Raw genomic sequence first — 54,187 nt, 5'->3', positions numbered from 1 at the left:
GCAATCCTATCTGCTCATCGACAAGATCGTCGCGGCCTGCAAGCAGACCGGCGCCGAGGCCGTGCATCCGGGCTATGGCTTTCTCTCCGAGCGCGCCGCTTTCGCCAGGGCGCTGGCCGAGGCCGGTCTCGTCTTCATCGGCCCCAATCCGCGCGCGATCGAGGCGATGGGCGACAAGATCGAGTCGAAGAAATTCGCCTCCGCCGCCAATGTCAGCGTCGTGCCGGGCTATCTCGGCGTCATCCAGGACGGCGAGGAGGCGGTCCGCATCGCCGACGAGATCGGCTATCCCGTCATGCTGAAGGCCTCGGCCGGCGGCGGCGGCAAGGGGATGCGCGTCGCGTTCAAGGCCGATGAAGTGGTCGAGGGCTTCAACCGCGCCCGCTCGGAGGCCGCGTCCTCCTTCGGCGACGACCGCGTCTTCATCGAGAAATTCATCGTCAACCCGCGCCATATCGAAATTCAGGTGCTGGGCGACAAGCACGGCAATGTCATTCACCTCAATGAGCGCGAGTGCTCGATCCAGCGCCGCAATCAGAAGGTGATAGAGGAGGCGCCCTCGCCGCTCCTCGACGAGGAGACCCGCGCCGCCATGGGCGCGCAGGCCGTCGCTCTCGCCAAGGCGGTCGATTATGATTCGGCCGGCACGGTGGAATTCGTCGCCGGCCAGGACAAGAGCTTCTACTTCCTCGAGATGAACACCCGCCTTCAGGTGGAGCATCCGGTCACCGAGCTCATCACCGGCATCGATCTCGTCGAGCAGATGATCCGCGTCGCCGCCGGCGAGCCGCTGTCGCTACGCCAGGAGAAGGTGACGATCAACGGCTGGGCGGTGGAGAGCCGCATCTACGCCGAGGACCCGACCCGCAACTTCCTGCCCTCCATCGGCCGGCTGGTGAAATACCGTCCGCCGGAGGAGAAGCGCGAGGGCGCGATCACCGTGCGCAATGACACGGGCGTCGCCGAAGGCCGCGAGATCTCGATCCATTACGATCCGATGATCGCCAAGCTCGTCACCCATGGCCCGGACCGCCTCGCGGCGATCGACGCCCAGGGCGGCGCGCTGGACCGCTTCGTCATCGACGGCATTCGCCACAACATCCCCTTCCTCGCATCGCTGATGCAGCATGAGCGCTGGCGTGCCGGCCGGCTCTCCACCGGCTTCATCGCGGAAGAATATGCGGGCGGTTTCGCCGCTCCGCAGCCGGACGGCGAGAGCGCCCATGTGCTGGCCACCGTCGCCGCGCTGATCGATCATATCGGCAATGAACGCAAGCGCCTCATCAGCGGCCAGCTCGCTCATGGCCGCCCCTTCGAGTTCGAGCGCAAGCGCGTTTGCGCGCTCGGCGACCAGCTTTTCCATGTGACGCTGGACACGCAGGGCGAGGCGCTGATCGTTCATTTCGAGGAGGAGGACGGCCGCACGCGGCGCATTTCCTCCTCTTGGCGACCGGGCGATCCGGTCTTCGAGGGGGCCATCGACGGCGCCGCCATCTATGTGCAGGTGCGGCCGATCCTCAACGGCTTCCAGCTCTCGCATCAGGGCGTGGCGGTGGACGCGCGCGTCTTCACCCAGCGCGAGGCCGCGCTCAACGCGCTGATGCCGAAGAAGAAGAATGTCGGCGTCTCCAAGCATCTGCTCTGCCCCATGCCCGGCCTCGTCAAGACGATCGACGTCGTCGAGGGCCAGGAGGTGAAGGCCGGCGAGCCGCTCTGCATGGTCGAGGCCATGAAGATGGAGAATGTGCTGCGCGCCGAGCGCGATGTGAAGATCAAGAAGATAGCGGCCAAGCCGGGCGACAGCCTCGCCGTCGATGCTGTGATCATGGAATTCGCCGAGTAACAGCTCCGCTATAGGCTCTCGATTTCTGAAGCCCGGCGAATGCGCCGGGCTTTTTTTACGGTCGCTTGACGCGCCGTCTTTATGGTCCGCCTCGTTTCAATTCATTGCGTTCGAGGTTGAATCATGGCCCGCGAAATATTCCGCTTCGGCGCCGCTCTCGGAGCCGCGATCGCCCTTGCCGCTTCGATCCAGGGCGCGCCCGCGCGGAGCCAGCCCTCTGCGCCGCTCAAGCTGCTGATATTAGGCGACAGCCTCAGCACGAGCCTCGGCGTCCCGGAGGGCTATGGCTTCGGCCCGGCGCTGGCGCGCCGGCTGCGCGCCGACGGCTATCGCAATGTCGACATCGTCAATGGCTCCATGGCCGGCGACACGACGGCCGACGCCGCCACTCGCCTGGCCTCGACGCCGCAGAACTATGACGCCGATGTCGTCATTGTCGAGCTCGGCGGCAATGACATGCTCATGCAGACCGATCCCGCCGTCGTCGCGCGCAATCTCGACTGGATCATCGACGGCTACAAGAAGCGCGGGACGCGCGTCGTCATCGGCGGGATGCTGTCGAAGCCCGAGCTCGGCTTCGTCTACAATGTGACCTTCGACCAGATCTATCCGAAGCTCGCGGCGCGCTGGGGCGCCTCGCTCTACCCCTTCTTCCTCGCCGGCGTGTTCGGACATCCGGCGCTGATGCAGGAGGACCATATTCATCCCAATGCGGCGGGCGTCGAGCGCATCGTCGCCGGCATAGCGCCGCTGGTCGAGCGCAATCTAGACGCGGCGGCGGGCCGGCGTCGGGTGGCGGAGGCGCGCTGATACACCCACTCAGTCTTCCGCGATCACCCGCGTCACATGCCCCATCTTGCGGCCGGGGCGCGTCTCCTTCTTGCCGTAGAGGTGGAGGCAGGCGCCCTCCTCCGCGAGGAGCTCCGGCCATTTCTCGACCTCGTCGCCGATCAGATTGCGCATTTCGACGCGGGCGCCATGGCGATGCGTCGAGCCCAGCGGCCAGCCGGCCACCGCGCGCATATGCTGCTCGAATTGCGAGGTCACGGCGCCGTCCAGCGTCCAGTGACCGGAATTATGCACGCGCGGCGCGATCTCATTGACGACGAGCCGCTCGCCGCCCGCGTCCTCGACGACGAACATCTCCACCGCGATCACGCCGACATAATCGGACGCCTCGGCGATTTTGCGCGCCATCTCGACGGCCGCCGCCGCCGTCTGCGCGCAAATCCGCGCCGGCGCGACAGTCAGCGCGAGAATATGATTCTCATGGACGTTCTCGCAGACGTCATAGGCGCGAAAGCCGCCGTCCGCCCCGCGCGCCGCCACCACCGAGACCTCGCGCGCAAAGGGCACGAAGCCCTCGAGCACGCAAGGCGCGCCGCCGAGCGACTGAAAGACGCCGGCGAGATCGGCGCCCTCGCGCAGCATGATCTGGCCCTTGCCGTCATAGCCGAAGCGCCGCGTCTTCAGAATGGACGGCCGCCCGAGACCCGCGGCCGCCGCCGTCAGCATGTCGACGCTTTCGACATTCTCGAAAGGCGCCGTCTCTATGCCGAGGCCGCGGACGAAATTCTTCTCGGTGAGACGATCCTGGGTCAGCGCCAGCACGCGCGGATTGGGCCGCACGACGGAATGCGCCTCGAGAAAAGCCGCCGTCTCCGCCGGCACATTTTCGAATTCATAAGTCACGACGTCGACCGCCGCGGCGAAAGCGGCGAGCGCCGCCTGGTCCTCGAAGGCAGCGAGCGTGCGCGCGGCGCAGACTTCGAAGGCGGAATCGTCGGCCGCTGGCGAGAAGACATGGGCGCGCAGGCCGAGCCGCGCGCCGGCCTTCGCCAGCATGCGGGCGAGCTGGCCGCCGCCCAATATTCCGATGGTGGCCCCGGGACGCAGACTCGTCGTTTTCGTCATGCGTCGTCGCGGGGCGTGGTGGCGACCTGCTCGGTCTGGCGCCGCCGCCAATCCTTCAGCCGCGCGTGGAGATCGGCGTCGCCGCGGGCGAGAATTGCGGCGGCCAGCAGAGCCGCGTTGATCGCCCCGGCCTTGCCAATGGCCAGAGTGCCGACGGGCACGCCGCCGGGCATCTGCACGATGGAGAGCAGCGAATCCATCCCCGAGAGCGCCGCGGTCTCGATCGGCACGCCGAGCACGGGAAGCGTCGTATGCGCCGCCGTCATGCCGGGCAGATGGGCCGCGCCGCCGGCGCCGGCGACGATGACCTCGAACCCCTCCGCCTCGGCGCCCTTGGCGAAGGCGCTGAGCCGGTCCGGCGTGCGATGGGCGGAAATTATGCGCGTCTCATAGCCGACGCCGAGCGCCTCGAGCGTTTCGGCCCCATGCCGCATGGTGGCCCAATCGGATTGGGACCCCATGATGATCGCGACTGGCTTCTTCGACTGCGCCACGGCTCTTCCGGCGGGCTGGAGTGCATGAAGCACAGCCCCTTAGCCGAACCGGCGGCGGGGCGCAAGCGCGCGTGTGACGACCGCGCCTCCCGGCTCGGCGGGTCGGCGCGGCGATTTGAGGCCTGTTCGCGAAGATCGCGCCTCCGACCGCGATATCGGATCGACCGAAGCCCTTCCCCACCTCGACCGGCGCCGTGGACTTTTTCCTCGCAATCGGGTAAATTAAGACGCACTTTTGGTCTTTTTTTCATGTGAGGAGGAATATATGTCCGAACCCTTTATCGGGATGATCGTCGCTTTCGGCGGAAATTTCGCGCCGAAAGGTTGGGCGCTCTGCCAAGGACAGCTTCTCAGCATTGCGTCGAACACGGCGCTTTTCTCCATACTCGGCACAACTTACGGCGGCAATGGACAGACGAATTTCGGTCTGCCGGACCTGCGCGGCCGCGCCATCGTCGGCCAGGGCCAGGGTCCCGGCATGGCTCCCTACACGCTCGGCGAAATGGCCGGCGTCGAAAACACGACGCTGACGACCGCGCAAATGCCCTCGCATTCGCATTTGGTCAGCGCGCAGGCGACCACCGCGAGCGTGCCGAGCCCCTCGGGCTCTTTTCTCGCCGAGATCGGATCGGGCAAATCCGCGACGCCCGTCTATGGACCCGCCAATGCGGGCACCGCCGTCACCATGGCGACGTCGATGATCTCGAACACGGGCGGCAGCCAACCGTTTTCGGTGCTGAACCCCTTCACCGTGATCAACTACATTATCGCTCTGCAAGGCATTTTCCCGTCCCGCAACTGAGGGCCGGCCTTGAGCGCGCAAGCAGACGAGAACGAGAGCGCGGGGGAAATCCTCCCGCGCCGGCGGGACGAGACGCCTGCCGATGCGGCGTTTCGTTTCGCCCTCTTCTGTCTATCGCGTCCGCCCGGCGAGGATTTCGCGTTTCTCGACCCATCGGTCCGCGACATGCTGCTGCGGCAGCAATTCCAGGGCCAGATCGCAGGCTATCGCGCGCAATTTCCGCAGGCCCGTCACCAGATATTGGAGATCGAGCAATTGCCGATCGGCCGCGTCGTCGTCGACCTCGACGCCGACGCTCTGCAAATTGTCGATCTGGCGATCATGCCCGAATGGCGCAGCCGCGGAATCGGCGCACGTCTTCTGCGGGCGCTCGTTCGCGAGGCGCGCGCGGCGGGCGTTCCCGCTCGTTTTCACTCCTTCTTGCATAATGTGGACGGCAACAGGCTCTTCCTCCGGCTCGGCTTCGCGCCGATCGCCCGGACAGAGCTGCAGATCGTCTGGGAGTCGCACGGCGACGCCGAGCTAGCCATTCGCCACGCTCCGGCGCGGCCTTGAGATCGTCGCGCGCTTTCGAATGACGGAACCGCCCCGAACCATCCCCGACCTGCCGGACCGCCTGCGGCTGCCGCTGCGCTTCGACGCCGAATCGATCGGCGGGGAAATCGCGGAACGAGCGGAGGACTGGATCGCTCATTTCGTGCCCGAGCATTACGAGGGCGATTGGAGCGTGATCCCGCTGCGCGCCAAGGCCGGCGCGACGCATCCGATCACGATGATCTATTCCGATCCGCTGTGCCGCGACTTCGCGGACACGTCGTTTCTGCGTCTATTCCCGTCCTGCGAAGAGGCCTTGACGCATTTCGCCTGTCCCCTGCTCTCGGTTCGCCTGATGCGTCTCGGCCCGGGCTCGATCATCAAGGAACATCGCGATTTCGATCTCGACTTCGCGCAGGGCGTCGCGCGGCTCCATATTCCGATCGTCACCACTGACGAGGTGGTTTTCACGCTCAACGGTCGCCCGGTGGCGATGGAGGCCGGAAGCTGCTGGTATCTGCGGCTCTCCGATCCGCACTCCGTCGTCAATCACGGACAGCGCGCGCGCATCCACCTCGTTCTCGACGTCGCCGTGAACGACTGGCTCGAGGCGCTTTTCATCGCCGCGCAGAAAGGCGCTCGAATGCAGAATCCACAGGCCTTGCAAGAGTTTCGCCTCTTCGTCGGGGGACGCGCCGATCTCGTGGCGCGTCTGCGGCCGATCGAAGACATCGACGCCTTTATCCACGACGTTGTCGCCGCGGGCGCAGAGCAGGGCTTCGTCTTCGACGCGGAGGATGTCGTGTCGGCGCTCCGCGTCGGCCAGCGCCTCTGGCTGTCGCCCTGGGCGACGGTGCTATGAGCACGCGCGATTTCAACGGCTGGACGCCCTATCGCGCTGCATGGCTCGGCGATGAGATGATCGTCGATTGGTGCCATCACGGATCGCGGCGCTTCACCGAGCCCTTCTACTACGAAACGATCGCACGGGCCTTCACCCAGCCATTCAATCAATTGTTCCAGAGACGCACTCTGGCGGCGGATCTCGATCTTGTTCCGCCGGGCCTCGCGCCCACGGGCTTCGTCTTTCATATGTCGCGCTGCGGCTCGACGCTGCTCGGCCGAGCGCTCGCGGCGGATCCCGCCAATATCGTCGTCTCGGAAGCGTCGCCTATCCGAAACATTCTCCAGGCGGATCGCTTCGGCTCCGCGACGCGGCCGCAGCGGGCCGCTTGGCTCGCAGGGATCGTCAACGCCTTCGCGCAACGGCGCTTCCCAGAGGAGAAGCATGTCTTCGTGAAATTCTTCGCGGCGGATGTGCTCGATCTTCCCCTGATTCTGGACGTCTTCCCGAATACGCCCTGGGTCTTCCTGTGTCGTCATCCATTGGAGATTCTCGCCTCCCAGCGCGCAGCCGGCGGCGTCGACACGACGAAGGGAAACATCCCGCCACATCTCCTCGGGCTTGCGCCCGATGACCTCGACGATATGAGCAATGAAGTCTATCTCTGCCGCGTGATGGCGGCCTTCGGGCGAGCGGCGCTGGCTGCCCATCGCCCGGGCCGGAGCCTCATCCTCGACTATCGCGACCTGCCTTCGGCGCTATACGACCGCTTGCCGGCGCATTTCGGCCTTGCGCTCGACGATGCGACGCGCGCAGCGATGACGATGGTCCTCGGAAGCGACGCCAAAAATCCTTCGGTCGCATTCCAAGAAGATTCGGCGATCAAGCGCGCCGCGGCGGCCCCTTTCGCCGAGCTCGTCGAGCTCCTCGTGGGACCGACCTATGCGGCGCTGACTCAGGCCGCGCGCGCGTCCGACGCCTCGCTCGGGACCGCATAGAGCCTGCGCGGCGCCATCGGCGCGCTCTTTTCCGCATGTGGCGTGGGCGATGACGCCCATCCGCGCCGAACGCTCGACTCATAGGCGAGGGCGAGCGCGACATGGGAGCCGGAGAGCTGCTCGAACAGCGATGACGGCAGCATCATCGCCTCCCCGCCTATGGTCCAGCGCCAAGCAGTCCCGTCCATCTCCTCCTCGGCATGAAAGCAGGAGGCGAGCCGAGGATCATCGAGAGGAATTTGCGTCGCGGTCCGTCCGTCCGACGCGGAGAGGCCATAGATCGAAATCCCGAGCCGCCGGCTGTCTGGATGAGAGCCGACATCGGCGGGCACGAAGCTCGAGGACTGCAGGCGAATGTCCTGCGCCGCCCGGGGGAACAGAAACACCGCCGAACCATCAGCCAGAAGCGGCCGATATTCGACTCCATCCGCCACGAGCCGCAAATCGGCGTCGAAGTCGCGCTGATAGCCGAGACGCTCGGCCCGCGTCTCGAGCTGCATGCGCACGGCCGCGACGACGAGATCCGACGCGAAAGGCCGGCAGAAATCCGCTTCGGAGAGGCGCTCGACGCGCGCATCGCCGTAGCTTTCAGAAAAAGCGCCGCGCTCGCCGGTCGCGCTGTAGCTTTCCGCCGGCAGGCCATTCGCGATCAGAATGTCATGGCTCTCGAGCTCGACGTGCCAATAATCGGCGACCTCGGTCGGAACGCGCGTGATCGTCGCGCCATTGACCAGATCGGTCGCACGAACCAGCACCTCGCCGAGGAAATCGACGCAGATGGCGTGGGCGGGCGAGACATAGAGATCGCGCTCGGGACGTTTCTCGGCGAAGGCGCCGGCCGCGATCCGCACCGGCCAGGCGTCGCGTGGCGTCGCGCGCGGCGCGCAGTCGATCATCCGATGACCGATCCAGACGATCGGACGCGCCTTGCCCCCCGCCGTCAGGACGAGCTCGCCGACGCGCAAATTCTCGACGGCGACATCGCCGCGCGGCGTGCGGATCAGCGTGCCCGCCGCGAAACAGGTGATGGTCACAGAAACAGTATTCGCATTCACGAAGCCGCCCGAGCCGTTGAATGTGTCCTGGAGATAGGCGCTCCTGCCGCTGTCGTAGTAGAAATCGACGTTCGGCCCGGTATAGCCGGTGATGAACTCATTACCATTCGCGGTCGGATCATTGGTGATGAAATTGATCCCCTTGAAATTGACATAGGCGCTGTTCGGACCGTTTTGCGCCGGCCAGAAGTGATTGTCGTTCCCTTCCGCGCCGCCCGGGGCGACAACGCCGTTGATCTGGTAGGCCGTGCTGCCGACCTTGTAGGTCCCGGTAGCGTTGGTGACGGTGTATGATCCGTCTCCATTGAGCGTGTCGCTATAGGTCAGATTGAGCGTCACGTCGATTTGGGTATTCGCAGGGACGCCGAGCGGGCTCGCCGGAATTGTGTACGAAATCGTCGCCGTTCCCATGAATAGCCCCCAAATTTATCAATCTATGAGGCCGCGCCTCATCGCGTGAAACAAATTGTTGATAGTTTAGCAATGAGATTGTGTCAACATTCGACCACAAAAGCATCTGTGGGAGCGCAACGCCACCCGTGCCGATCGCCTCGGATGCAAGGCCGGCATTTTTCCGGCCCGCCGCAGAAACATCAAATCGGACAAATTACTTACGCGAAAGACAACGCTGTCCGCAGGCGGCGCGCGACGCCGCGTCGGCCCCGCCGACGAAGAACGGCCCATTGGCGTCCCAACGCCCGAATGGCGAAGCCGGCCGGCGTCCGCTATCATCGGAGATATCGTTCGTATTTTTGGAGGCGAAATGGACGTCAAGGGGTTGCAGGACGCGCTCGCCGCGCTGAAAAGCCTGATCGCGACGCTCGGCCTCGTCCTGGCGATCGGCTTCGCCATCGTGAACGCCGAGGCGATCGGCGACGGCCTTTCCGCTCTGGCGGATCGCTTCGGCGGGCTGCGCGGGGCGGAGATCGCCGGCGTCAAGCTCGATTTCGGCGAAGCGACGATCGAAAAGCGCGTGCCGTCCGATCTTTTCGAACGGCTCGACACGAAGGACAAGCGCCGCGTCTCCCGCGATTTGAACGCGCTCGAGCCTCGCATGGCGCTGCGGTTGCTGCAGGTCGGCCTGCTCGCCAATCTCTGCGAATTCGAGCTGGCGACCACGTCGATGATCGACGATTTCAGCACCGACCGCCATTTGCAGGATCGGGGTCTCGCGACGCTGGTCGACAATCCGCAGACGAAGGCCAAGGTGCTCGCCATTCAGGCGAAGGCGGGCAAGAAGCCCGACATAGGCGAGCCGCGCGCCTGCTACGACATAGCGCTGACCGATCACGGCTGGGACGTGCGAACCGCGCTCGTCCATGTGGTGAGCGCCGGCTTCGGCTCGGCGCCCTCGGTCCGCGATCCGACGCCCGAGCCGGAGGCCGCGCTGGAGCAGCGCAGCCTCTCCAAAAAACGCTGAGCGGTTTCTCGGCGATGCGTTCCAGATTCGGAGAACGCCTTAAGTATTGAGCAGGGTCCCCCGGCTACTCTGCCTTCCGTAGCCGGCGGTGTGTCGCCAGCGTCAAGGGACCATGTCGATGTCCAGCTCTATCGTCCGAACCGCCGTCGGCGGCGCGTTTTTCACGCTTGTCGCATCTCAATCGCTCGTTCACGTTCTTTCGCAGGTGCAGGCGAAGACCTCTCCCTACCGCCCTCAGGCGGAATACGCCGCTCCGACGCGCGCTTATGCGCCCGCGCCGCCGAGCGCGACGCTGGGCGAGACGACCATCGTCGCCGATCGGCTCGGCCAATATTCCGCCAATGTCGAGATCGAAGGCCAGCGCGTCCGCATGCTGGTGGACACGGGCGCGAGCACGGTGGTTCTGTCCTATGAGGACGCCGCTGCAATCGGCTATCTGCCGGCGCCCGCCGATTTCAAATATCCCGCCCAGACCGCCAATGGCGTCGCCCATATGGCGCGCGTGACGCTGCGCGAGGCGCGTCTCGGCGCGGTCGCGCTGCGCAATGTCGACGCCTATGTCGCCGAGCGCGGCTCTCTCGGGGCGAGCCTGCTGGGCATGACCTTCCTGTCGCGCCTGTCCCGCATCGAAGCCGGAGCCGGCAGGCTGGTTCTGCGTCAATAGGCGCAGGCTCGGACACGGCGGCTGCGGAGCCTCTCGCGCGGGAGCGTGAAACATGCCATCTTGCGGCATGCCGCTCCCCCGCCAGCTTTCCGTCTTCGCTCTGGTGGGCGTCGTCGCGACGACCCTTCATTACGCCGTGCTCGTCGGCCTGGTGGAGCTCGCCGCCTGGGCGCCCGTGCCCGGCGCGCTCGCCGGCTATCTCTCCGGCGGGATCGTCTCCTATTTCCTCAATCGCCGACATACATTCGCGAGCGATCGGCCGCATGAGGAGACGACGTGGCGCTTCGCCCTCGTCGCCTTCGTCGGCTTCTGTCTCACCTATGGCTTCATGGGCCTTTTCGTCGATCGGATGGGCGCGCCCTATCTGCCGGCGCAGATCGTCACCACGGGAGTCGTCTTCTTCTGGTCCTATCTCGGCAATCGCCTTTGGACCTTCCGCGCCGGGCCGGCCTGAACGGCCCGCCCGGCGCCGTTCTCGTCAGGCCGCCTCACGGCGCTCCGCGTCCATGGCGCAGGCGCCGCGGCGCGACAGCGGCGGCGTCCAGCCGCGCAACTGATCGCAATTATAAGCGACGATCAGCATGATCTGCGCGCCGTTCAATTGCGAGAAGAGCGACTGCGGCAGCGCGAGTCCATCGCCTTGGGTCCAGCGCCAGGCACAATGCTCGCCCATCTCCTCCGGATGGAAGGATACGGCGAGTTGTGGATGATCGAGCGAAATTCGCACGATCTCCCGACCGTCTGTCGCCACGAGGCCCCTCAGAGACAGGCCGAGGCGACGCATGTCGGCGCACAGGCCGGTGTCATCCGCCGGAACAAAGCTCGTCGAAAGCAGCCGTATATCCTGCGCGTCATGCGGAAATGAAAATATCGCCGAGCCTTCGGCGCGGACCGGCGAGATCTCCGCTCCATCGACGAGGAGGCGCACGGCGGCGTCGAATTCGCGCCGATATCCCAAGCGCTCCGCACGCGCCACGAGCTGCTCGCGCACGGCCGCTACAACCGCCTCCGAAGCAAAGGGGCGGCAGAAGTCGGAGTCGAAACGCCGCTCCGACGCCGGCGAGCCTTGGATGTGGAGGAAGAAGCCGCGCTCGCCAGTCGCGCTATAGCTCTCGGAAGGAAGATTTTCGGCGATCAGAATATCGTGGCTCTCGAGCTCGACATGCCAATAATCGACCGTCTCGACCGGAACACGCATAATCGTCGCGCCATTGACGAGGCTCTGCGCATGGATCAGCGCCTCGCCGACGCAATCGACGCAGAGACCATGCCCCGGCGAGACATAGAGATCGCGCGCCGGACGATTTTCGCCGAAAGCGCCGGCCGCGATGCGCACCGGCCAGGCGTCGCGCGGCGTCGCGCGCGCCGTGCAATCGATCTCGCGATGGCCGATCCAGACGATCGGACGCTCGCGCCCTTCCGTCGTCACGACGAGATCGCCGATGCGCAGATTCTCGACGGCGATCTCGCCGCGCGCCGTGCGGATCAGCGTGCCGGTGACGAAGCAAGTCACGGTCGCGCTGAAATTGGTCGCGGCGAGCGGACTTTTCTGGACGCCCGTGTCCTGAAGATAGGCCTGCTGGCGTGGATCATAGTAGAGATCGACATTGGGGCCGACATAGCTTCCGTTGCCGCCGGTCTGATTGCCATTGGCGGCGGGATAGTTGGTGACGAAATTGACGCCGTTGTAGTCGACATAGGCCCCGTTCGGGCCGTTGCCGCTCGGCCAAAAATGATTGTCCGCGCCCTCGGCCGATCCGCTCGGATCGATAACGCCGGTGACATTGTAGACCGTTCCATTCACGGAATAGGTCCCGCTCGCACTCGTGACCGTGTGCGAGCCGTCGGCGTTGAGCGCATCGGCGTATGTGAGATTGAGCGTGACGTCGATATTGGGAGTTCCCTCCGCCGCATTGGAAGGAATTGTATAATTTACTGTAGAAGTGCCCATATTGATCACCATAAAAACCAACACTACAGAAAAAAGACCTCATATCCGAAGCATGGGAGATATTGATCTCGACCGGAACCTCGATTTAATCCAATAATAGAAATAACGCTTGATTTGACTCTTTTCATAAACCACAAGTTGTAATCGATCAATCCGTTGCAGTTCGTACGTCGCCTCCGCCGCGCCGCGGCCCCTCCTCACCCGCCGACATTCTGAATGCGGCCCCAAGTGCTCTTCGTGCCCCATATGCCCTGGCGCAGCGCCTCCAATTGCACGATTTGCGAGTGGTCGACGAAGAGATTGACCTCATTGCCGTAATTCTTGACGTACCATTCGAAGACCGGCGGATCGGCCGCCTCGAACATCACTTTCTCGAGGCCGATCTTGTCGATGACGCGCGCCGCGACATCGGTGCGCCAGCGCGTCACATTCTCGGTGATCCCTTCGCTCTCGATCATGATGATGTCGGCGCCGGCGTCGAGCGCGCGCTCGGCCTGCGCGATGAGCCAGGAGACGTCGCGCGTTCCCTCCGCCTCCAATTCCGCCGCCGCCGTATCGCCGCCCGCGCCGAATTGAATGCCGACCTCTGGCTTGGCCTTCAGCCCGGCCTTCTTCACCATGCGCACCAGCCGCAACATGCTCTCGATCGGCAGGCTGACGAAGCCCGCCGAAATCTCCACCACGTCGAAGCCGAGCGATTTCGCCTCCTCGATATAGCGGCCGATGGCGTCCGGGCCGAAGCGCAGCACATTCTCGATCCAACCGCCGGTCGAGACATAGGCGCCATGGTCGTGAACAGTCTTGTTGAAGCTCTTCACCGCCTCGGGCGGCATCAGCGCGAAGGAGCCGCCGGCGTATTTCACGCCGTCGATCCAGGCGCCCATCGTCTCGAAGAGATCCGCGAGATGGCGCTTTCCGTAAGCGCTGTAATAGGGCCCGCGGATTTCCGTGAGTCCGCGCTGGCGCGGCTTTGCCGTGCGCGCGGCGCGCGGAATGAAGGAGAATGTGGTCTCGGCCATGGCGTTCACCTAGCGTGCTCGAGTGCGAGCCTGAAGGCTGGCGGTCCAATGCGGTCGCTGGACCGCCAGCCTTCAGGCTCGCATTCGTCGCTCCGCCTGCGCCGATCCGCCGATCCGCCCGAGCAGCGCTGTCAGCTCCGCGACCTGCCGACGCTCCAGCGTCTCGACCACATCGGCGATGGCGTCGCGCTCGGCCGCGCTCGTCTTCGCGCATGAGACGCGATCGAATTTGCGCCGCGCCGCCGCCCAGTCGAAAGGATCGGTGTAGAAGCCGTGATAGTCGTCACGCGAGCAGGCGAGCAGACGCCCGTCCTCGAGCTCGATCGCGAGCCGCGCCGGCAGCCATTTCGGAAATAGCGCCGAAAGCTCGGCCGAGGGCGCGACGCTCACCTTGCGCAGCAGCGTCTGCACATCCTCGGCCAGAATGCGCTGCGGAGCATATTGCTCCGGCTGCACCTCGCCGTCGATGAGCGCGACGGCGAGCATGTAGGGAAGGCTGTGATCGGCCTCCTCCTTATTGCGCACGAGGCGCTTGTCGCCCTCCTCGCCGCCGCCGATGATCTGAAAGGCGACCGCGAAAGTCTCGAGCCGCGCCTCGCGCACCGCCGCCGCGGAAAAGCCGGGCCGCGCGCGAATGTCGAGCGCCGCGTCGAGCGCCGATTGCGAATGGATCTCGGCATTGTGCTTCTTGACGATGGTGCGCGTGACGCTCTCCAGATCCTCGCGCAGCCAGTCGTTCTCGAAAGCGCCGGCGATGGTCTCCTTGAAGCCCTTATTGCCTTCGAAGACCTCCCCCGGCCCAGTGATCCCATGCGCGGCGAGCAGCGCCGCATGGGTCGCCGCCATTGCCGTATTGGGATAGGCGAGCCCCTTCCAATGCGAGAGCGCGCCCGTGCGCGTCACGCGCAGCGCATTATTGGCGGTTCCGCTGATGGCGATGGCGTTGGCGATTTTTTCGCGCGAGAGCCCGAGCGCCTTGGCGACGCCGGCGGCCGCCGCATAGGCGCCCTGCACCGTATGATCGAAACCCTTCGCCCGCACCGGCGCGACGTCGCTGAGCCTCGTATGGACCTGATAGGCGACCGCGAGCGCCGTCAAAAATTCCACGCCGCTCGCGTCGCGCATTTCCGCCGCGGCGAGAACGGCGCCGAGATTGTCGGACGGATGGCAGGTCTCGCCGGGAGCGAGATAGCTGTCCATGAAATCGAGATAGCGGGAGAGCGCGCCATTGTAGAAGGCGGCGCGGTCGGGCGCCGATTTGCCGCCGCCGATCAGCGTCGCGAGCGGCGCGCCGCCGAGCGCGCGCGTCAGCTCGCGGATCGCCGCGATGGGCGGCGCATCGAGCGCCCCGATGGCGACGCCGATCGTATCGAGAACGCGGATTTTCAGTTGGCCGAGCGCGGCCTCGCTCATCTCCTCGAGCCGCGCCCGTTCGACGAATTCCGCGAGCGTCTGAACCTCGGTCATCGGCGAGATTCCTATTGGCCGTTAGTACCTGTCGCCGAGGCGCGCGCAATCAAGCCTTGGCGCTCTTCGTATCATTGTGGCTTTTCACCACGAAGCGCCAAGGACACGACGCTTTACGTCCCTCTCGGCTTCGCCCGCGTCGTCGGCGCGGCGCTGGCGGGGTCGTCGGGCCAGGGATGGCGCGGATAGCGGCCCTTCATCTCGCGCTTCACCTCGGCCCAGGAGCCGGCCCAAAAGCCCGGCAGATCGCGCGTCGTCTGGATCGGCCGATGCGCCGGGGACAGAAGCTCCAGCGTCAAGGGAACGCGGCCCTTGGCGAGCGTCGGATGCGTCGCGAGGCCGAACAGCTCCTGCACCCGCACCGACAATAGCGGGCCATTGGCGGCCGAATAGTCGAGCGCATGGCGCGAGCCGGCGGGCGTCTCGAAAAACGCCGGCGCCTCCTGATCGAGCCGCCGCGTCAGCGCATAGGGGAGCAGGGCCGCGAGCGCTGCGTCGAGATCGTCCGCCGTGATCGCGGCGACGCTCGCGCGCCCCGCGATGAAAGGCGCGAGCCAATCCTCGACGTTTTTCGCCAATCCTTCGTCGCTCACGTCCGGCCAGGAGTCATCGCTCTCCGCGCGGCGCAGAAAGGCGATGCGATCGCGCAGCTGCGCCTGCGCCTTGCTCCAGGGCAGACGGGACATTCCGAGGCCGGCGGCGCCGCGGGCGAGAATGACGGCATTGTCCTCGCTGGCCTCCACCGCGAGATTCTGCTCGGCGAGGCGGATCGCGCCGAGCCGTCGAGAGCGCCGCCGCCGCAGGCTCGCGCTCTGCGGATCGAAGATGGTCTCGTCGCGCGTCTCGATGCGATCGGCGCCGATGCGCTCCACCTCTTCGGCCGTGAGCGCGCAGGCCGCGAGAATGCGCGCCTGCGCGGCGCGGCCGGCGATTTCGGCGATCGCCAGAAACGGCGCTCGGGCGAGACGGTCGTGCGGCTGCACGGCGGCGGCGCGGCCATTCGCCATCAGAAATTCGCCGCCCGCGCCGCGCGCCTTGGCGATGCGGTCCGGATAGGCCATGGCGATCAGCGCGCCATCGGAGAGATCGGCCTCCGCCTCGCGCGCGACGGAGGCTTTCGCCCGCGACGCCCAGCCGGACGATAGCCGCTGCGCATCGCGCGCGCGGCGCGCATTGTCGGAGCGGAAACGGTCGAGGCGTTCGGAGAGGTCGCCGGATGGTCCCCCGAGACCGCGCTCGGAGAGCAGCAGAGCGAGATCGGCGGCGCGTTCCGCCTCGCCATGGCTCGCCGCCTCGAGGATCATGCGGGCGAGGCGCGGCGCGAGCGGCAGAGCGCGGATCGCGCGGCCCGTGACGGTGAGCGCGCCCGTCTCGTCGAGCGCGCCGAGCGTGCGCAGCAGCGCGACCGCCTCCTTCCAGGCCGGCGCCGGCGGCGGATCGAGCCAGGCGAGCTTATTCGGATCATCCAGCCCCCAGGAGCGCAGATCGAGCGCGAGGCCGGACAGATCCGCGGCGAGAATTTCCGGCGCCGCGAAGGCGGGGAGCGAGGCGGTCGCGGCCTCGTCCCACAGGCGATAGCACACGCCCGGCTCGGTGCGCCCCGCCCTGCCCCGACGCTGATCGACGCTGGCCCGCGCGGCGCGCACCGTCTCGAGCCGCGTGAGGCCGAGATCGGGCTCAAAACGCGCGACGCGCGAGAGGCCGCAATCGATGACGACGCGCACGCCTTCGATCGTCAGCGACGTCTCGGCGATCGAGGTGGCGAGCGTGACCTTGCGCCGCCCAGGCGCCGCCGGCGCGACGGCGAGGTCCTGCTCCTTGCGGTCCATCGCGCCGAACAGCGGCGCGACATCGACATCGGCGGGCAGGCGCCGCTCGGCGAGCAGATTGGCGACGCGCTGTATCTCGCCCTGTCCCGGCAGGAAGACGAGAAGCGAGCCCTTCTCCTCCGCCAGCGCGCGCGACACTGCGCGGACGATCGCCTCCTCCAGCCGCTCGTTGGAATCGCGGCCGAGATAGCGCGTCTCGACCGGAAAGGCGCGACCCTCGCTCTCGACGATCTCCGCGCCGCGCATGAGGCCGGCGACGCGCGCTCCGTCGAGCGTCGCCGACATTGCGACGATGCGCAGATCGTCGCGCAGCCCCGCCTGCGCATCGAGCGCCAGCGCGAGCCCGACATCGGCGTCGAGCGAGCGCTCGTGGAATTCGTCGAAGAGAACCGCGGCGATTCCTTCGAGCATGGGATCATCGAGGATCATGCGCGCGAAGACGCCTTCGGTGACGACCTCGACGCGCGTCTTGGCGGAGACTTTCGACTCGAGCCGCATGCGCAGGCCGATCGTCTCGCCGACGGATTCGCGCAATGTCGCGGCCATGCGCGCGGCGGCGGCGCGCGCGGCGAGACGGCGCGGCTCCAGCAGGATGATCTTGCCGCCCTTAGCCCAATCGGCGTCGAGCAGAGCGAGCGGGATGCGCGTCGTCTTGCCGGCGCCGGGGGGCGCCACGACGACGAGATTGCCCGCTTCGCCGAGCGCCGCCGTCACGCGCGGCAGCGCCTCGTCGATCGGCAGACTGTCGGAGAATGCGATCAAGGACGGCGCCGCGCAGGACGCGCGCGCTCACTTCTGCTTGGCGATGATCTTGTCCTTGATCTTCTCATAGACGCCCTTGGGGAGGATGTTCTTTTGATAGAGCTCGTCCTTGCCCTTATAGGGCCGTCCCTTGACGATCGCCACGGAGCGCGCCTCGCCAATGCCGGGAAGCGCATCGAGCTCTTCTTTCGTCGCCGAATTTATGTCGAGCAGCTCGGCCGGCTTGGCGGCGGCGGGCTCCTTGGCGGGCTCCGGCGCCGGCGCGACTGGCTTGGCGGGCGCGCTCTTGGCCGGCTTGGCGGCGGGCGTGGCCGGCTGCGGCGCCTGAGCCAGCGCGCTGGCGGCGAAGGTCGAAAGGACGGCGAACAGGCAAAGGCGCAAAATATGTCGCATGGAGAAGCCTCGCGTCGGGAGGGATTGGCGCGCGGAGGGTGGCGTCTCGCGAAAGCCGGGTCAAGCGGTGGAGGATGCGGTCATTCCCCCGCCAGCGCCCGCATCGCCGCCTCATGCACGCGCTTGTCGCCGGCGGCGATGATCGCGCCGCCCAGCGCCGCGGGGCCGCCGTCCCATGTGGTGACGATCCCGCCCGCGCCTTCCACGATCGGGATCAGCGCGACAATGTCGTAAGGATTGAGATTGGTCTCGATGACGAGATCGACATGCCCGGCGGCCAGCGCGCAATAGGCGTAGCAGTCGCCGCCATAGCGCGAGAGTCGCGTCTGCGCCTCGACGCGGAAGAAATCATCGCGCCGCCTCTCGTCGATGAGCTTCGGCGATGTCGTCATCAAAGTCGCCTCGGCGAGCGAGGCGCAAGGACGCGTCTGCAGCTTGCGGCGATCCTCGGCGGGCGGCGGCGGCGCCCGCCATCCCGATTCAGGATGATGGTGGCGGGCGGGCCCGCGCCAATAGGCCGCCTCGCCGTCGCCGGAGAAGCGCTCGCGCGTGAAGGGCTGGTGCATCAGCCCATAGCAGGGCCAGCCGCGATGCTGGAGGCCGATCAGCGTGCCCCACAGCGGTAGCCCGCAAATAAAGCTCTTGGTGCCGTCGATGGGATCGAGCACCCAGACATATTCGGCGTCGGCGCGGACATTGCCGAACTCCTCGCCGATGATCCCATGATCGGGAAACGTCCGCTCGATCAGCCGCCGCATCGCGGTCTCGGCGGCGCGGTCGGCCTCGGTCACCGGATCGAAGGCGCCGCCGGGGGCCTTGTCCTCGGCGGCGAGGCTCGTGCGGAAGAAGGGCAGGATCGCCTCGCCCGATGCGTCGGCGAGGCGTTCGACGAATTTCTCGAAATCGACGGCGGTCATTGCCTCTCCGGGCGGTGATATTATTCGGCGGCGGCGCGCTGCTCGCGCGGCCCGACGAGCTGCGTCAGCAGCCGCACGATCTCGCCGAGCCGCGAGGCCAGCAGATCGAAGTCGACGCCGCGACGCAGATCGGCCTCGTTCATATAAAGATTTCGCGAGATTTCGATCTGCACCGCATGCCAGCCGGCGCCGGGCTTGCCGTAATGCTCGGTGATATAGCCGCCCGCATAGGGCCGATTGCGCTGCACATGATAGCCCCACTGCCGCAGCCGCGCCTCTATCGCGTCGACGACATCGGAGGAGCAGCTCGCGCCGAAACGGTCGCCGAGCACGAAATCCGGCTTGCGCTTCTCACGCCCGGAGACGCTCTCCTTGGCGACATTGGAGGGCATGGAGTGGCAGTCGACCAGCAGCGCCACGCCGAAGCGGCGGCGCGCCCGCTCCATCAGCCCGCGCAGCGCCGCGTGATAGGGCTTGTGCAGGCTGTCGATGCGATGCAGCGCGTCGGCGACGCGCAGCCGGCCGGAATAGATCTCGCGCGCGTCGGCGACGACGCGGGGAATGGTGCCGAGACCCGCCGCCACGCGCAGCGAGCGGGTGTTGACGAATTCGGGCAGCGCATCCTCGAACATGCGCGGATCGAGCTCATAGGGCTCGCGGTTCAAATCGAGAAAAGCGCGCGGAAAATGCGCCATGAGCAGCGGCGCGCCGAGCGTCGGCGCGAGGGCGAAGAGCTCGTGCACATGCGCGTCCTCGGACCGGCGCAGGCTCGAGATGTCGAGGCGCGAGCTGGCGAGGAAGCTCGCCGGATAGATGGCGCCCGAATGAGGCGACGAGAAAACGAGCGGCGAGCAGAGCTCGGCGGGCTCGACCAGCTCGAACGGAACATGGAGCTCGGGGTCGGCGGGCCGCGGGCTCTCGGCCCGCTCCTCGTCCATCATCGTCTGGACCTCATCGATCTCACTCTCATTTCGCCCCCGCGAGAGAATATCGCAAAAAGCAGCATAGTCTCTTCGACGCGCATATTCCCGAAAATTTCCATTCATGCGAGACAAGGGCCGGAATTTTGCCCGCCGGCGTGAGCGGGTCCTTATTTTCACCCGATTTTTACCAAACTGCGCCCTTATGCGAAAGAACATGCGAGGAGCGATATGACCGACAAGATTGCCGCGAAAATCCTGCTGGCGGAAGACGACACCGACATGCGCCGCTTTCTGGTCCGCGCGCTGCAGACGGCCGGATTTTCCGTCACGTCCTTCGACAACGGCCTCTCCGCCTATGATCAGCTCCGCGTCGAGCCTTTCGAGCTGCTGCTCACCGACATCGTCATGCCGGAGATGGACGGCATAGAGCTGGCGCGACGGGCGACCGAGCTCGATCCGGACATAAAAGTCATGTTCATCACCGGCTTTGCGGCGGTCGCCCTCAATCCGGACAATCAGGCGCCGCGACAGGCGAAAATCCTCTCCAAGCCCTTCCATCTCAAGGACCTCGTCAATGAGGTGCAGCGTCTGCTCGCTGCCTGACCGCGCCGCCGCGCGACAAAACGCGTCGCGCGCGACCTTGCTCCTTTGCGCGCCATGCGCTATGAGCGCCGCCAAACGCCGGCGTCGGCGCGGCTCTCAGTTCGAGGAAAGACGATGAAGAACGAAATCCATCCCGACTATCACACGATCAGGGTCGTGATGACCGACGGATCGGAGTATTTCACCCGCTCGACCTGGGGCTCCGAGGGCGACACGCTCAATCTCGACATCGACCCCAAGACGCATCCGGCCTGGACCGGCGGCTCGGCGCAGCTGCTCGACCGTGGCGGCCGCCTGTCGCGCTTCAACTCGCGCTTCGGCAATCTGACCTTCGGCAAGAAGTAAGCACGCCGCATTCGCGACGCCAAAAAAAAGCCGCGCATGAGCGCGGCTTTTTTGGTCTGTCTCTTTGCGCTGCGGGTCGCGCGGCCTCACAGGCCCGGAGCGAAGGCGTTGCGCAGCCTCTGGAGCTGCGCCTCGACAGGGCTCTCCGACTGCGTCGGAGCATAGCCCGCTTCCGTTCCATAGATCAGCTGATCGAGATGAATCACCCGCGCCTGCAGGCGTAGCGAGTGAATGGCGAGATCGCGCAGCTTTTGCGGGAGATGCGCGAAAACGTCCGGATTGGACGCGAGCTCCTGCTGCGACAGCCGCACCTTATGCTTGTCGCTCGCGGCCTGCGCCCTGGTGATTTCCGCCTGATTGACCGCCCGCTGCAACAGCAGCCAGGACGCGATCTGCATCAGCCGGGTCGTCAGCCGCATGCTCTCGGCCGCATAGGCGAGAGCTTCCGGGCGCGGCAGCGCCTTGGCGTCGTCACGGCCGGCCCCGTCGAGATAGGCGGCGGCCTCCTCGACCAGCGCCATGCCCTCGCGAAACATGGCCCCGAATGCCTCCGACCCCGCCAGCTTCTCCGCGAAGGAGACCGGAGTCTGAACGATTTCCACAGAATCCGACGCTTGCCCCATGATACGACGCTCTCGAACGCTCGAACGCCGCGATTGGGTCACGCCGTTCCGATAGGTCCCTATGTAACGCAAAATTGCGGGGCGCGCCTTATTAGGTTTTGCTTAACCTTAATCTTTGATTCCGTACGTAATACACCCGAGGTCGCGGTGTGCGGCCGACGCCCGCCCCCTCGCGAGCCCCGCCTGCCCCGGCGCGGCCGATGTTGATGAAGACGATTAGCCGACTGCTTTAAGCAAATGAAATATCGCGTTTTATCAGCCTGCTTTAACCATCGCTCGAAGATCGCCGCAACATCCGCCTCCGGCGCGCGGCGATATCCATAAAAATTGTTCTAGCGCAGCGCTTTAGCTCAAGCTCTTATAGTTCCGCTGGAGGTCTGCGGGAAGGCTGTGCGGTCGGCGCCGGCGATCGTGCGTCCGAGGCCCGCCTTCAGCGCGCCGGCGCAGAGCGCGGCGATCGCCAGCAGCAAACCGACGCGCAGCAATTGCCCTCTGGAGGGCGTCGGTCGGCCGGGCGGGCCGGCGCGCTCGGGGACTGAACCGCTCCGGCCGACCGCCGCAGCGGATCGACCGGCCCTCGTCTCGACGATGTCCACAGGATCGAACCGCACAGGAATAGTCTCCATGAAGCGGGACGCCGCCGAGCGCCACACGAGGGCCCCACTTTGGCGAAACGGCGCTTTCGAAACGGTGAAGGCCGCGACGCGCGTCGTCGTCGCGGTTTATCGCCGGTTAAAGCCGGGACGAAAGATGCGCAGTGAATGCTTGACGCGCCCGCCGCCGGCCTGTCATTTGAAGCCCTCGCCCCCTTTCCCCGCGATTTTCCCCAGGACTCCATGATCCGATCCGCATTGATGAACGTCATGACTGCCGCGGCCATAAAGGCAGGCCGCAGCCTGAAGCGCGACTTCGGCGAGGTCGAGAATCTGCAGGTGTCCGTGAAGGGCCCCGGCGATTTCGTCACCGCCGCCGACCGGCGCGCCGAAAAGGTCGTGTTCGAGGAATTGTCGCGCGCCCGTCCGGGCTACAGCTTTCTCATGGAGGAAGGCGGCGCGGTCGAGGGCAACGACAAAACCCACACCTGGCATATCGATCCGCTGGACGGGACCTCCAACTTCCTGCACGGCATACCGATTTTCGCGGTTTCGATCGGACTCGAGCGGGAGGGCCAGCTCGTCGCCGGCGTCGTCTACAATCCGGCGACCGACGATATGTTCGTCGCCGAGAAGGGCCAGGGCGCCTATTTCAACAATCGGCGCATGCGAGTCGCCTCGCGCAAATCGCTGACCGATTCGCTCGTGGCCTGCGGCATCCCTCCCCTCGCCGCGCTCGACCGCCACCCCCGCTTCCAGACCGAGCTCGCCGCCGTCATGGCCAAGACCGGCAATGTTCGTCGGCTCGGCGCCGCCGCGCTCGACCTCGCCTTCGTCGCAGCCGGCCGCTGCGACGGCTATTGGGAGCGCGGCATCAAGCCCTGGGACATTGCAGCCGGAATCGTGCTGGTGCGGGAGGCCGGCGGCTTCGTCACCGATCTCGAGGGCGGCGGCGACATGCTGCCGAAAGGCGCGATCTGCGCCGGCAATGAGGCGATCCATCGGCTCTTGCTCGACTCCGTCCGCAAGGCCTGAGCGTGAACAGCGGCGGCCCGATATCCGGCCCGCGCATCGTCGCGCGTCGCGATTCGGACTGGGCGGCGCTGCTCGACCTCTGGGTCGCCGCCTGGCGGCGGACCTATGCGGACATCGACTTCGAAACGCGCCGCGACTGGCTGAAGAGTCATATCGTCCAGCTGGAGTCCGGCGGCGCGCGCACGCTGCTCCTACTCGAGGGCCGCGGCCGCGCGCTCATCGGCTTCGTCACCATCGATCCGGCCACGCATTGGCTCGACCAGCTCTGCGTGCATCCAGAACGCTTCGGCTCCGGCGCGGCGGAGGCGCTGATCGAGGCGGCGCGCAGCCTCTCGCCGGCGCGGCTGCGGCTCGACGTCAATCAGGACAATCGGCGCGCCGTCTCCTTCTACGAGCGCGAAGGATTCACGCGCGTCGCCGAGGGCCAGCCGAGCCTCTCGGGACGGCCGACGCTGATCATGGAATGGTCGTCGGCCGCTAAAGCCGGTCCCTGAGCGGACTCAGGAGCCGCCTTTTTCGCCGACCAGCGCGAGCCGGACCATATTGGTCGCGCCCGGCGAGCCGAAGGGCATTCCCGCGACGATGATGATGCGGTCGCCCGGAGACGCGAAGCCCTCGCCGAGGGAGTTGACGCAGGCGCGGTCGACCATGTCCTCGACGTCGCGCGCATCCTGCGTCTCCAGCGAATGCACGCCCCAGACGAGCGCCAGCCGGCGCGCCGTGTCGCGATTGGGCGTCAGCGCCAGAATCGGCGGCCGCGGCCGCTCGCGCGCGATGCGCAGCGCCGTCGCGCCGGAGGCCGTCCAGGCGCAGACCGCCATCGAGTCGAGCGTCTCGGCGACGTCGCGCGCCGCGACCGCGATGGCGTCGGCGGCGGTCGGATTGGGCGGCGCATTGCGCTGCGCGTTGAGGATGGAGCGATAGACGCCGTCGCTCTCCACCTCCTCGGCGATGCGGCTCATCGTCGCCACCGCCTCGATCGGATATTGGCCGGCGGCGCTCTCGGCCGAGAGCATGACGGCGTCGGCGCCCTCATAGACGGCCGTCGCGACGTCTGAAACCTCGGCGCGGGTCGGCAGCGGGGCCAAAATCATCGATTCGAGCATTTGCGTCGCCACGACGACCGGCTTGCCGAGCCGGCGCGCCGCGCGGGTGATGCGCTTTTGCAGGCTCGGCACCTTCTCGAGCGGCACCTCGACGCCGAGATCGCCGCGCGCCACCATCAGCGCATCGGCCACCTCGATGATCTCGTCGAGCCGGGCGATGGCCTGCGGCTTCTCGATCTTGGCCATGACCAGCGCCCGCGAGCCGACGACCTGCTTGACCTCGAGCACATCCTCCGCGCGCTGCACGAAGGAGATCGCCACCCAATCGACGCCCTCGATCAGCGCCGCGTCGAGATCGACCCGATCCTTCGGCGTCATGGAGGTGATCGGAATGTCGGTGTCCGGCAGGCTCACGCCCTTGCGGTTGGAGACGCGGCCGCCGATGTCGACGACGGCGCGCGCCATGTCGTCCGACGTCTCGACCACATGCAGGCGGACCTTGCCGTCGTCGATGAGGATCGCATCGCCGACCTTCAGCGCCTGCAGGATTTCCGGATGCGGAAGCTGCACGCGCGTCGCATCGCCCGGCGTCGTGTCGGCGTCGAGCACGAAATGGTCGCCCTTGCGCAAATGCACCGGCCCGTCGCCGAAAGCGCCGATGCGGAGCTTGGGCCCCTGCAGATCGACCAATACGGCGATGGCGCGGCCGGTCTCGGCCTCGATCTCGCGGATCATGCGCACATAGGCCGCGAGCCCGGCATGGTCGGTGTGGCTCATATTGATCCGAAACACATCGGCGCCGGCCGTCGACAGGCCGGCCACGACGGTCTTCTCGACGCTCGCCGGACCGAGCGTCGCGATGATCTTCACGCGCCGCAACCTTCTCATTTTTTCGCCCAATCCTCGTTTGTCAGAGCCGCGCGGCCACCCTCGTCACTGCGTCGAGGACGGAACCGGATCGGTCAGCTGAACCGTCCAATTCTTCGCGTCACGCCCCGTGTCGATCTCGAAGAAGCCCGTGCGGTCGAAGCCACGTGCGAAGCAATCCTCGCGCCCGTCGATGCGGAATTCGCGATCGCGCGTGCACATGAACGCCTTGCCCTTCCATTCTCCGCCACGCTCGTCCATCGCATATACGTAGTAATACTGGGCTGCGAGCGGTCCGCGCAACAGGGTCTCGCAGGCGGAGGAGCGCAAATTCCACCATCCTTCCGCGAGCCAATTGCGTCCGTCCGTATAGGCCAAGGCCACGCTCACTCGGTTCGTCGTGTTGTTGCACAGGCGAAAATCCGCTCTGGCGGCGGATATAGCGCAAAGACAACACGAAATGATCACAAACAGAGTCGAGCGGCCGGACATTGGGGATGACAGTCGCGAGAGGGTCGAAGAAGCGGGGCCGCAGGCAGGCGGCCCGAAGCGGCGCATGCACAGCCAAACCACGGGACGGCCGCTTTGTCCACCCCGACGACGTGGCCCCGAGCGCGTCGCCTCGACCTCTTCACAGGCGCGCGCAGCCCCTGTCGCAGCCGTGGCGGTCTTGTCACCGTCAACGCCTAGCGTAGACTTCGCAACCGGATTTCCGGCGGACCGCAGAGGTCCGGGCAAGATCTTTTTTTCGACGGAGCGCATCATGTCGCAATTGCTAGAGACGAAACCCGCGATTCAGGACGAGGTGACGGCGCCGGCGCCGCAGTGGAAAACCGACTTCTATTGGGTCTGCCGCATTCTCTGGGCCTGCCGCGTGAGCGTCGCCAGCGCCCTCGCCGGCATGGCTTTGTTCGGACTCGTCGATCAGGCGCAGAATCTTTTCGCCGACCGCTCCTTCGACGCCTTTCTCTTCGGCGCGCATTACTGGTTCGCGGTTTTCGCCGCCGTGTTCCTGGTCTGGGCGTTTCCGGTCCATTACGGCGCGCGTCGCGTGCTCGAGGACGCCGATTCGGCCTGGATGATTCCCTATCTTCTCCGCATAGAGATGCGCGACAACGACATACGCTCGGTCCGCGACCATGTCCGCCGCCGTTTCGGGCGCGTCATCGCCTGGACGCCGCGCCTTCTCGGCCTCACGCCTTTCGTCGCCGTCGCGCTCGGCCTCATGGGCGCGCAGTCCTCGATCGAGAACGCCGCCATTCTCCCCGAGGCGACCGCGACTCGCGACCAGATCAATGCGCTGCTGGCGCTCGACGCCGTGACGGCCGTCGCTTTCATCTATTTTGTCGTGAAGCGCCAACGCATCGCCAAATTCATCGGCGCGAGCATGAATCTGCAAGTGCTGACCGACGCCTCGCTCTACGCCACGATGGCGGTTTTCGTTTCGGCTCTGATCTGGCCCTTCTTTCTGTCCGACCATGCGCCGCGCGCGCTGATCGCACCCTTTCTGCTCGGCAGCCTCGTGCTCGGCGCGAGCTGGCTGGTGCGCAAGGGCTATGAGACCGGGCGGCCGCTGCTTTTGATCGCGATCCTGCTCGCGGCGGGGATCACGGCGACGAACACGCATCTCGACGATGTGCGCATGCTGCCCGACGCAGCCGGCGCGCCGCCGAAGGCCGATCGGCAGATCGACATCACCGAAGCGGTGCGAAATTGGAAGGCCGCCAATGGCTGCACGCAGAACGAATGTCCGCCGGCGCTGATCGTCGCGGCCGAAGGCGGCGCCAGCCGCGCGGCCTTCATGGCGGCGACCGTCATCGGCCATTTGATCGATCGCGACGGCGATCTCGGCGATGGGCCGGCGCTGACCTCGCCGGGACGTCGCATCTTCGCTTTCTCCGGCGTCTCCGGCGGCGCCTTCGGCTCGGCGGTCTTCCGCGCCGCGCTTTCGGACGTCGCGGAGAAGGACGTCGCGACGCCGCCCTGCGTCAATACGGCGCGCGTCTGGATCGGCGCCCATGAGAAGCGCGATCCGACGACGAGCTGGCGCGACTGCCTGCAGTTGCTGGTCTCCGGCGATTATCTCTCGCCGGCCGTCGTCGGCCTCGGCTTTCGCGACAATTTCTCGCCGCGCAAATTTTTCTTCGGCGACGAGAGCTGGATGGAGGATCGCGCCGCTCTGCTCGAGAAATCGTGGGAGCGTCATTATGATTTCGTGACCAACCCCGCCTATAAGAAAGACTATTGGACCGGCGAGCTGATCCAGACCGGCGAGCCCTGCGCCAGCGGCGCCACGACGGGCATGTGCCGCCGCTTGGGCTATGCGCGCGCGACGCCGCCGGGCAAATGGGCGCCGCTGCTGCTGCTCAACGGCACCTCCGTGGACAGCGGAACGCGCATCATCGGCGCCGATCTGATCTCGACGCGCCCTGCCCCCGCGACAAATTCGCGCGCGCCGCTCTATCCCGCGGCCTATGATTTCTTCGAGATGATCTCGACGCCCTGCAAGACGCCGCAGGGCGACATGTGCCCGGCGGCGGCGCATGGCGCAGAAGATGTCGCGGCCCTACGCAACGGCCCCGACATTCTGCTGTCGACGGCGGCGCTGCTCAGCGCGCGCTTCCCGGTGATCTCGCCGGCCGGCGCGCTGCGCGCCAAGGACGACGCCGTCCATGGCGACCGCATCGTCGACGGCGGCTATTTCGACAACGCCGGTCTCGCCTCCGCGCTCGATGTGGCGCGCGCGCTGAAGGGCCAAGGGATCACGCCACTGATCCTGTGGGTGCAGAATGATCCGGTCGGCGCGCTGGTCGACAATTCCTTGCCGCCGCGCGCCGCGGGCACGCCGCGGCTCGGCGCGACGGGGGTGAGCTTCCTGTCGAATCTTTTCGGTCTCGTCGCCGCGCCGGTCGACGCGCTGCTGGCGACGCGCGCCGGCCATGCGGCGGAACAGGCGGCGCTGGCCCAGCGCAGCCTCGTCGAGATGAACGCCGACACCGACCGCTATTCGGGCGGAATGACGGCGAGCTTCTTCCAGATCGGCGTGCGCGTGCAGCCGGTGCTCGTCGCCGACGGCGGCGACGATCCGCTGCTCGACAAGACCTGCGCGCGCTTCAAGGGCCTGACCTTGTCCATGTCGAAAGTGTCGATGAGCTGGTGGCTGTCGCAATCGGTGCAGGCCGATCTCGACGCGCAGCTCTGCGACAAGGACAATCGACAGAGTCTGAAGGACCTCATCACCCGGCTGAAGCAGAAGCTGCCGCTGGCGACGTCCGTTTGGTGAGGCGGCGCCGCGGCCTCAGCCGCGACGCAGGAAAGCGGCGGCGCGCGGCGCGTAATAAGTGAGAACGCCGGATGCGCCCGCCCGCTTGAAGGCGATGAGGCTCTCCATCATCGCCCGCTCGCCGTCGAGCCAGCCATTGGCGACAGCGGCCGCGATCATCGAATATTCGCCCGACACCTGATAGGCGAAAGTCGGCGCTTGAAAAGCGTCGACGACGCGCCGGACGATGTCGAGATAGGGCATGCCGGGCTTGACTATCACCATATCGGCGCCCTGCTCGAGGTCGAGCGCCACCTCGCGCAGCGCCTCGTCGCTATTGGAAGGGTCCATCTGATAGGTGCGCTTGTCGCCGCGCAAAATCTTGTCGGTGCCGATGGCGTCGCGGAACGGCCCATAGAAGGCCGAGGCGTATTTGGCGGCGTAGCTCATGATCTGGACGCTCTCGAAGCCTTCGGCGTCGAGCGCGGCGCGGATCACGCCGATGCGGCCGTCCATCATATCCGAGGGCGCGATGACATCGGCGCCGGCGCGCGCCTGATTGACCGCCTGCGCCGCCAGCACCGCGACGGTCTCGTCATTGACGATCTCGTCGCCGAGGAGCAGCCCGTCATGACCGTGGCTCGTATAGGGATCGAGCGCGACATCCGTAATAATCCCTATGCCCGGAACCGCTTTTTTTATCGCGCGGCAGGCGAGGCAGACGAGATTTTCCGGATCGAGCGCCGCCGAGCCATGCGGATCGCGCAACGCGGGATCGGTATTGGGAAACAACGCCACCGCCGGCACGCCCAGCGAAGCCGCCTCCTCTATCGCCTCGAGCGCCGTGTCGATCGAATAGCGATAGACGCCCGGCATGGAGCCGATCGGCTCGCATCGCCCGACGCCGTCGAGCAGAAACAGCGGCCAGATCAGATCGTCGGCAGAGAGCCGCGTCTCGCGCACGAGGCGGCGCGCCCATTCGCTCTTGCGGTTGCGACGTGGGCGCGCGGTGAGCGTGAGCCGCGCCGACGACGCAGTGAATTTGTTTCCGGGAGACTCCATGGGCGCGACCTCCAGCGCAGCCGCGCGAGGCGAGGCGCGACGCTGCGAAGCGTGCCTAACACGCCGCTCGCCGTGATGGGAAGACTGCGAAAGCTCCCAGCATTGACGCCCCGCGGCGTTCCGGTCTAGAGCCGTCGTCACGCCACACGTCGCGCTTTTGTCCGCGCAGATGGCGATACAGCATTGGGAGCCGATGGCGAAACGAGTGATCGCGCGAGACCCAGGCGCTCCCTCTCGGCCGCGGCGCGCCTATGCGGCGATCGCCGCCTCGCTCTGCGCGCTGGCGACCGCTGTCGCCGCCGCGCCGCAGCCGGCGCCCTCGAGCGAACGCGCCCATGTCGCCGCGCGCCGCGCGCCGCGCGCGCCAACGCCGCCGCGACGACCGCCAGAGCAGCACGCGCCGCAGCCGACGCCCGAGGCCCCGCCCGCCGCGCCGCGCGAGCTGCCCCCGCTCGACACATCGACGCCGCCGCCGTCGCTGCCGCGCGCCTCGCGCGAGCGCATGCGCCAATGCGCCTCGCAATGGATGAAGATCAGGCAGGAAGGTCGTACGGTCGGAACGCGCTGGCGCGAATTCGCGACCCGATGTCTGACCCGTTGAAGGCCTGACGAGCCGCTCCGCCATCTGTCCGGGGACGCTCGAGCCGGAGATCCTCGCGTCGAGGTCCGAAGGGGAAGCGCGTCAGACGTTCGAGGAGCGCGGGCCGAGCCGGCCCGGGCAAGAAGATTGCTGCGAAACGCGTTCACGATGCGAGGTGAATCGGATGCGCATGGCGAACGCGTTTCGGCCGCGGGTCTTTCGTCAGACCGTCTCCGAGCTTTCCGGCGCCGGAGGGGTTTCCTTTGGCTTGCGCGGAGCGCGACGCTTGACGGGAGCCTTGCGCGCGGTCTTCTTCGTAGCGGTGCGCTTCTTCGTAGCGACGCGCTTCTTCGTGGCGACGCGCTTCTTCGTGGCCGTCTTGCGCGTGGTCTTGCGAGCGACCTTCTTCGAAGCGGCCTTGCGCGCGACCTTCCGCGTGGCCTTCTTGGCGGCCGTCTTCTTGGTCGCGGCCTTCTTGGTCGCGGTCTTCTTGGTCGCAGTCTTACGAGCACCCTTCTTCGCGGCCGCCTTTTTCGCAGGCTTACGCTTCGTCGTTGGTTTCGCCATATTCAGTCCCCTTGATCCATATCGTCGGAATGTCGCTATGACCGACAATAGGCCGCAATAGCGTAACGTGGTTAAGCAGTCGTTCAAGAGGCGCTTTCACGAATTGCTCGCGAATGCGATGTCGCGTAGCGCGAGACCAGCGCGAATGCGCGACGCGAAACACGTCGAAGCGCGCGTCGCAAAAGCGCGAGACGCAGCGCGCGCGCCGCATGGCGACATCGCCGTCGACAATGTCGGAAACAGTCGTCACGCATCGACGCGGCTATGCCGTCGTCACATCGACGCGCGCTGCGCGACCATCGGCGCTGCCATTCAATCTATTGTTTTTCTTCAAAAACCAGGACGCGCGCGCAATTGCGCCAAAGAGCTGTGGTCGACAACGGCCGCGTGACCGATCGACATTTCGCGCTTTCGTCTCACGCTGTCGCCGACGCTCTGCGCCGATCGCATCGCATGTCTCGACGCATGCGCGACGCGCCGCCGCCGCGCGCGCGAGCACTGTCGCGCACGTTCGTCGAAGGCGGCAGACCGAGTGAAAAAAAATTGTGCGCAGCGCGCGCGCCGAGCGTCGCGATAGCCGCGCTGCGGCCTTCGCGCGGCGTCGATTCGATCGAATCGACGCGCCGAGTGATTCGTCTTTCGGCTCTGTCGGAAGCGTCTCAGACGCCGAGACGGCTCTTCAGCAACTCGTTGACGGCTTGTGGATTGGCCTTGCCGCCGGTCGCTTTCATCACTTGGCCGACGAACCAGCCGAGCATTGTCGGCTTCGCCTTCGCTTGCGCGACCTTGTCGGGATTGGCGGCGATGATCTCGTCGATCGCCTTTTCGATCGCGCCGGAATCCGTCACCTGCTTCAGCCCGCGCGTCTCGACGATCTCGCGCGGATCGCCGCCTTCCTGCCAGACGATCTCGAACAGATCCTTGCCGATCTTGCCCGAGATGACGCCGCTCGAGATGAGATCGACGATGGCGCCGATCGCCTGCGCCGACACGGGCGAACGCGTAATGTCGAGCCCTTCCTTGTTGAGGCGGCCGAACAATTCGTTGATCACCCAATTGGCGACGAGCTTGGCGTCGCGGCCTTTCGCCGCCTCCTCGAAGAAGTCCGCGCTCGCCCGCTCGGCGACGAGAACGCCGGCGTCATAGGGCGGCAGACCGTAAGCGGCGACGAAGCGCGCGCGCTTTTCGTCCGGCAGCTCCGGCAGTTCGGCCTTCAGCGCGTCGACATAGGGCTGGTCGAATTCGAGCGGAAGCAGATCCGGGTCCGGGAAATAGCGGTAGTCGTGCGCCTCCTCCTTGGAGCGCATCGAGCGCGTCTCGCCCTTGCCGGGATCGAACAGGCGCGTCTCCTGCGCGATCACGCCGCCATCCTCGAGAATGCCGATCTGGCGGCGCGCCTCCACCTCGACCGCCTGGCCGATGAAGCGAATGGAGTTGACGTTCTTGATCTCGCAGCGCGTGCCATAGGGCGCGCCGGGCTTGCGCACCGAGACATTGACGTCGGCGCGCAGCGAGCCCTGCTCCATATTGCCGTCGCAGGAGCCGATATAGCGCAGGATGGTGCGCAGCTTGGAGACATAGGCGCGCGCCTCCTCGGCCGAACGAAGGTCCGGCTTGGAGACGATCTCCATCAGCGCGACGCCGGAGCGGTTCAGATCGACATGGCTCTCGCTGGGCGAGAGATCATGGATGGATTTGCCGGCGTCCTGCTCGAGATGCAGCCGCTCTATGCCGACGGTGATGCGCTCGCTGGGCGTCACATCGACGATCACCTCGCCCTCGCCCACGATCGGATGCTTGTACTGGGAGATCTGATAGCCCTGCGGCAGATCGGGATAGAAATAATTTTTCCGATCGAAGACGGAACGCAGATTGATCTGCGCCTGCAGGCCGAGGCCGGTGCGAATGGCTTGGCGGACGCATTCCTCATTGATGACCGGCAGCATGCCCGGCATGGCCGCGTCGACGAGCGAGACATGGGCGTTGGGCTCGCCGCCATATTCGGCGCTGGCGCCGGAGAAGAGCTTGGCCTTGCTCGTGACCTGGGCGTGGATCTCCATGCCGACGACGACTTCCCAGTCGCCCGTCGCGCCTTTGATGAGTTTGCTCGGCTGCGTCTCGCGCGTGTTCATGTCTCTTCGTCCTCGACCTGCGTCTTCCGTTCGGGAGAATTCTACATCTAAGATCGACGCTCGTCATTGCGAGCCGAAAGAGAAGCAATCCAGAGGCCGCGGGCGGCGCCTGGATCGCTTCGTCGTTCCGCTCCGCGCAATGGAGGGCTCAGGAGCCGGACGGCGTCTCGCTTTGATCGCGCTCGCCCATCAGCCGCTCTTCATGGGAGATCGACCATTCGATCAGCGCGCGCCACAGCGCTTGGCCGAGCTCGGTCTCGAGCCCCTCGCGCTGCGACGCCGCGGCGACGCGCTCCAGCACTTCGTCGACCCGCTCGGGCACGCGCGCGGGAATGCCGAGAGACGGCTTCACCGCCGCGGCGCGCTCGATCTGGCGCTGGCGGCGGGCGAGCAGAGCGACGAGCTCGTCGTCGAGCGCGTCGATGGTGGCGCGCACATCCGACATTTCGTCGCGCGGTTCGCGCTTTGCGGCCTCTGCTCTGCGCGTCATTTCGCCTCGGTCCACCAGGGCTGCGGGAAGTCGATCTTCGGCGCGGCGCTCTCCAGCGCCGCGGCCAGCGAGAACAAGGTCGCCTCGTCGAAGGGACGGCCGATGAGCTGCAGGCCGAGCGGCAGACCGTCGGCGCCGAGCCCGCCCGGCACGGCGATGCCCGGCAGGCCGGCCATGTTCACCGTCACGGTGAAAATGTCGTTCAAATACATCTCGACCGGATCGGCCGCGCCCTTCTCGCCCTGCGCGAAGGCGGTGGAGGGCGTCGCCGGCGTCAGCACGGCGTCGACGCCGGCGGCGAAAGCCACGTCGAAATCGCGCTTGATGAGGCTGCGGATTTTTTGCGCGCGCACGTAGAAGGCGTCGTAATAGCCGTGCGAGAGCACATAGGCGCCGATCATCACGCGGCGGCGCACCTCGGCTCCAAAACCCTTGGCGCGCGTCTTCTCATACATGTCGGCGATGTCGCGGCCCTTCTCGCGCAGGCCATAGCGCACGCCGTCATAGCGCGCGAGATTGGAGGAGGCCTCCGCCGGCGCGATGATGTAATAGGCCGGCAGCGCATAGCGCGTGTGCGGCAGGGAAATCTCGACGATCTCCGCGCCCGCGTCGCGCAGCCAGGCCACGCCCTGATCCCACAGCGCATTGATCTCCGCGCCGCCGCCGATACGGTATTCCTTGGGGATGCCGATGCGCCGCCCCTTCACCGAGGCGCCGATCGCCGCTTCATAATCTGGCACCGGCGCATCGACGCTGGTGGTGTCCTTGGGATCATGGCCGGCCATGGAGCGCAGCATGATCGCCGCGTCGCGCACCGTGCGCGTGATCGGCCCCGCCTGATCGAGCGAGGAGGCGAAAGCGACAATGCCCCAGCGCGAGCAGCGGCCATAGGTCGGCTTTATGCCGACCGTGCCGGTGAAAGCCGCCGGCTGGCGAATGGAGCCGCCGGTGTCGGTCGCCGTGGCGCCGAGCGCGAGACGCGCCGCCACCGCCGCGGAGGAGCCGCCCGACGAGCCGCCGGGGACGATCTTGGCGTCGTCGAAGCCGCCGTCCTTCTTGCGCCGCCAGGGCGAGACGACGGGACCGAAGGCGCTCGTCTCATTGGACGAGCCCATGGCGAATTCGTCGAGATTGAGCTTGCCCAGCATCACCGCGCCGTCGCGCCAGAGATTGGCGGACACCGTCGAGTCATAGGTGGGCTTGAAGTCGTCGAGGATGCGGCTTCCCGCCGTCGTGCGGACGCCCTTGGTGCAATAGAGGTCCTTTATGCCGAGCGGCAGGCCCTCCAGCGGGCGCGCCTCGCCGCGAGCGATGCGCGCGTCGCTGTCGCGCGCCGCCTCCAGCGCGAGCTCGGGCGTCTCGGTGATGAAAGCGTTGAGCGCGCGCGCCGTCTCTATGGCCTCGACATGGGCGCGGGTCAGCTCGACCGCCGACAGTTTCTTCGAAACGAGCGCGTCGCGCGCCTCGGCGAGGGAGAAATGCGTAGGATCGGACATGAATGCGTTTCGCTCGTTCGGTCTTTGAGCCCGCGTCTCGCGCGGGCGCTCGCTCGTCGTTGCGGAAGGCCGCTATTCGATGACCTTGGGCACGACGAAATAATGATCGTCCTTTTCCGGCGCATTGGCCAGAATGGCGTCGGCGAAGCCGCCGTCGGTGACGACGTCTTTCCGCTTCTTCATTTGCATGGGCAGGACCGAGGTCAAAGGCTCGACGCCTTCGACGTCGACGCTCGTCAGCTCGGCGACGAAATCCAATATCGCATTGAGCTCGGCGCCGAGGCGCTCGACCTCTTCGTCCTCGACGGCGATGCGTGCGAGATGGGCGATGCGGCGAACAGTCGCCTGATCGACGGACATTTGTGGAGCTCCGTTCCGACTTCGTCCCGCGCGCTATACCACTCGCGGCTTCGACGGCGCAATGCGCACGTCCGCTTTCGTCCATGCAACGGCCGCGCCGGATTTCTCCGCGCCGGACGTCCCGAGGCGGATTTCCCGAAGACGGATTCCAGAAGACGGATTTCCAGACGACCCGGGGCCGTGCTAGGCGGATGCGATGACCGCCGGACAAAAGACGCTCGAAGAGCTCGCCGCGCTGCTGCCGCAGAAGCGCCGGCTGATAGGGCTCGACATCGGCACGAAAACAATCGGCCTGGCGCTGTCGGACATCGAGCGGAGCCTCGCGACGCCGCTCGAGACGATCCGCCGCGTGAAATTCACCAAGGACGCCGAACGGCTGGCGACGCTGCTCGCGCAATTCGACATTGGCGCGCTGATCGTCGGCCTGCCATTCAACATGGACGGCTCCGAAGGCCCGCGAGCGCAAGCGACGCGGGCCTTCATGCGCAATTTCGACGCGACGCGACGAACGCCCTACGCCTTCTGGGACGAACGGCTTTCGACGGCCGCCGTCACCAGAGAGCTGCTGGCGCAGGACGTTTCGCGCGCCAAGAGGGCCGAGGTCGTGGATCGCATGGCCGCGGCCTATATTCTGCAAGGCGCCCTAGACAGGCTGGGGCGCCTCGCTACGGGAGGCTAGAACGACCGGCTCACCACCAGCCGCGACGACCCCAGCCGCCACCCCAGCCGCCGCCCCAGCCGCCGCCGCCCCAGCCGCCGCCGAAGCCGATGTTCAGCGCGCCGCCGAGAAGGCCGGCGCCCGCGCCGATGATGCCGGGGCCGCCGTAGCCGTATCCATAGGAGGGATAGGCGTAGGTCGCCGCGACGACCGGCACGGCCACAGCCGTCGCAACCGGAGCCGCGACATAGGCGGTGCGACGCTCATACATGGGATAATAGGCGGTGCGGCGCTCGATGATGCGACGCACATAGACCGTGCGGTGCTCGATGCGACGCGGCGGGCAGTAATGGGCCGAACGGCCTTCACGATGGCGACGGAAATGAACCTCGTCCGTCGACGCCGGAAGCGACACGGAAGCGACATTCGCCATGCCGACCGGTCCGGCCAAAGCGGCGCCGCCGCCGATGGGCGCGGCGAAGCCGATCACGGCGCTCGCGGCGCCCAGTAGAGACAACTTCACAACCTTGCTCATGACCCAAGCCTCCTCGTGGCTTTCGCCCCCCTTTCCCGCCGCCCGAACCAGGCGGCCGGAACTTTTCGTCACGGCGCGATCCGCGCGCCGGCTGCGCGTCGGCTGGCGCCGGCGCGGACGATCATCGTGTGACGGCAGTCGCGACGGCGCCGCCAACCGGCTGCGCAGGGAGGAGCCTGGTCGGAGAAGGCCATGTCGAAGAAGGCCATGTCGAAGAAGGCCTGTTCGATGAAGGGAAGCCAACGCATATATCAGTCCCCCAACGCATCCGTCGCTCAAGTCGCGCCTCGAGAAAAATTCCCAATTCCGCCGTCGCTCCGATGTGAGAAGCGCGGCCCAGGTGAAGGGGAACTAAGGCGCGCTTACCGTCCGTCCAGACCATCGAGGGTCAAAAAAACCCTCCGTTAACGCTCCCGGCCCCGCAGGAGCGTTCGGAATAGGAAAACTTTGAGTTGTATCGCGTGAAATTTCGGCGCGAGCCGCCAGCCGACGGCATTATGCGAAAGAGCTTGGGCTCATGGCGGCGAGCGACGCGAAAACGGCTTCCGAGCGCGTTGACAAGTCAAAGGCCGAGAGGCATTTTACGACTATAGGTTGAAAATTTGAATTGCCGGCGCACCCGTCGCCGACGCGAGGAAAAGATGTCCGACAGCCGAGACGCCCTCCACACAGAGACAGACGCGGCGACGGCGTCTCTCGCCGATTATATCGCCGATATGGCGGGAGAGCTGGCGACGATGGCGGAGCGGTCAGAGCTCACGATGCTCGCCTATTTCCTCAATCTGGCGCGTGTCGAGGCGGAGGCGAAAGCGCGCGAGCTTTCCGCCTCCGACGTCGCCGAAGCGCGCGGGCGCGCATAGCGCGAGAGCGCTTTCCATGGAGCGAATTATGATCGATCGAACGGTCCCGTTCGATCGGAAAGCGCTAGGATTCGCTCAAAGCCAGAGAGACGAGATTCGATCCATGCCTAGCGATGCGCCCGGCGAGATCGAGCTCCAGCAGCGCGGCGTTGACCTCGCGCGCGGGCAGTCCCGCAGCGCGCACGAGATCATCGACGGCGACAGGCGCGGGGCCGAGCAGCGCCATGATCCGCGCGATCGGATCGACGGCCTCCCGCTGTTCCGTGAGCGCGACGCGCGGCGCGCTGGCGGGCTCCGGCGTCACGGGCGCGGCGCGCTCATGCGCGAAGCTCGTCGTCCGCTCCTGCAAAGAGAATAAATCCTCCATTTCTTCCCAGAACGGCTCCTCGGCGCGCGGGCCATCCCCTTCGCCGAAGAGATCGCCTTGTCGGCCGGCGCTGGCGGCGAGCGCGCGCGTGACGTCGTCCGGCCCGGCGCAGAGCGTCGCGCCCTGGCGCAGGAGATCATTGGTCCCTTCGGCGCGCGGATCGAGCGGCGAGCCGGGAACGGCGAAGACCTCGCGGCCCTGCTCGATGGCGAAGCGCGCGGTGATGAGAGAGCCGGAGCGACGCGCCGCCTCCACGACGACGACGCCGCGCGACAGCCCCGACACGATGCGGTTGCGGCGTGGAAAATCGCGGCCGCGCGGCTCCCATTCGAGCGGCATTTCCGTCACCACCGCGCCGCCCCGCGCGACGATCTCCTCGATGAGCGGAAGATGCTCGGACGGATAGGGCCGCGCATGGCCGCCGGCGAGAATCGCGATGGTTCCCGCGGCGAGGCTGGCGCGATGAGCGGCGAGATCGACGCCGCGCGCGAGGCCCGAGACGATGACGTAATTCTCCCGCGCCAGCCCCTGCGCCAGCCGCTCGGCGAAAGTGAGCCCGGCGGCCGAGGCGTTGCGCGAGCCGACGATGGCGACGCAGGGCCGCGACAATATCTCCGCCGAGCCGCGAAGCGCCAGCAGCGGCGGCGGCGCGTCGATCGCGCGCAGCGGCGGCGGATAATCCGCATCGCCGAGCGCAACGAAGCGAACGCCGAGCTTTGCGGCGCGCGCCATCTCGGCGCGCACGTCGTCCGGCTCGGCGATGCGGATCATCCGTCCATGGGCGGAGCGCGCGAGAAGATCGGGAAGCGCCTCCAGCGCGGCCTGCGCGCCGCCGAATTTATTGACGAGCTGGCGAAAGGTGCGCGGCCCGACATTCTCCGAGCGTATCAGCCGTAGCCAATGAAAGAGCTGCTCCTCCGTCAATCGGCTCGCGGAGGACGGCTCGCTCATCCCTTCTGTCCGATCCGGCTCTCGGTCCCGGCGAGCAGGCGACGGATATTGTCGCGATGCTTCCACCACAAGAGCGCCGCCATGGCCGCGAAGACGATCGCCTCCCCTCCATGGCCGCTCGCCGCGAGGACCAGCGGCGCAGCGAGGCTCGCCGCCAGCGCCGAGAGCGAGGAGTAGCGGAACAGCGCGGCCACCGACAGCCAAACGGCGGCGAAGGCGAGGCCCGCCGGCCAGCTCAGCCCGAACAGCGCGCCGAGAAAGGTCGCGACTCCCTTGCCGCCGCGAAAGCGCAGCCAGACAGGCGCGATATGGCCGATGAAGGCCGCCGCCGCGGCGATCACGGCGCCATCGGGCGCGATCTGCGCGCCGACGAATGCCGCGGCCGCGCCCTTGAGCGCGTCGAGCAGCAGGGTCGCCGCGGCGAGATCCTTGCGCCCGGTGCGCAGCACATTGGTCGCGCCGATATTGCCGGAGCCGATCGAGCGAATGTCGGTCGTCCCGGCGAGCCGCGTCAGCAGCAGGCCGAAGGGAATCGCGCCGAGGAGATAGCCGACCGCCAGCGCGCCGAGCTCGGGAAAAGGAAAAGCCGCCAAGGAACTGAAATCCGCGCCGCGCGGCCGGCGCCTTTCGCCGTACGCGGAGCGCAAACTAGTCGAGCCCGCCGCTCCCCGCAAGACGAAGCCGGAGACGAGAGGAAGACGCGGTCGCGCCGGCCGCAACGCTCGAATTGGCTCGAAACATGCTTACTACTCTAATTCAAAGCTTCTAGTCTCATTTTGAAACATAATTTTCGAGCCGACCATGGCCGAATTCGAAACGCTCGTCGATCAAATCTATCGCGCAGCCACCGACTCCGATCTGTGGCCGCAAGCGCTGCACGAGCTGGCCGCCTCGGTGAACGCGGCCGGCGGCGTCATTCTCACGCGACGCAGCGACGCTTGGATCGGCTGGCGATATTCCGCCGCCATGTCCGGAGTCGACGATTATCTCCGATCGCCGGCCGTCGCGAGGAGCGCGGCGACCGTCCGCCTCATCGCCGCCGACCGGGCGGGCTTCGTCGACGCCTATGACGTTTTCACGCCGGAGGAATGGCTCGCCGATCCGGTGATGACCCATTGGGGAACACCCGCCGGAATGCTCCACGCCGCCGCCGCGGCCATCCAGATGCCGACCGACGATTTCGTGGTGATCCATCTGACGCGCCGCATCGGGCAAGCCGCCTTCGAGCCCGCCGACATCGCGCGCCTCGACGCGTATCGCCCGCATCTCGCGCGCGCCGGCTTTCTGGCGGCGAGATGGCGTCTCGAGCGCCTGCGCGCCGCCACCGAGGCGCTCGCGCAGATCGGGCTTCCCGCCGTCGCGCTCGACCCGCGCGGCAGAGCGTTGGCCGCGAATGCGCTCATCGAGACGCTGACGCGGCACGTCAAATGGTTGCCCGACGATCGCATCGCGCTCGCCGATTCCGCCGCCAATGCGTTGCTGCGACGCGCTCTCGCCGATGTGTCCGATCCCGCCGCCGCGACAACGCGCTCCTTTCCCGCCCGCGGCCGCGACGACGACACGGTCGTCGTCCATCTCGTTCCGCTGACGGGCGAGGCGCGCGATCTCTTCGACGGCGGATGCGCCTTGCTCGTCGTCACGCCGGTCGCCGCGCGCCGCGCGCCGGACCCCGCGCTGATCCGCGGCCTCTTCGATCTCACCGCCGCCGAAGCGAGCGTCGCCAGCGGCATCGTCGAGGGCCTGTCGCCGGATCAGATCGCCGAACGACACGGCACCACGCCGGCGACCGTGCGCTGCCAGCTCAAAGGGGTTTTCGCCAAGACCGGCGTCGGCCGCCAATCGCAGCTCGCCGCGCTTCTCGCGACGCAGCTCAAGCTGCCCTATCCCCCCAAGCCGCCCAATCCTCTGACGGAATAGCTCGCGGAATAGCGCGGCGCTCCGTCTCGGCGCGTCCCGTGCTAATTTGGCGCCCATGTCTCGCGCCGGCCGCCTCTTCGAACTGCTGCAGATCCTGCGTGGCCGCCGACGCCCCGTCAGCGGCGCCGAGCTCGCGCGCGAGGCCGGCGTCTCCTTGCGCACGCTCTATCGCGACATTGCCGCGCTGCAGGCCATGGGCGCGGAAATCGAAGGCGAGCCGGGCGTCGGCTATGTGCTGCGGCCGGGCTTTCTGCTGCCGCCGCTGATGTTCTCCGAAGAGGAGCTCGAGGCGTTGGAGCTCGGCGCCAATTGGGTCGCGCGGCGCACCGACGACGGACTTTCCCACGCGGCGCGCAGCGCCATGGCGAAAATCGCCGCGGTGCTCCCGCAGCGACTGCGGACCCGTCCGCAGGACGACGCGTTGATCGTCGGCGCGGGATGGCGCACGGCCCAGGCTGGCGAGCTGACGCTGCTGCGCCGCGCGCTGCGCGAGGAGCGCAAGCTCACGATCTCCTACAGCGACGGAAAAGGCGCGCGCACGCGGCGCATCGTCTGGCCGGTGGCGCTCGGCTTTTTCGAATCCGCCCGCGTGCTGGTGGCCTGGTGCGAGCTGAGAGGAGACTTCCGCCATTTCCGCGCCGACCGGATCGAGGCCGCGGAGATGCTCGACGAGCGCCCGCCACGCCGACGCCATGCGCTGCAAAAGGACTGGCGCCGCTCCATGCTGACAGAATCTGACAGCGCCCCGGTCTATGGACGCTCCATCTCGGGACAGACCAAGGGAGACTCCATGTCCGATGAGCTGATTCTCTACACCAATCCGCAATCGCGCGGCATGATCGTCCATTGGCTGCTCGAGGAGATCGGCGCGCCCTATTCGATCGCGGTCGAGGACTATGGAACGACGATCAAGGCGCCGGAATTTCTGGCGATCAATCCGATGGGCAAAGTGCCGGCGATCCGCCACGGCGACGCCATCGTGACCGAATCGGCCGCGATCTGCGCCTATCTCGCCGACGCCTTTCCGCAGGCCGGCCTCGCGCCGCCGCCGGCCGAGCGCGGCGCCTATTATCGCTGGCTGTTCTTCGCCGCGGGCTGCGTCGAGCCGGCGATGAGCAATCATTCGGTCGGCTGGGACCCGGCGGCGGATATGCAGCGCCGCTTCGGCTACGGCTGCTACGCCGCGGTCGTGGACACGCTGGCGGCGGCGGTGGCGGGCCGGCGCTATATCGCCGGCGACGCCTTCAGCGCGGCCGATGTCTATGTCGGCTCGATGATCGGCTTCGGCTTGCGCTTCGGCGCATTGGAGAAGCGGCCGGAATTCGAAGCCTATTGGGCGGGCCTCGAGAACCGTCCGGCGCGGCTGCGCGCCCTCGAGCAGAATGAGGCGCTCGCGTCGCGGCAGGCCTGGGCTCCGGCCTGAGCCGGCCTCGCTCTGGGCGGGGAGATCGCCCCGCCCGGACGATTTCTGTCGAGAGCTCGGCGCGATCGGCAATTTTCCCGAGCGGCGCCGTTCCCCATGCGCTAGAAAGCTGCGGGGCGAAAGCGCTATCAAAGCGACAGAGATGACGGAACCAGAACGCAGACCGCGCCCGCGCGCCTTCCGACTCGACGGCGAGCAGATCGTCCCGCCCAAGAGCGCGAGGCCTCAGGAAGCGGATCGCCCGGCGGCGAGCGTCTTCGAGGCGCAGATCGACGTCTTCGAGCTGGAGGCGCCGCCGCGCGATTTCATCGAGGAGGAGAAGGCGATCGAGGCCGCGCAGAAGCGCGGCGTCTTGCGCAGCGTGCTGGTCTCCTGGGGCGGGCTGTTCGTCTCGGCGGCGATGGGACTGCTGTCGCTCGCCGGCGGCCTCTGGCTCACCAATCTCGTCGAGGACCTCTTCGCCCATTCGGCGCTGCTCGGAACGGTCGGCCTCGTTCTCGCCGGCGCGGCGCTGGTCGCGGCTCTGGCGATGCTCGCCAAGGAAATCGCCGCGATCGCGCGACAGAATCGCATCGCCAAGCTGCATATAGCGCTCGCCGAAGCGCGCCTCGGCGACGACATAAAATCCGCGCGCGAGCATGTGAAAGAGCTGTGCAAGCTCTATGAGGACCGCCCGGAGACCGGCCGCGCGCGCGCTCTGGTGCTCGAATTCTCGCAGCAGATCATCGACGGGCGCGATCTCGTCGATCTCGCCGAGCGTCATCTCGCCCATCCGCTGGACGCGCTGGCGCGCCGCGAGATCGCCGACGCCTCCAAGCGCGTGTCCATCGTCACCACTGTGAGCCCGCGCGCGCTGCTGGACGTGCTGTTCGTCGCCGCCCAGGCGATAAGGCTGATGCGCCGCATCGCCGAAATATATGGCGGACGGCCGGGAATGCTCGGCTTCTTCAAGCTCGCGCGCTCGGTCGGCGCGCATCTCGCGATCACCGGCGGCCTCGCCATCGGCGATTCGCTGTTGCAGCAAGTGGTCGGGCACGGCATTGCGGCGAAGCTCTCCGCGCGGCTCGGCGAGGGCGTGCTCAACGGTCTGCTGACGGCGCGCGTCGGCATTTCGGCCATGGCGGTGTGCCGGCCCATGCCGTTTAGCGCAGAAAAGCCGCCAGGCGTCGCCGATGTGGCGCCGTTCTTGTTCGGCGATCGCGGCGGCGGCTGACGGCCCCCCTTGCGGCGACGCGAAAACTGTCTCCTCTCGACGAAAATTGTCTCCTCTCGACAAAGTCATCTCCTCTCGAAAAGACGACAAGCGGATGAAGATCACCACCTGGAACATCAATTCCGTGCGACTGCGCATGCCGATCGTCGCGCAGCTCCTGAAGGAGCACGCGCCCGACATCCTCTGCCTGCAGGAGACGAAGTGCCGCAACGCCGAATTCCCCTATTCGGATTTTCGCGCGCTCGGCTATGAGCATTTCGCCATCAATGGCCAGAAGGGCTATCACGGCGTCGCCATCGTCTCGAAACATCCGCTCGAGCTGCTGGAGACGCGCGACTTCTGCGAGAAGGGCGACGCGCGCCATGTGTCGGTCGTCTTCGCCAATGGCGGGACGCCGCTCAAGGTGCATAATTTCTACGTGCCCGCCGGCGGCGACGAGCCCGACCGCGACATCAATCCGAAATTCGCGCATAAGCTCGATTTTCTCGACGAGATGGCCGAGTGGATCGTGCGCGACCGCATCACCGATGGTCGCGTGCTGCTCGTCGGCGACCTCAACATCGCGCCGCTGGAGCACGATGTGTGGAGCCACAAGGCGCTTCTCAAAGTGGTGAGCCACACGCCGGTCGAGGTGGAGAAATTCGGCCGCGTGGTCTCGGCCGGACGCTGGATCGACACCATGCGCCGCTTCGTGCCGAAAGAGGAAAAGCTCTATACGTGGTGGAGCTATCGCGCCTCCGATTGGGAGGCCTCCGACCGCGGCCGCCGGCTCGATCACATATGGGCGAGCGAAGCGCTCTCCGAAACGCTCCAGCAGACCTCCGTGCTGCGCGAGGCGCGCAATTGGACGCGGCCGTCCGATCACGTGCCGGTGACGATTTCTCTCGCGATCTGACGGGCGCCGACCCTATTCTAGCGCCGATCCTTCGAGCGCCGATCATTCAAGCGCCGACTTGCGCCCTGAGCTCAGAGAGCGAGGCGAAGCGGCGCACGCGCCCATCGCCGCGAATTTCGACGGAGCCGTTCGAGTACATCACATAGAGCGCGCCGCCATTCTCGTAGCGGTCGACCTCGACCGGCTCCTCCTCGACGTAGCGCTTCGGCGCATAGGCCTCGAACCCCGGCGGCGGGGCCATGGCGGTCGGCGGGGCCATCGGCGCGGGAGTCGGCGCAGGCGCAAGAGCGGGATTTGCCGGCGCGGCGACGCGCGGAGCGAGCGCGAGCAGCGCATGGTCGAGACGTGACAGAGCCGCGGCGATCGCCAGCGTCACCACGCCGCCGGACAACGCCACGGCGCCGGAGATGAACAGGCTCCAGCCACGCTCGATCTGGATTTTATCCCAGCCCTCGAACATGGCGGCGAGGCCCCAAGCCGCGAGTGTCGCGCCGAGCCCGAAGACGCCCCAACGCGTCAGACGAAAATACCAGACGCCCCGCATGTTCCGCCTCCTCGCTCTCGCACGGCTGTCGCGCGACGGAATCGCGTCGCCGGCATCTGTTACCACGCCGCCCGCCCGCGCGCCGCTGCAACGGTTTTCGACGCGCATTCGGCGCGAGAATTCCGGCGCGATTGTGGTCGCGTCTGGACCCGCCGCCGCAACGGCGCTTCCACATAATATTCAATCCCCTAGAAAACAACATATATGCGTCGTAACGCCACATGGAATTCGGCGGCGCCAATACAGACATGAAAAGTAGAGACGACTGTCTCTGATACGCAACCCGGCAACGATCCGCCCATGTGAGGGGAGTCGAAACCATGGATACGCGCTCGAAGAGGCGTAGTTTATTTACACTCACCTTTCTCTTCGCCTTGGCGACTGCAGGTTCTGCTTTCGCGCATGGCGGCGTAAAGCTGGAGCAGGACGAATGCGTCGTGACGGTCGGACCCGTCAAAGTGCATTTCATCGGCTATCAGCGCAAAGGCGAGCCGGAGGAGTTTTGCGACGACATCGCCCGGACGGGGCCGACGGTGATCGCGCTCACCGCATTGGAATTGGGTCGCCTCCCCGATTCCTACATGGCCCAGAACATGGCCCAGAATCAGGCTCCCGCGAGCCCGGCCGTGGATTTGCGCGATATCGCCATCGGCGTGCGCATCGTCAAGGATGCCGGCGAGGAGAAGGAAAAGGCCGATATCGGCGCCGCGACAGAATTCTATGCGCCGCCGAAAATCCATCGCAACGCCACCATGACCTTCGAGCACGACTTCAAGGAAGCGGGGAATTATGTCGCCATCATCACCGTCGCCGATCGCGACGGCCAGGAATGGAGCTCGCGCTTTCCGTTCCGCGTGGGCGTCTTCAGCCTTTGGAACACGATCGAATATATCCTCTACGGGATCGGCTTCCTCGCGCTGAGCGGCGGCCTCTGGCTCATCGCCTGGCGGCGTCCCCCGGCGGAGCACGCCCCCGACGGCGCCTTCCATCAGGCCGAATGAGAGAAATCTCCGAGCCCGCCCGATCTGTTCGGGCGGGTTTTTCGCGCGCGAGCGGGCTTGTCGTCCGAGCTTTGCATGAAACTTGTTAGACTGCGGCCGTGCGAAGTTGCTTGGAGCCCTGCCGGGTTCTAGGTAGAGGCGAGCGGAGCATGCTGCGCTCGCGAACCCCAGTCAGGAGCATGGATTATGAGCTTCACCCTCCCCGAACTCCCCTACGCCTATGATGCGTTGCAGCCCTATTTGTCGAAGGAATCCTTCGAGTATCATCATGACAAGCATCATGCGACCTATGTCACCAACGCCAATAATCTGATCAAAGGCACCGAGTTCGAGGACAAGCCGATCGAGGAGGTCATTGTCGCCTCCTACGGCAAGAACGTGCCGATTTTCAACAATGTGGCTCAGATCTACAACCACTCCGAATATTGGAAGTGGCTGAAGCCCAATGGCGGCGGCGCCATCCCCGGCAAGGTCGAGAAGGCGATCGTCGAGTCCTTCGGCTCGGTCGACAAGTTCAAGGAAGAGTTTCAGACCCAGGGTCTCGGCCAGTTCGGCTCGGGCTGGGTGTGGCTCGAGATCAAGGACGGCAAGCTCGCCGTGCGCAAGACGCCGAACGCCGAGAACCCGCTGGTGTTCGGCGCCAAGCCGCTGCTGGTCGCCGATGTGTGGGAGCACGCCTATTACATCGACTACCGCAACCGCCGCGCCGACTTCCTCAAGGCCTTCCTCGAGCATCTCGTGAACTGGGACTATGTCGAGGAGCTCTACGAGGCGGCGACGAAGTAAGACGCTTTCATACGGCGGCGGCGCGATGCGTCGCCGCCGTCAAATTTTCCTATAAGCGTCGTCGCTCGCGCTGCCGAACGTCCAAATCAATGATTTGCAGGTAAATATCGAATTGCCGCGAGAAGAATGCCGGTCGCGACTACCGTCAAACCTCCGAGCTTGACGGTCATCCGCAGTTCGAGCTCGCGCAAATCCGCTTTTGTAGCAAGCTCCTGGCTCGTCGCCTCGGCAAAGGCCTCGGCCGCTGCTTTTGCCTGCTCATGCGTGAAGCCGCCCGCCTCGAGCTTTTCGACGAATTTCAACGTGTCGAATGCAATGCCCAACGGTGCGCTCCCTTTCCCGACCTTAAATAGCGCGGTTCGCGCTTTGTTGCGAGGGGCGCCTTTTGTTCGATCTATCGCTCGATATTTCTGCGCAGCAGCTCGATAACGTCCGCCACTGTGGCGACCCTCGCCCACTCTGTTCGCGGCGCCCGAATCTTCAACCTTCTTTCGAGGTCGAGGGCCATCGCCGTAGCATCGTCCGAGAGCAATGCGAGATCCTCGATGATCCGGCTTGATCGCTCGATCTCGGCGCCGGAAGGCGTCAGTGTTCGGAGGACGGCGAGAACCTCGTTCTCGATATCGCGCACGCCGACATTCTCCCGAAACGCCGAGGCGAGACTTTCTCGTCAGACCAAGCTCGCGCAAAACCTCTGTATCTTCGAGCAGGCATCCTCGAGCGTCGCATTGGAGGCGGCGTAGGAAACGCGGAAATTCGGCCCCGTGCCGAAGGCCGAGCCCTGCACCACGGCGACGCCTTCCGCCTCGAGCAGCGCGGTGACGAAATCCACGTCGCTCTCGATCACCTTGCCCTCCGGCGTCTTGCGGCCGATCGCCTCCTTGCAGGAGGGGAAGACGTAAAACGCGCCTTCGGGCGACGGGCATTGCAGATATTTGGCCTGGCCGAGCATGGAGACGACGAGATCGCGCCGCTCCTGAAACGCCTTGCGGAACACGGCGAGATGATCCTGCGGCCCTTCCAGCGCCGCGACCGCCGCCCATTGCGCGATGGAGCAGGCGCCCGAGGTCTGCTGGCCCTGCAGCATGTCCATCGCCTTGATGAGCGCGGCCGGGCCGGCGGCGAAGCCGATGCGCCAGCCGGTCATCGCATAGGCCTTGGAGACACCGTTCATCGTCAGCGTGCGGTCGAAGAGGCCGGGCTCGACCTGCGCGATGGTGGCGAATTTGAAATCGCCATAGACGAGATGCTCGTAGATGTCGTCGGTGAGAATATGCACCTGCGGATGGCGCAGCAGCACCTCGGCGACCTGTTTCAGCTCGTCATGCGTATAGGCGGCGCCGGACGGGTTGGACGGCGAGTTCAGCACCAGCCATTTGGTGCGCGGCGTGATGGCGCGCTCCAAATCCTCCGCCTGCAGCTTGAAGCCATGCTCCATCGTCGTGTCGACGAAGACATTGGTTCCGCCGCAGATGGCGACCATCTCGGGATAGCTCACCCAATAGGGCGCCGGAACGATCACCTCGTCGCCGGGATTGATCGTCGCCAGAAAGGCGTTGAAGAGAATGTGCTTGCCGCCGCTGGCGACGATGACGTCCGTGGCCTTGTAGTCGAGGCCGTTCTCGCGCTTGAACTTCTTGGCCACGGCCTCGCGCAGCTGCGGAATGCCGAGCACAGGCGGATAGCGCGTCTCGCCGCGGCGGATCGCCTCGACGGCGGCGTCGCAGATGTGCGTGGGCGTGTCGAAGTCCGGCTCGCCCACCGAGAGCGAGATGACCTCCCTGCCCTGCGCTTTGAGGTCACGCGCCTTCTGCGTCACGGCGATCGTGGCAGAGGGTTTCACACGTGACAAAGCGTCGGCGATAAAGGCCATTTGGAGAGCTCCTCTGGAGGATGTGTGCGCTGCACAATCGTCTCTCGAAGATAGACGCCGCGGGCGTGTGGGGCAATCGAAAATCGCTCCCTCCCCCGCGTCGAAACGAAGCGATTAACCTCTCGCCCCTAGACTTCCTGCGCTCGGCCTCGCCGAAGCCCGAGGAGCAGCGCGGAAGTGGAGAGGCGCGGGACGATGTGGGAGAAGCTGCGCAGCGGCGATTGGCTGGACGAGGAGCGCTTGCGCGTCTATCCGGCGATGCTGCTGCTGCTGGCGGTCGCCTGCGTCGCGGCCGTGCTGATGACGGCGACCGGCCGCTTCGACGCCAATGGCCATCCGCTGGGCACGGATTTCAGCCAAGTGTGGGTGGCGGGCCTCGAGACCTTGCGCGGCCATCCGGAAGCGCCTTTCGATCTCGAGCGCCATATCACGCAGCAGCGCGCCGAATTCGGCGCCGACAGCGACGTCTACGGCTGGCATTATCCGCCCTTCTTTCTCGCGCCTGCGGCGGCGCTCGCGCATCTGCCCTATCTCGAGGCGCTCGCCGTCTGGCAGACGGCGACGCTCGCGCTCTATCTCGCCGCCGTCCTCGCGCTCATGCGCGGAAGCGTTGCTCCGCCCTGGCGCGTCGCGCTGATGGCGCTGGCTTTTCCGGCGGCGCTCGTCAATCTCGGCCATGGGCAGAATGGATTTTTGACCGCCGCTCTGCTCGGCTTCGGCTTTCTCGCCCTGCGGCGGCGGCCTGCGCTCGCGGGCGTCTGCTTCGCGCTGCTGGCCTATAAGCCGCAATTCGCTCTCGCGCTGCCGGTCGCGCTCATCGCCGGCGGCCATTGGCGCGCGCTCGTCGCGGCCGCGGCTTCGCTCCTCGTCATGACGCTCGCCAGCATCTTCGCCTTCGGCCCGGAGAGCTGGATCGCCTTTCTGCAGAGCCTCGACGTCACCCGCGATCTCGTCGTCGAGCGCGGCGCCGCGGGATTTCCGAAAATCCAGAGCGTCTTCGCCGCCATGCGCCTGCTCGGCGCGGGCATAGCGACAGCTTATGCGGCGCAAATGCTGGTCACGACGGCGACCGTCGCCGGCCTCGTCTGGCTATGGCGCGGCCCCGCCGATTTCCGGACCAAAGCCGCCGGCGCGATCGTCGCGACATTCCTCACCACGCCCTATTGTCTCGACTACGATATGACGGCGCTCGCGCCTGCCTTCGCTCTGCTCGTCTCGCAAGGGCTGGAGCGCGGCTTTCGGCCCTATATGAAAAGCGCTCTGGCCGCGGCTTTCGTCATTCCACTCGCGGCGCGGCCCATAGCGACGGCGCTGTCGCTTCCCCTTGGCGCGGTCACGATCGCGGCATTGTTCGCGATAATTCTCTCAAATGCGCGCGACGCATATTTTCGCCATGCGGACGCCGCTGCGCCGCTACGATCAGCGCCCTGAAAGACCATAAAGAATTCACCTCGCGAAAAAATTCGGCGGCGACTGCTCGAGAGATGAAACTTTTCGGGCCGCGCCGCCGTTTATTCTTCGTCGAGCGAGACGATCCTTCGCAGGATCGATCGCGACGCGTCGGACGTTCTGGGGGAGAGCGTCTCGGGAGAGGGTGCGTCATGTCGTTGGTGGACAAGTTCGAAGATCGCATGGAGCCGGCTTTTACGCGCAGCTTCGATCCGGAGTCGGCGCGACGTCAGTTCAGGGTTTCTCTTTTCCTCGTCGCCGCAATGGCGCTCGCGGCCTTCATCCTTGGATTCGCGCTGCCGCTCAACGCGCCGCGCACTTCGCCGCCGACGCCCGCCATCTCCTCCGATGCGGGCGACTTCTCCGGCCGCCTCGTCACCATGGGCGCGACCGACTGACGGCGCGATCGATCGAATCATAAAGAAGCGCGGCCCGGCCGGAGCCGAACCGCGCGTCGGATTCGTCGTCAGGCGTTCGAGATCACGTCAGATCCAGAGATCGCGTCAGATCCAAGCTCACTTCATATCCATGGGCTTGTGGTCGTCCTTGTGGTCGTGGTCGTGATGGTCGTGGTCATGATGCTCTTCGGCGCCCACCGGAGAGGTCACGCCACCCTCCGGATGAGCCTTCTCCCAGCGCTGCATCGCCTCGGCGTCATGCGCATGCTTGGCGTCGGGCGCATCGACGGCCGCGTCGACGGTCACTTCGCCCGCTTTCTCGAACACGAGAACGAGCTCCATTCCCCAGCCGACGGGATTGATCTTCTTGACCTCGGCCAGAACGGCATGCGGTCCCTCGGGCGAGAGCGTCGTCGTCTTATTGGCGGCGATGGCGATGCCGCCGTCGGCGATGGTGTGCTTGGCGTCGGCATGCAAGGTGACCTTGCCGACGTTCGGGGATTTGATCGCGATCAGTTTGTCGGCCCCGCCCTTATTGTGGATGAAGGCGTAGAAATAGGCCGTGGTCTCGCCGTCCTTGGGCGCGCGCACCCAGGGATGCTCGATCGTCAGCTTGCCGAGTTCATATTCGTGAGCCTGCGCCGAGCGCATCGGAGTCAACGCGCCGAACGCCGCGCCGCCCAATAGAGCGCCGCCCGCCGCCAACAGATCACGCCGCTTGATCATCATGTGCGTTCTCCCTTACTTGCCCGACGTAGCCCGTCGGTCCGTTGCATTCGTCGCTCGATTGTCAGCGAGGCTCCTCGAGCCTCGTTCCGCCGCATCGCGACCATGCGACGAATTGCGCGCCACTCCGTTTCCCGCCGCTCAGTGCTGATGCGGCGAGACATAGACGATCGGCTCTTTCGCGGTCAGCGCGATCTGCGCCTTCAGCAGCGAGAGATTGCCGTCATCCGTCCCGAAGTGGCGGAAGCGAGCTCGGACATAGCCAGAGCGATCGATGAGGAAATGACCTTCTGGAATCTCATTGATCACAGGCTCGTCGAGATAATGGTTGATGAGAGAATAGGTGAGCTCCGTGGCCTCCTTGTGACTCGGCGTCAGAGCGTCCGGATCGGCGGGACATTCGCCGAAATAATCGGTGACGTGATGCGCGCCCATCGCCTTCACCGCCTCGGCGGCGGCGTTCAGGCTCGCGACGCGAACGGCGAAATCGGCGTCCTCCGGCTTGCAGCGCGCGAAGGAGACGAGAGTCGGCACGCCGCGCAGCTTCTCGATGTCGTCGGTCTCCGCCTTGGGATCGTCGAGCGCGAAATTGGGCGCGACCAGCCAAGGGATCACGCCTTTCGGGCTCAGGAAGCGCGACTGGTTCGAGTTCGACAGGACTGTGAGGAAATTGATGATGTCCCAGCGCTCGTCCTCGCTGATCGCATCGCCGAAGGGCGGCATGACGCCGCTCTGCCCGCCATAGGTCAGCCAATGGAAAATATCGCCCAGCGTATGCGTCGCGACATGCGGCGCGGTGAGATCGGCCGGCGGGACCTTGAGATCCTTGGACATGGGCCCGTTGCCCTCGCCGGTCACGCCGTGACAGCCGGTGCAATTGGCCTGGAAGGTCTCATAGCCGCGCTTCACCGAGGCCGCCGTATAAGCGATGGGCGGATCGGTGTAGGTCTCGGGATAGGACTGCACCGACAACGAGACCGTGCCGCTGACGACCGCCGCCAGCGCCAGAGCGGACGTCGCATATTTCCGCCATTGGCCCAGTTGCGGCGGCGGCGTGAGGCCTGCCGCGGCGACTAGCGCGGGCGCGAACCAGGCCAAAGCGGCGATGGCCGCCAGAACCGCTCCGCCGACGCCCCATTGCCATGTGGGGTCGATCCAGGGAATGACCTTGAGGCCCCATGTGCCGGCGTAAGTGACGCGGAAAGGCAGCGGCCAATAGACATTGGTCTCATGCGCCGCGGGCGTGATGGTGGCGATCCAGCCGGCGATGAATAAAAGTCCGAGCGCGCAAGCTCCTTCTACCCCGCCGATCTTGCTATACCAGGCAAAATCGAAATCCTTCTTGGAGCTGGAGAGCGTCAGATAGCGCGCCAGCGAGAGGGCGAGCAGCAGGGCCGAGCAGAGCAGCGCCAACTTGACAGTGAGCAGGCGTCCATAGGGCGTCGCCAGCATCAATCCGAAGCCGCCGACCGTCTCCCAGGCGAGGATGAGCCCGCTGATCAGCACGATCACCATGGCCGCTTTGGCGATGAGCGACCAGCGCTCGGCGAGCCGCCAGGCGACCTCCGGCGGCTTGCCGCGGCCGGTGAGCATCCAATAGACGAGGCCGAGCAGACCGCCGATCCAGGTGAGGCCCGCCAGAGTGTGGAAGGGGAAGCTCAGCTGCGTGTAGATCGGCAGACTGTCGTCGACCGCATGGCCGGTGACCGAGACCACCGCGAGCACGGCGAGGCCGAGACCGAGCGTCGCGCGATCGAGCCAGAGATTGCTCACGCGCAGCCGCACGAGCGTCGCCGCGGCGAAGACAGCCGCGAGCATCTGCGTCGCCACCCAGGCCTTGCCGATCACAGTGCCGGAAATGAACTGCGACAGCGACGGCCAGTCGAGCGGACGCTCGGCGGGGATGATGTTGCGCGCCGAGGCCACGATCAGGCCGAAGCCGAACAGCAGGCGCAGGACAGCAGCAGCTGCGATCGGCTTTTTGAAACGCGCGCCGTCCTCCTCTATGAGGCGGGGCAGCAGCAATAGACCGACGGCGAGAGCGGACAGAACGCTCTCCACGAAGCGAAGCGTCGCCAATTCCATTGATTTCGACTTCCGTTACGCTCGCGAACGCGGCGCAGCGCCCCGCCGATCGGCGCCGCCCGCTTTCAAGGATGTTCGTGAGCCAGAGTTAGTGAGCGTCGACCGTGAACTCGTATTTCCCCTCGACTATGTGGCCGTCCGAGGAGAGAACACGATATTTCACGACATATTTGCCCGCCGCGAGCTCGGGCGCGTCGACCGTCAGCTCGCGCGGCTTGTCGGGCGCGCCCTTCGCGCCTTCGACGACGACCTTGCCGCCCGCATCGAGGATCGCGATCGTCGAATAGGCGGCCTCCACGCCGCCGCCGAAGCGCAGCTTCACGAATTTGGGCGAGGCGGCGACATGGTCCTTGGCCGACGGAGACGCGTCGACCAGGAAGGAATGCGCCAACGCCGCTCCCGCGCTCATGCATAGAAACGCCGCCACGAGGCTGGCTCCGAACTTCACCTTCATCGTCGCTCCTCCCATTTTATTCGTTTATTCGCATCATGATCTGGGCAGTCGGCCCCGTCTCTTCAAGACGACTTCAGCGCGTCTGCCGAATCCACGGCCTTCGGCTTCGATTGGCTATGGCGCCAATAAACGCCGACCATCAGCGCGATCAGCACGGCGCCGAGAACTTGCGGCACATAGGACCACAGCGTCTGTCCAACCATGAATTTGAACTGCTTGGTCTCTTTCTCGCCATTGGGACGCGTGAGCGTAACATAGCCGATGAAGTGACCCTTCTCGGTGAATTTGTGCTCGAAATTGAACGTGCCGGTCCTGTAGAGCTTGGGCGGCAGATGAATGAGCGTGAGCGGCTCGAGATCTGTGCTGGCCGACACCGGCACGAGCGGATCGCGAATGATGCGCAGCTCGATCGGCAGATCACGAAAATCCGGATTGGCGATGTCGAAAGTGAAGATGATCCGGCCGACGATCGGAATATGCTCGCAATATTGATCGCGCGCGCCCTCCGCCTCATAGGCGGTGATGTGGATCATGTCATAGCCGAACATGACCATGCACATATTGTCCATGACCATCGCTTCCGGACCGTCGCCCCCGGCGCGCGCCGGAGTAGCGGCAAAGGACGCGAAGAGCAGCGCCAACGCCAATAGACAAGATTTCACTGACCGAACGATCATCGCTTTCCTTCCTCCCGGCCACGCGCGCCTCGCGGCCGGCGCGTCGCCTTTTTTTGTTTCGGGCTGCGAGGAGCGAAGATCAACGCGCCCTCGCCTATCCCAATTTTCTTAGTGCAAAAAGGAACCGATTTGAAATCGCTATTTCGTCGGCGACTCTGCGGAGACGCTCGCTCCCGGAACACCGCGTCGGCGTGTGACTCTATGCCGAAACTCTAAGCGTCTTTTGGCGCGGACGCGACAATTTCTCCTGCGTCGAAACGCCGCATTCATCGCATCACGATATAATCGTCCGGTTCAGGCTCTCGACGCGAAAGACTCGTAATCGCAAGGCCGCGGAGATGTGATCGCAAAAAGAAACCGGCCGGGCGCAAGGCCCGGCCGGCGAATGTTTCAGCCTCTATTCGAGGTTCGATCAGGGCATGTCGCCGGCGACGAACTTCGGAATGACCGGGCCGCCGATTTCGGTGGCGTAGCGCTTGCCCGAC

General features: G+C 65.9%; 57 protein-coding genes (1 of these 57 cut by a window edge). 25 read left to right on the top strand and 32 right to left on the bottom strand.

The window, feature by feature from the left end:
- Window positions 1–1,843, top strand: the 3' portion of a protein-coding gene (locus tag VIF40_RS10215; RefSeq protein WP_331937412.1) for an acetyl/propionyl/methylcrotonyl-CoA carboxylase subunit alpha. It extends 170 nt beyond the left edge of the window; only the last 1,843 of its 2,013 coding nucleotides appear in the window; its start codon lies beyond the left edge, outside the window; the stop codon is at window positions 1,841–1,843.
- 123 nt (window positions 1,844–1,966) lie between these two features.
- Window positions 1,967–2,653, top strand: a complete 687-nt coding sequence (locus tag VIF40_RS10210; RefSeq protein WP_331937411.1) for an arylesterase — start codon at window positions 1,967–1,969, stop codon at window positions 2,651–2,653.
- A gap of 9 nt (window positions 2,654–2,662) precedes the next feature.
- Here VIF40_RS10210 and VIF40_RS10205 read toward each other — a convergent pair whose 3' ends face one another.
- Together VIF40_RS10205 and purE are read right to left on the bottom strand one after the other, a co-directional pair.
- Window positions 2,663–3,757 (bottom strand): 5-(carboxyamino)imidazole ribonucleotide synthase, encoded by a 1,095-nt coding sequence (locus VIF40_RS10205; RefSeq protein WP_331937410.1) that lies wholly within the window; start codon window positions 3,755–3,757, stop codon window positions 2,663–2,665.
- The gene (gene purE, locus VIF40_RS10200) at window positions 3,754–4,218 is read right to left on the bottom strand and encodes a 5-(carboxyamino)imidazole ribonucleotide mutase (protein ID WP_331937437.1); all 465 of its coding nucleotides are present in this window, start codon (window positions 4,216–4,218) and stop codon (window positions 3,754–3,756) included. The genes VIF40_RS10205 and purE overlap by 4 nt, the downstream gene beginning before the upstream one ends.
- A gap of 298 nt (window positions 4,219–4,516) precedes the next feature.
- On the opposite strand from purE, the gene VIF40_RS10195 reads away from it, so the two are divergent.
- From VIF40_RS10195 to VIF40_RS10180, 4 genes are read left to right on the top strand one after another with little or no spacing between them, the layout of a single operon-like run.
- Complete coding sequence (locus tag VIF40_RS10195; protein WP_331937409.1) at window positions 4,517–5,053, top strand: phage tail protein; 537 nt, start codon at window positions 4,517–4,519, stop codon at window positions 5,051–5,053.
- Between the two features lie 9 nt (window positions 5,054–5,062).
- On the top strand, window positions 5,063–5,608 hold the full coding sequence (locus VIF40_RS10190) for a GNAT family N-acetyltransferase (protein WP_331937408.1): 546 nt from the start codon (window positions 5,063–5,065) through the stop codon (window positions 5,606–5,608).
- 19 nt (window positions 5,609–5,627) lie between these two features.
- Window positions 5,628–6,449 carry an aspartyl/asparaginyl beta-hydroxylase domain-containing protein gene (locus tag VIF40_RS10185; protein WP_331937407.1) on the top strand — a complete coding sequence of 274 codons (822 nt, stop codon included), beginning with the start codon at window positions 5,628–5,630 and terminating at the stop codon, window positions 6,447–6,449.
- Window positions 6,446–7,429 carry a sulfotransferase family protein gene (locus VIF40_RS10180; RefSeq protein ID WP_331937406.1) on the top strand — a complete coding sequence of 328 codons (984 nt, stop codon included), beginning with the start codon at window positions 6,446–6,448 and terminating at the stop codon, window positions 7,427–7,429. The genes VIF40_RS10185 and VIF40_RS10180 overlap by 4 nt, the downstream gene beginning before the upstream one ends.
- Here the strand turns inward: VIF40_RS10180 and VIF40_RS10175 are convergent.
- Complete coding sequence (locus VIF40_RS10175) at window positions 7,387–8,895, bottom strand: Hint domain-containing protein (RefSeq protein WP_331937405.1); 1,509 nt, start codon at window positions 8,893–8,895, stop codon at window positions 7,387–7,389. The two genes, VIF40_RS10180 and VIF40_RS10175, sit on opposite strands and share 43 nt — an antisense overlap.
- A 352-nt stretch (window positions 8,896–9,247) precedes the next feature.
- Here VIF40_RS10175 and VIF40_RS10170 point away from each other — a divergent pair, with 352 nt between their 5' ends.
- The 3 genes from VIF40_RS10170 (at window position 9,248) to VIF40_RS10160 (ending at window position 11,022) form a co-directional block, all read left to right on the top strand.
- Complete coding sequence (locus VIF40_RS10170) at window positions 9,248–9,904, top strand: hypothetical protein (RefSeq protein WP_331937404.1); 657 nt, start codon at window positions 9,248–9,250, stop codon at window positions 9,902–9,904.
- A 118-nt stretch (window positions 9,905–10,022) separates the two neighbouring features.
- Entirely contained in the window at window positions 10,023–10,568 is a 546-nt protein-coding gene (locus tag VIF40_RS10165; RefSeq protein WP_331937403.1) for a retropepsin-like aspartic protease family protein, read from the top strand.
- 67 nt (window positions 10,569–10,635) lie between these two features.
- Window positions 10,636–11,022 carry a GtrA family protein gene (locus VIF40_RS10160; RefSeq protein ID WP_331937436.1) on the top strand — a complete coding sequence of 129 codons (387 nt, stop codon included), beginning with the start codon at window positions 10,636–10,638 and terminating at the stop codon, window positions 11,020–11,022.
- A gap of 24 nt (window positions 11,023–11,046) precedes the next feature.
- On the opposite strand, the gene VIF40_RS10155 is transcribed toward VIF40_RS10160, so the two are convergent.
- From VIF40_RS10155 to VIF40_RS10125, 7 genes are all read right to left on the bottom strand, one after another.
- Complete coding sequence (locus VIF40_RS10155; protein ID WP_331937402.1) at window positions 11,047–12,519, bottom strand: Hint domain-containing protein; 1,473 nt, start codon at window positions 12,517–12,519, stop codon at window positions 11,047–11,049.
- 197 nt (window positions 12,520–12,716) lie between these two features.
- A complete protein-coding gene (locus tag VIF40_RS10150; protein WP_331937401.1) occupies window positions 12,717–13,538 on the bottom strand; it encodes a phosphosulfolactate synthase in 822 nt (273 codons plus the stop codon).
- Between the two features lie 72 nt (window positions 13,539–13,610).
- Complete coding sequence (locus tag VIF40_RS10145) at window positions 13,611–15,005, bottom strand: MmgE/PrpD family protein (protein ID WP_331937400.1); 1,395 nt, start codon at window positions 15,003–15,005, stop codon at window positions 13,611–13,613.
- A gap of 113 nt (window positions 15,006–15,118) precedes the next feature.
- Entirely contained in the window at window positions 15,119–17,596 is a 2,478-nt protein-coding gene (gene hrpB / locus VIF40_RS10140) for an ATP-dependent helicase HrpB (RefSeq protein ID WP_414684780.1), read from the bottom strand.
- A 27-nt stretch (window positions 17,597–17,623) separates the two neighbouring features.
- Window positions 17,624–17,989: a ComEA family DNA-binding protein gene (locus VIF40_RS10135; RefSeq protein ID WP_331937399.1), complete on the bottom strand. Its 366-nt coding sequence runs from the start codon at window positions 17,987–17,989 to the stop codon at window positions 17,624–17,626.
- Between the two features lie 80 nt (window positions 17,990–18,069).
- Window positions 18,070–18,906, bottom strand: a complete 837-nt coding sequence (hisN, locus tag VIF40_RS10130; protein WP_331937398.1) for a histidinol-phosphatase — start codon at window positions 18,904–18,906, stop codon at window positions 18,070–18,072.
- 20 nt (window positions 18,907–18,926) lie between these two features.
- Window positions 18,927–19,844: an N-formylglutamate amidohydrolase gene (locus VIF40_RS10125; RefSeq protein ID WP_331937434.1), complete on the bottom strand. Its 918-nt coding sequence runs from the start codon at window positions 19,842–19,844 to the stop codon at window positions 18,927–18,929.
- Window positions 19,845–20,057: 213 nt separating this feature from the next.
- On the opposite strand from VIF40_RS10125, the gene cpdR reads away from it, so the two are divergent.
- Together cpdR and rpmE are read left to right on the top strand one after the other, a co-directional pair.
- Window positions 20,058–20,432 (top strand): cell cycle two-component system response regulator CpdR, encoded by a 375-nt coding sequence (gene cpdR, locus VIF40_RS10120; RefSeq protein ID WP_108918517.1) that lies wholly within the window; start codon window positions 20,058–20,060, stop codon window positions 20,430–20,432.
- Between the two features lie 114 nt (window positions 20,433–20,546).
- Window positions 20,547–20,777, top strand: coding sequence for a 50S ribosomal protein L31 (rpmE, locus tag VIF40_RS10115; RefSeq protein ID WP_331937397.1), 231 nt, complete (start codon window positions 20,547–20,549; stop codon window positions 20,775–20,777).
- 86 nt (window positions 20,778–20,863) lie between these two features.
- On the opposite strand, the gene VIF40_RS10110 is transcribed toward rpmE, so the two are convergent.
- Both VIF40_RS10110 and VIF40_RS10105 read right to left on the bottom strand, forming a co-directional pair.
- Window positions 20,864–21,400 (bottom strand): DUF1465 family protein, encoded by a 537-nt coding sequence (locus VIF40_RS10110; protein ID WP_331937396.1) that lies wholly within the window; start codon window positions 21,398–21,400, stop codon window positions 20,864–20,866.
- Window positions 21,401–21,750: 350 nt separating this feature from the next.
- Entirely contained in the window at window positions 21,751–22,026 is a 276-nt protein-coding gene (locus VIF40_RS10105; RefSeq protein ID WP_331937395.1) for a hypothetical protein, read from the bottom strand.
- Window positions 22,027–22,236: 210 nt separating this feature from the next.
- Here VIF40_RS10105 and VIF40_RS10100 point away from each other — a divergent pair, with 210 nt between their 5' ends.
- Together VIF40_RS10100 and VIF40_RS10095 are read left to right on the top strand one after the other, a co-directional pair.
- On the top strand, window positions 22,237–23,028 hold the full coding sequence (locus tag VIF40_RS10100) for an inositol monophosphatase family protein (RefSeq protein WP_331937394.1): 792 nt from the start codon (window positions 22,237–22,239) through the stop codon (window positions 23,026–23,028).
- Between the two features lie 2 nt (window positions 23,029–23,030).
- On the top strand, window positions 23,031–23,522 hold the full coding sequence (locus VIF40_RS10095; protein WP_331937393.1) for a GNAT family N-acetyltransferase: 492 nt from the start codon (window positions 23,031–23,033) through the stop codon (window positions 23,520–23,522).
- Window positions 23,523–23,528: 6 nt separating this feature from the next.
- On the opposite strand, the gene pyk is transcribed toward VIF40_RS10095, so the two are convergent.
- Together pyk and VIF40_RS10085 are read right to left on the bottom strand one after the other, a co-directional pair.
- Complete coding sequence (pyk, locus tag VIF40_RS10090; RefSeq protein ID WP_331937392.1) at window positions 23,529–24,962, bottom strand: pyruvate kinase; 1,434 nt, start codon at window positions 24,960–24,962, stop codon at window positions 23,529–23,531.
- A 45-nt stretch (window positions 24,963–25,007) separates the two neighbouring features.
- Window positions 25,008–25,433 (bottom strand): DUF1036 domain-containing protein, encoded by a 426-nt coding sequence (locus VIF40_RS10085; RefSeq protein ID WP_331937391.1) that lies wholly within the window; start codon window positions 25,431–25,433, stop codon window positions 25,008–25,010.
- 271 nt (window positions 25,434–25,704) lie between these two features.
- Here VIF40_RS10085 and VIF40_RS10080 point away from each other — a divergent pair, with 271 nt between their 5' ends.
- A complete protein-coding gene (locus tag VIF40_RS10080) occupies window positions 25,705–28,224 on the top strand; it encodes a hypothetical protein (RefSeq protein WP_331937390.1) in 2,520 nt (839 codons plus the stop codon).
- A gap of 15 nt (window positions 28,225–28,239) precedes the next feature.
- Here the strand turns inward: VIF40_RS10080 and hemB are convergent, their stop codons facing one another.
- Entirely contained in the window at window positions 28,240–29,265 is a 1,026-nt protein-coding gene (gene hemB / locus VIF40_RS10075; RefSeq protein WP_331937389.1) for a porphobilinogen synthase, read from the bottom strand.
- Between the two features lie 193 nt (window positions 29,266–29,458).
- On the opposite strand from hemB, the gene VIF40_RS10070 reads away from it, so the two are divergent.
- Complete coding sequence (locus VIF40_RS10070; RefSeq protein WP_331937388.1) at window positions 29,459–29,866, top strand: hypothetical protein; 408 nt, start codon at window positions 29,459–29,461, stop codon at window positions 29,864–29,866.
- A 201-nt stretch (window positions 29,867–30,067) separates the two neighbouring features.
- Here VIF40_RS10070 and VIF40_RS10065 read toward each other — a convergent pair whose 3' ends face one another.
- The 5 genes from VIF40_RS10065 to gatC form a co-directional block, all read right to left on the bottom strand.
- A complete protein-coding gene (locus tag VIF40_RS10065; RefSeq protein ID WP_331937387.1) occupies window positions 30,068–30,412 on the bottom strand; it encodes a hypothetical protein in 345 nt (114 codons plus the stop codon).
- Between the two features lie 659 nt (window positions 30,413–31,071).
- Window positions 31,072–32,544: an Asp-tRNA(Asn)/Glu-tRNA(Gln) amidotransferase subunit GatB gene (gatB, locus tag VIF40_RS10060; protein ID WP_331937386.1), complete on the bottom strand. Its 1,473-nt coding sequence runs from the start codon at window positions 32,542–32,544 to the stop codon at window positions 31,072–31,074.
- A 148-nt stretch (window positions 32,545–32,692) separates the two neighbouring features.
- On the bottom strand, window positions 32,693–33,034 hold the full coding sequence (locus tag VIF40_RS10055; RefSeq protein WP_331937385.1) for a chorismate mutase: 342 nt from the start codon (window positions 33,032–33,034) through the stop codon (window positions 32,693–32,695).
- Complete coding sequence (gene gatA, locus VIF40_RS10050) at window positions 33,031–34,530, bottom strand: Asp-tRNA(Asn)/Glu-tRNA(Gln) amidotransferase subunit GatA (protein WP_331937384.1); 1,500 nt, start codon at window positions 34,528–34,530, stop codon at window positions 33,031–33,033. Before gatA ends, VIF40_RS10055 begins: the two co-directional genes overlap by 4 nt.
- Window positions 34,531–34,602: 72 nt before the next feature.
- Window positions 34,603–34,890 (bottom strand): Asp-tRNA(Asn)/Glu-tRNA(Gln) amidotransferase subunit GatC, encoded by a 288-nt coding sequence (gene gatC / locus VIF40_RS10045; protein WP_331937383.1) that lies wholly within the window; start codon window positions 34,888–34,890, stop codon window positions 34,603–34,605.
- Between the two features lie 196 nt (window positions 34,891–35,086).
- On the opposite strand from gatC, the gene ruvX reads away from it, so the two are divergent.
- Window positions 35,087–35,569 carry a Holliday junction resolvase RuvX gene (gene ruvX, locus VIF40_RS10040; RefSeq protein ID WP_331937382.1) on the top strand — a complete coding sequence of 161 codons (483 nt, stop codon included), beginning with the start codon at window positions 35,087–35,089 and terminating at the stop codon, window positions 35,567–35,569.
- 10 nt (window positions 35,570–35,579) lie between these two features.
- Here the strand turns inward: ruvX and VIF40_RS10035 are convergent, their stop codons facing one another.
- A complete protein-coding gene (locus VIF40_RS10035) occupies window positions 35,580–36,083 on the bottom strand; it encodes a hypothetical protein (RefSeq protein ID WP_331937381.1) in 504 nt (167 codons plus the stop codon).
- Between the two features lie 68 nt (window positions 36,084–36,151).
- Window positions 36,152–36,331 carry a hypothetical protein gene (locus VIF40_RS10030; protein ID WP_331937380.1) on the bottom strand — a complete coding sequence of 60 codons (180 nt, stop codon included), beginning with the start codon at window positions 36,329–36,331 and terminating at the stop codon, window positions 36,152–36,154.
- Window positions 36,332–36,724: 393 nt separating this feature from the next.
- Here VIF40_RS10030 and VIF40_RS10025 point away from each other — a divergent pair, with 393 nt between their 5' ends.
- On the top strand, window positions 36,725–36,943 hold the full coding sequence (locus tag VIF40_RS10025) for a hypothetical protein (RefSeq protein WP_331937379.1): 219 nt from the start codon (window positions 36,725–36,727) through the stop codon (window positions 36,941–36,943).
- A gap of 64 nt (window positions 36,944–37,007) precedes the next feature.
- On the opposite strand, the gene dprA is transcribed toward VIF40_RS10025, so the two are convergent.
- Both dprA and plsY read right to left on the bottom strand, forming a co-directional pair.
- The gene (dprA, locus tag VIF40_RS10020) at window positions 37,008–38,261 is read right to left on the bottom strand and encodes a DNA-processing protein DprA (RefSeq protein ID WP_331937378.1); all 1,254 of its coding nucleotides are present in this window, start codon (window positions 38,259–38,261) and stop codon (window positions 37,008–37,010) included.
- Window positions 38,258–38,854, bottom strand: coding sequence for a glycerol-3-phosphate 1-O-acyltransferase PlsY (gene plsY / locus VIF40_RS10015; protein WP_331937377.1), 597 nt, complete (start codon window positions 38,852–38,854; stop codon window positions 38,258–38,260). The genes dprA and plsY overlap by 4 nt, the downstream gene beginning before the upstream one ends.
- 208 nt (window positions 38,855–39,062) lie before the next feature.
- On the opposite strand from plsY, the gene VIF40_RS10010 reads away from it, so the two are divergent.
- The 4 genes from VIF40_RS10010 to xth all read left to right on the top strand — a co-directional run bounded on the left by VIF40_RS10010 (window position 39,063) and on the right by xth (window position 43,709).
- On the top strand, window positions 39,063–40,178 hold the full coding sequence (locus VIF40_RS10010) for a helix-turn-helix transcriptional regulator (protein WP_331937376.1): 1,116 nt from the start codon (window positions 39,063–39,065) through the stop codon (window positions 40,176–40,178).
- 55 nt (window positions 40,179–40,233) lie between these two features.
- Window positions 40,234–41,601, top strand: a complete 1,368-nt coding sequence (locus tag VIF40_RS10005; protein WP_331937375.1) for an HTH domain-containing protein — start codon at window positions 40,234–40,236, stop codon at window positions 41,599–41,601.
- 142 nt (window positions 41,602–41,743) lie between these two features.
- Window positions 41,744–42,814 carry a TIGR01620 family protein gene (locus tag VIF40_RS10000; RefSeq protein WP_331937374.1) on the top strand — a complete coding sequence of 357 codons (1,071 nt, stop codon included), beginning with the start codon at window positions 41,744–41,746 and terminating at the stop codon, window positions 42,812–42,814.
- 94 nt (window positions 42,815–42,908) lie between these two features.
- Window positions 42,909–43,709 carry an exodeoxyribonuclease III gene (xth, locus tag VIF40_RS09995; RefSeq protein ID WP_331937373.1) on the top strand — a complete coding sequence of 267 codons (801 nt, stop codon included), beginning with the start codon at window positions 42,909–42,911 and terminating at the stop codon, window positions 43,707–43,709.
- A gap of 46 nt (window positions 43,710–43,755) precedes the next feature.
- Here the strand turns inward: xth and VIF40_RS09990 are convergent, their stop codons facing one another.
- Window positions 43,756–44,253 carry a hypothetical protein gene (locus tag VIF40_RS09990; RefSeq protein WP_331937372.1) on the bottom strand — a complete coding sequence of 166 codons (498 nt, stop codon included), beginning with the start codon at window positions 44,251–44,253 and terminating at the stop codon, window positions 43,756–43,758.
- Window positions 44,254–44,573: 320 nt separating this feature from the next.
- Between VIF40_RS09990 and VIF40_RS09985 the strand changes: the two genes are divergently transcribed.
- Both VIF40_RS09985 and VIF40_RS09980 read left to right on the top strand, forming a co-directional pair.
- Window positions 44,574–45,254, top strand: a complete 681-nt coding sequence (locus tag VIF40_RS09985; RefSeq protein WP_331937371.1) for a hypothetical protein — start codon at window positions 44,574–44,576, stop codon at window positions 45,252–45,254.
- Between the two features lie 186 nt (window positions 45,255–45,440).
- On the top strand, window positions 45,441–46,040 hold the full coding sequence (locus VIF40_RS09980) for a superoxide dismutase (protein ID WP_331937370.1): 600 nt from the start codon (window positions 45,441–45,443) through the stop codon (window positions 46,038–46,040).
- An 86-nt stretch (window positions 46,041–46,126) separates the two neighbouring features.
- On the opposite strand, the gene VIF40_RS09975 is transcribed toward VIF40_RS09980, so the two are convergent.
- The 3 genes from VIF40_RS09975 to VIF40_RS09965 all read right to left on the bottom strand — a co-directional run bounded on the left by VIF40_RS09975 (window position 46,127) and on the right by VIF40_RS09965 (window position 47,913).
- Window positions 46,127–46,363, bottom strand: coding sequence for a DUF1640 domain-containing protein (locus VIF40_RS09975; RefSeq protein ID WP_331937369.1), 237 nt, complete (start codon window positions 46,361–46,363; stop codon window positions 46,127–46,129).
- Window positions 46,364–46,434: 71 nt separating this feature from the next.
- Window positions 46,435–46,671 (bottom strand): hypothetical protein, encoded by a 237-nt coding sequence (locus VIF40_RS09970; RefSeq protein ID WP_331937368.1) that lies wholly within the window; start codon window positions 46,669–46,671, stop codon window positions 46,435–46,437.
- Window positions 46,672–46,710: 39 nt separating this feature from the next.
- The gene (locus tag VIF40_RS09965) at window positions 46,711–47,913 is read right to left on the bottom strand and encodes a pyridoxal phosphate-dependent aminotransferase (RefSeq protein WP_331937367.1); all 1,203 of its coding nucleotides are present in this window, start codon (window positions 47,911–47,913) and stop codon (window positions 46,711–46,713) included.
- Window positions 47,914–48,108: 195 nt separating this feature from the next.
- Between VIF40_RS09965 and VIF40_RS09960 the strand changes: the two genes are divergently transcribed.
- Window positions 48,109–49,344, top strand: a complete 1,236-nt coding sequence (locus VIF40_RS09960; protein WP_331937366.1) for a glycosyltransferase family 87 protein — start codon at window positions 48,109–48,111, stop codon at window positions 49,342–49,344.
- Between the two features lie 170 nt (window positions 49,345–49,514).
- Window positions 49,515–49,760 carry a hypothetical protein gene (locus VIF40_RS09955; RefSeq protein ID WP_331937365.1) on the top strand — a complete coding sequence of 82 codons (246 nt, stop codon included), beginning with the start codon at window positions 49,515–49,517 and terminating at the stop codon, window positions 49,758–49,760.
- A 117-nt stretch (window positions 49,761–49,877) separates the two neighbouring features.
- Here VIF40_RS09955 and VIF40_RS09950 read toward each other — a convergent pair whose 3' ends face one another.
- The 4 genes from VIF40_RS09950 to VIF40_RS09935 all read right to left on the bottom strand — a co-directional run bounded on the left by VIF40_RS09950 (window position 49,878) and on the right by VIF40_RS09935 (window position 53,702).
- On the bottom strand, window positions 49,878–50,489 hold the full coding sequence (locus VIF40_RS09950; protein WP_331937364.1) for a copper chaperone PCu(A)C: 612 nt from the start codon (window positions 50,487–50,489) through the stop codon (window positions 49,878–49,880).
- Between the two features lie 138 nt (window positions 50,490–50,627).
- A complete protein-coding gene (locus tag VIF40_RS09945) occupies window positions 50,628–52,571 on the bottom strand; it encodes a c-type cytochrome (RefSeq protein WP_331937363.1) in 1,944 nt (647 codons plus the stop codon).
- 88 nt (window positions 52,572–52,659) lie between these two features.
- Window positions 52,660–53,025, bottom strand: a complete 366-nt coding sequence (locus tag VIF40_RS09940) for a copper resistance CopC family protein (RefSeq protein WP_331937362.1) — start codon at window positions 53,023–53,025, stop codon at window positions 52,660–52,662.
- 62 nt (window positions 53,026–53,087) lie between these two features.
- Window positions 53,088–53,702, bottom strand: a complete 615-nt coding sequence (locus tag VIF40_RS09935; protein WP_331937361.1) for a hypothetical protein — start codon at window positions 53,700–53,702, stop codon at window positions 53,088–53,090.
- Window positions 53,703–54,187: the final 485 nt, after the last annotated feature.

Origin of the sequence: Methylosinus sp. (assembly GCF_036560965.1) — a bacterium.
Lineage (GTDB): Bacteria > Pseudomonadota > Alphaproteobacteria > Rhizobiales > Beijerinckiaceae > Methylosinus.
The sequence above is the reverse complement of the archived record's forward strand: the minus strand, read 5'-3'. Positions and strand labels throughout refer to the sequence as shown.

What these genes read in the sequence shown, in the direction of transcription:
- VIF40_RS09940 (WP_331937362.1), bottom strand. Translation starts at nt 53,025, where the DNA reads ATGAAGGTGAAGTTCGGAGCCAGCCTCGTGGCGGCGTTTCTATGCATG.
- VIF40_RS09955 (WP_331937365.1), top strand. Translation starts at nt 49,515, where the DNA reads ATGTCGTTGGTGGACAAGTTCGAAGATCGCATGGAGCCGGCTTTTACG.
- VIF40_RS10105 (WP_331937395.1), bottom strand. Translation starts at nt 22,026, where the DNA reads ATGGAGACTATTCCTGTGCGGTTCGATCCTGTGGACATCGTCGAGACG.
- VIF40_RS10195 (WP_331937409.1), top strand. Translation starts at nt 4,517, where the DNA reads ATGTCCGAACCCTTTATCGGGATGATCGTCGCTTTCGGCGGAAATTTC.
- gatA (WP_331937384.1), bottom strand. Translation starts at nt 34,530, where the DNA reads ATGTCCGATCCTACGCATTTCTCCCTCGCCGAGGCGCGCGACGCGCTC.
- VIF40_RS10005 (WP_331937375.1), top strand. Translation starts at nt 40,234, where the DNA reads ATGTCTCGCGCCGGCCGCCTCTTCGAACTGCTGCAGATCCTGCGTGGC.
- VIF40_RS10100 (WP_331937394.1), top strand. Translation starts at nt 22,237, where the DNA reads ATGATCCGATCCGCATTGATGAACGTCATGACTGCCGCGGCCATAAAG.
- VIF40_RS10035 (WP_331937381.1), bottom strand. Translation starts at nt 36,083, where the DNA reads ATGAGCAAGGTTGTGAAGTTGTCTCTACTGGGCGCCGCGAGCGCCGTG.
- VIF40_RS10030 (WP_331937380.1), bottom strand. Translation starts at nt 36,331, where the DNA reads ATGCGTTGGCTTCCCTTCATCGAACAGGCCTTCTTCGACATGGCCTTC.
- VIF40_RS10170 (WP_331937404.1), top strand. Translation starts at nt 9,248, where the DNA reads ATGGACGTCAAGGGGTTGCAGGACGCGCTCGCCGCGCTGAAAAGCCTG.
- cpdR (WP_108918517.1), top strand. Translation starts at nt 20,058, where the DNA reads ATGACCGACAAGATTGCCGCGAAAATCCTGCTGGCGGAAGACGACACC.
- VIF40_RS10185 (WP_331937407.1), top strand. Translation starts at nt 5,628, where the DNA reads ATGACGGAACCGCCCCGAACCATCCCCGACCTGCCGGACCGCCTGCGG.
- VIF40_RS10025 (WP_331937379.1), top strand. Translation starts at nt 36,725, where the DNA reads ATGTCCGACAGCCGAGACGCCCTCCACACAGAGACAGACGCGGCGACG.
- hisN (WP_331937398.1), bottom strand. Translation starts at nt 18,906, where the DNA reads ATGACCGCCGTCGATTTCGAGAAATTCGTCGAACGCCTCGCCGACGCA.
- hemB (WP_331937389.1), bottom strand. Translation starts at nt 29,265, where the DNA reads ATGGAGTCTCCCGGAAACAAATTCACTGCGTCGTCGGCGCGGCTCACG.
- VIF40_RS10080 (WP_331937390.1), top strand. Translation starts at nt 25,705, where the DNA reads ATGTCGCAATTGCTAGAGACGAAACCCGCGATTCAGGACGAGGTGACG.
- VIF40_RS09990 (WP_331937372.1), bottom strand. Translation starts at nt 44,253, where the DNA reads ATGCGGGGCGTCTGGTATTTTCGTCTGACGCGTTGGGGCGTCTTCGGG.
- VIF40_RS10010 (WP_331937376.1), top strand. Translation starts at nt 39,063, where the DNA reads ATGGCCGAATTCGAAACGCTCGTCGATCAAATCTATCGCGCAGCCACC.
- VIF40_RS10000 (WP_331937374.1), top strand. Translation starts at nt 41,744, where the DNA reads ATGACGGAACCAGAACGCAGACCGCGCCCGCGCGCCTTCCGACTCGAC.
- VIF40_RS10145 (WP_331937400.1), bottom strand. Translation starts at nt 15,005, where the DNA reads ATGACCGAGGTTCAGACGCTCGCGGAATTCGTCGAACGGGCGCGGCTC.
- VIF40_RS10175 (WP_331937405.1), bottom strand. Translation starts at nt 8,895, where the DNA reads ATGGGAACGGCGACGATTTCGTACACAATTCCGGCGAGCCCGCTCGGC.
- VIF40_RS09950 (WP_331937364.1), bottom strand. Translation starts at nt 50,489, where the DNA reads ATGATGATCAAGCGGCGTGATCTGTTGGCGGCGGGCGGCGCTCTATTG.
- gatC (WP_331937383.1), bottom strand. Translation starts at nt 34,890, where the DNA reads ATGTCCGTCGATCAGGCGACTGTTCGCCGCATCGCCCATCTCGCACGC.
- VIF40_RS10205 (WP_331937410.1), bottom strand. Translation starts at nt 3,757, where the DNA reads ATGACGAAAACGACGAGTCTGCGTCCCGGGGCCACCATCGGAATATTG.
- VIF40_RS10150 (WP_331937401.1), bottom strand. Translation starts at nt 13,538, where the DNA reads ATGGCCGAGACCACATTCTCCTTCATTCCGCGCGCCGCGCGCACGGCA.
- VIF40_RS09980 (WP_331937370.1), top strand. Translation starts at nt 45,441, where the DNA reads ATGAGCTTCACCCTCCCCGAACTCCCCTACGCCTATGATGCGTTGCAG.
- VIF40_RS09965 (WP_331937367.1), bottom strand. Translation starts at nt 47,913, where the DNA reads ATGGCCTTTATCGCCGACGCTTTGTCACGTGTGAAACCCTCTGCCACG.
- VIF40_RS09945 (WP_331937363.1), bottom strand. Translation starts at nt 52,571, where the DNA reads ATGGAATTGGCGACGCTTCGCTTCGTGGAGAGCGTTCTGTCCGCTCTC.
- VIF40_RS10055 (WP_331937385.1), bottom strand. Translation starts at nt 33,034, where the DNA reads ATGACGCGCAGAGCAGAGGCCGCAAAGCGCGAACCGCGCGACGAAATG.
- VIF40_RS10165 (WP_331937403.1), top strand. Translation starts at nt 10,023, where the DNA reads ATGTCCAGCTCTATCGTCCGAACCGCCGTCGGCGGCGCGTTTTTCACG.
- VIF40_RS09935 (WP_331937361.1), bottom strand. Translation starts at nt 53,702, where the DNA reads ATGATCGTTCGGTCAGTGAAATCTTGTCTATTGGCGTTGGCGCTGCTC.
- VIF40_RS10155 (WP_331937402.1), bottom strand. Translation starts at nt 12,519, where the DNA reads ATGGGCACTTCTACAGTAAATTATACAATTCCTTCCAATGCGGCGGAG.
- VIF40_RS10210 (WP_331937411.1), top strand. Translation starts at nt 1,967, where the DNA reads ATGGCCCGCGAAATATTCCGCTTCGGCGCCGCTCTCGGAGCCGCGATC.
- purE (WP_331937437.1), bottom strand. Translation starts at nt 4,218, where the DNA reads ATGGGGTCCCAATCCGATTGGGCCACCATGCGGCATGGGGCCGAAACG.
- VIF40_RS10070 (WP_331937388.1), top strand. Translation starts at nt 29,459, where the DNA reads ATGGCGAAACGAGTGATCGCGCGAGACCCAGGCGCTCCCTCTCGGCCG.
- pyk (WP_331937392.1), bottom strand. Translation starts at nt 24,962, where the DNA reads ATGAGAAGGTTGCGGCGCGTGAAGATCATCGCGACGCTCGGTCCGGCG.
- VIF40_RS10125 (WP_331937434.1), bottom strand. Translation starts at nt 19,844, where the DNA reads ATGGACGAGGAGCGGGCCGAGAGCCCGCGGCCCGCCGACCCCGAGCTC.
- VIF40_RS10135 (WP_331937399.1), bottom strand. Translation starts at nt 17,989, where the DNA reads ATGCGACATATTTTGCGCCTTTGCCTGTTCGCCGTCCTTTCGACCTTC.
- VIF40_RS10065 (WP_331937387.1), bottom strand. Translation starts at nt 30,412, where the DNA reads ATGGCGAAACCAACGACGAAGCGTAAGCCTGCGAAAAAGGCGGCCGCG.
- VIF40_RS10085 (WP_331937391.1), bottom strand. Translation starts at nt 25,433, where the DNA reads ATGTCCGGCCGCTCGACTCTGTTTGTGATCATTTCGTGTTGTCTTTGC.
- rpmE (WP_331937397.1), top strand. Translation starts at nt 20,547, where the DNA reads ATGAAGAACGAAATCCATCCCGACTATCACACGATCAGGGTCGTGATG.
- ruvX (WP_331937382.1), top strand. Translation starts at nt 35,087, where the DNA reads ATGACCGCCGGACAAAAGACGCTCGAAGAGCTCGCCGCGCTGCTGCCG.
- VIF40_RS09985 (WP_331937371.1), top strand. Translation starts at nt 44,574, where the DNA reads ATGGATACGCGCTCGAAGAGGCGTAGTTTATTTACACTCACCTTTCTC.
- dprA (WP_331937378.1), bottom strand. Translation starts at nt 38,261, where the DNA reads ATGAGCGAGCCGTCCTCCGCGAGCCGATTGACGGAGGAGCAGCTCTTT.
- VIF40_RS10160 (WP_331937436.1), top strand. Translation starts at nt 10,636, where the DNA reads ATGCCGCTCCCCCGCCAGCTTTCCGTCTTCGCTCTGGTGGGCGTCGTC.
- VIF40_RS10180 (WP_331937406.1), top strand. Translation starts at nt 6,446, where the DNA reads ATGAGCACGCGCGATTTCAACGGCTGGACGCCCTATCGCGCTGCATGG.
- VIF40_RS10110 (WP_331937396.1), bottom strand. Translation starts at nt 21,400, where the DNA reads ATGGGGCAAGCGTCGGATTCTGTGGAAATCGTTCAGACTCCGGTCTCC.
- VIF40_RS09960 (WP_331937366.1), top strand. Translation starts at nt 48,109, where the DNA reads ATGTGGGAGAAGCTGCGCAGCGGCGATTGGCTGGACGAGGAGCGCTTG.
- xth (WP_331937373.1), top strand. Translation starts at nt 42,909, where the DNA reads ATGAAGATCACCACCTGGAACATCAATTCCGTGCGACTGCGCATGCCG.
- gatB (WP_331937386.1), bottom strand. Translation starts at nt 32,544, where the DNA reads ATGAACACGCGCGAGACGCAGCCGAGCAAACTCATCAAAGGCGCGACG.